Origin of the sequence: Cryobacterium gelidum, assembly GCF_004403985.1 — a bacterium.
Lineage (GTDB): Bacteria > Actinomycetota > Actinomycetes > Actinomycetales > Microbacteriaceae > Cryobacterium > Cryobacterium gelidum.
Window position 1 is genome coordinate 1 of sequence record NZ_SOHL01000006.1, and the last position, 55,648, is coordinate 55,648.

At 63.9% G+C, this 55,648-nt stretch carries 55 protein-coding genes and 1 pseudogene (1 of these 56 cut by a window edge); 31 read left to right on the forward strand and 25 right to left on the reverse strand.

Going from position 1 to position 55,648, the window contains the following annotated elements; genetic code table 11:
• On the forward strand, nt 1–279 hold a 279-nt coding region (locus tag E3T50_RS03635), incomplete at its 5' end, for an IS30 family transposase (RefSeq protein ID WP_134550633.1).
• Between the two features lie 954 nt (nt 280–1,233).
• Here E3T50_RS03635 and E3T50_RS03640 read toward each other — a convergent pair.
• The gene (locus E3T50_RS03640; RefSeq protein WP_134550634.1) at nt 1,234–1,674 is read right to left on the reverse strand and encodes a hypothetical protein; all 441 of its coding nucleotides are present in this window, start codon (nt 1,672–1,674) and stop codon (nt 1,234–1,236) included.
• 134 nt (nt 1,675–1,808) lie between these two features.
• Nucleotides 1,809–2,414, reverse strand: a complete 606-nt coding sequence (locus E3T50_RS03645; protein WP_134550635.1) for a GNAT family N-acetyltransferase — start codon at nt 2,412–2,414, stop codon at nt 1,809–1,811.
• 158 nt (nt 2,415–2,572) lie between these two features.
• Between E3T50_RS03645 and E3T50_RS03650 the strand changes: the two genes are divergently transcribed.
• The 7 genes from E3T50_RS03650 (at nt 2,573) to E3T50_RS03680 (ending at nt 8,865) form a co-directional block, all read left to right on the forward strand.
• Entirely contained in the window at nt 2,573–3,007 is a 435-nt protein-coding gene (locus tag E3T50_RS03650) for a GNAT family N-acetyltransferase (RefSeq protein ID WP_134550636.1), read from the forward strand.
• A 194-nt stretch (nt 3,008–3,201) separates the two neighbouring features.
• Complete coding sequence (locus tag E3T50_RS03655; protein ID WP_134550637.1) at nt 3,202–3,873, forward strand: hypothetical protein; 672 nt, start codon at nt 3,202–3,204, stop codon at nt 3,871–3,873.
• Nucleotides 3,866–4,945 carry a peptidoglycan-binding domain-containing protein gene (locus tag E3T50_RS03660; RefSeq protein WP_134550638.1) on the forward strand — a complete coding sequence of 360 codons (1,080 nt, stop codon included), beginning with the start codon at nt 3,866–3,868 and terminating at the stop codon, nt 4,943–4,945. Before E3T50_RS03655 ends, E3T50_RS03660 begins: the two co-directional genes overlap by 8 nt.
• A gap of 2 nt (nt 4,946–4,947) precedes the next feature.
• Nucleotides 4,948–5,595, forward strand: a complete 648-nt coding sequence (locus E3T50_RS03665; protein ID WP_134550639.1) for an ABC transporter ATP-binding protein — start codon at nt 4,948–4,950, stop codon at nt 5,593–5,595.
• Complete coding sequence (locus tag E3T50_RS03670) at nt 5,592–6,698, forward strand: FtsX-like permease family protein (RefSeq protein ID WP_241990745.1); 1,107 nt, start codon at nt 5,592–5,594, stop codon at nt 6,696–6,698. Before E3T50_RS03665 ends, E3T50_RS03670 begins: the two co-directional genes overlap by 4 nt.
• A 249-nt stretch (nt 6,699–6,947) precedes the next feature.
• Nucleotides 6,948–7,550: a hypothetical protein gene (locus E3T50_RS03675; RefSeq protein ID WP_134550640.1), complete on the forward strand. Its 603-nt coding sequence runs from the start codon at nt 6,948–6,950 to the stop codon at nt 7,548–7,550.
• Nucleotides 7,551–7,698: 148 nt separating this feature from the next.
• Entirely contained in the window at nt 7,699–8,865 is a 1,167-nt protein-coding gene (locus E3T50_RS03680; RefSeq protein WP_420898710.1) for an IS30 family transposase, read from the forward strand.
• Nucleotides 8,866–9,014: 149 nt separating this feature from the next.
• Here E3T50_RS03680 and E3T50_RS03685 read toward each other — a convergent pair whose 3' ends face one another.
• Both E3T50_RS03685 and E3T50_RS03690 read right to left on the reverse strand, forming a co-directional pair.
• Nucleotides 9,015–9,914, reverse strand: coding sequence for an IS3 family transposase (locus E3T50_RS03685; RefSeq protein ID WP_255454260.1), 900 nt, complete (start codon nt 9,912–9,914; stop codon nt 9,015–9,017).
• Nucleotides 9,889–10,212 (reverse strand): transposase, encoded by a 324-nt coding sequence (locus tag E3T50_RS03690; RefSeq protein WP_134550643.1) that lies wholly within the window; start codon nt 10,210–10,212, stop codon nt 9,889–9,891. The genes E3T50_RS03685 and E3T50_RS03690 overlap by 26 nt, the downstream gene beginning before the upstream one ends.
• Before the next feature lie 98 nt (nt 10,213–10,310).
• On the opposite strand from E3T50_RS03690, the gene E3T50_RS03695 reads away from it, so the two are divergent.
• The 4 genes from E3T50_RS03695 (at nt 10,311) to E3T50_RS03710 (ending at nt 15,110) form a co-directional block, all read left to right on the forward strand.
• Complete coding sequence (locus E3T50_RS03695; protein ID WP_241990750.1) at nt 10,311–10,865, forward strand: GNAT family N-acetyltransferase; 555 nt, start codon at nt 10,311–10,313, stop codon at nt 10,863–10,865.
• 405 nt (nt 10,866–11,270) lie between these two features.
• Nucleotides 11,271–11,888, forward strand: a complete 618-nt coding sequence (locus tag E3T50_RS03700; protein ID WP_134550645.1) for a GNAT family N-acetyltransferase — start codon at nt 11,271–11,273, stop codon at nt 11,886–11,888.
• A gap of 62 nt (nt 11,889–11,950) precedes the next feature.
• Nucleotides 11,951–14,263 carry a catalase/peroxidase HPI gene (gene katG / locus E3T50_RS03705; RefSeq protein ID WP_134550646.1) on the forward strand — a complete coding sequence of 771 codons (2,313 nt, stop codon included), beginning with the start codon at nt 11,951–11,953 and terminating at the stop codon, nt 14,261–14,263.
• Nucleotides 14,264–14,702: 439 nt separating this feature from the next.
• On the forward strand, nt 14,703–15,110 hold the full coding sequence (locus E3T50_RS03710; RefSeq protein ID WP_134550647.1) for a RidA family protein: 408 nt from the start codon (nt 14,703–14,705) through the stop codon (nt 15,108–15,110).
• Between the two features lie 37 nt (nt 15,111–15,147).
• Here the strand turns inward: E3T50_RS03710 and E3T50_RS03715 are convergent, their stop codons facing one another.
• Nucleotides 15,148–15,696 (reverse strand): DUF6578 domain-containing protein, encoded by a 549-nt coding sequence (locus E3T50_RS03715; RefSeq protein ID WP_134550648.1) that lies wholly within the window; start codon nt 15,694–15,696, stop codon nt 15,148–15,150.
• Between the two features lie 118 nt (nt 15,697–15,814).
• On the opposite strand from E3T50_RS03715, the gene E3T50_RS03720 reads away from it, so the two are divergent.
• Both E3T50_RS03720 and E3T50_RS03725 read left to right on the forward strand, forming a co-directional pair.
• Nucleotides 15,815–16,552: an aminoglycoside phosphotransferase family protein gene (locus tag E3T50_RS03720; protein ID WP_134550649.1), complete on the forward strand. Its 738-nt coding sequence runs from the start codon at nt 15,815–15,817 to the stop codon at nt 16,550–16,552.
• Between the two features lie 891 nt (nt 16,553–17,443).
• Nucleotides 17,444–18,841, forward strand: coding sequence for a S8 family peptidase (locus tag E3T50_RS03725; RefSeq protein WP_198417940.1), 1,398 nt, complete (start codon nt 17,444–17,446; stop codon nt 18,839–18,841).
• Between the two features lie 93 nt (nt 18,842–18,934).
• Here E3T50_RS03725 and E3T50_RS03730 read toward each other — a convergent pair whose 3' ends face one another.
• Nucleotides 18,935–19,267, reverse strand: coding sequence for a GNAT family N-acetyltransferase (locus E3T50_RS03730; RefSeq protein ID WP_134550650.1), 333 nt, complete (start codon nt 19,265–19,267; stop codon nt 18,935–18,937).
• A 205-nt stretch (nt 19,268–19,472) separates the two neighbouring features.
• Between E3T50_RS03730 and E3T50_RS03735 the strand changes: the two genes are divergently transcribed.
• Complete coding sequence (locus tag E3T50_RS03735; RefSeq protein ID WP_134550651.1) at nt 19,473–19,871, forward strand: hypothetical protein; 399 nt, start codon at nt 19,473–19,475, stop codon at nt 19,869–19,871.
• A gap of 800 nt (nt 19,872–20,671) precedes the next feature.
• On the opposite strand, the gene E3T50_RS03740 is transcribed toward E3T50_RS03735, so the two are convergent.
• From E3T50_RS03740 to E3T50_RS03755, 4 genes are all read right to left on the reverse strand, one after another.
• A complete protein-coding gene (locus E3T50_RS03740; RefSeq protein ID WP_134550652.1) occupies nt 20,672–21,478 on the reverse strand; it encodes a LysM peptidoglycan-binding domain-containing protein in 807 nt (268 codons plus the stop codon).
• A gap of 172 nt (nt 21,479–21,650) precedes the next feature.
• Complete coding sequence (locus tag E3T50_RS03745) at nt 21,651–22,088, reverse strand: DUF1579 domain-containing protein (RefSeq protein ID WP_134550653.1); 438 nt, start codon at nt 22,086–22,088, stop codon at nt 21,651–21,653.
• Between the two features lie 231 nt (nt 22,089–22,319).
• Nucleotides 22,320–22,754, reverse strand: a complete 435-nt coding sequence (locus tag E3T50_RS03750) for a hypothetical protein (protein WP_241990747.1) — start codon at nt 22,752–22,754, stop codon at nt 22,320–22,322.
• Nucleotides 22,751–23,170, reverse strand: coding sequence for a VOC family protein (locus E3T50_RS03755; RefSeq protein ID WP_241990748.1), 420 nt, complete (start codon nt 23,168–23,170; stop codon nt 22,751–22,753). Before E3T50_RS03755 ends, E3T50_RS03750 begins: the two co-directional genes overlap by 4 nt.
• Before the next feature lie 64 nt (nt 23,171–23,234).
• Between E3T50_RS03755 and E3T50_RS03760 the strand changes: the two genes are divergently transcribed.
• From E3T50_RS03760 to E3T50_RS03775, 4 genes and pseudogenes are all read left to right on the forward strand, one after another.
• Nucleotides 23,235–24,179, forward strand: coding sequence for a helix-turn-helix transcriptional regulator (locus E3T50_RS03760; RefSeq protein ID WP_134550654.1), 945 nt, complete (start codon nt 23,235–23,237; stop codon nt 24,177–24,179).
• A 663-nt stretch (nt 24,180–24,842) separates the two neighbouring features.
• Nucleotides 24,843–25,319: pseudogene (locus tag E3T50_RS03765) on the forward strand (transposase); the annotation flags it as partial.
• A 231-nt stretch (nt 25,320–25,550) separates the two neighbouring features.
• Nucleotides 25,551–26,450, forward strand: coding sequence for a glycoside hydrolase family protein (locus tag E3T50_RS03770; protein WP_134550655.1), 900 nt, complete (start codon nt 25,551–25,553; stop codon nt 26,448–26,450).
• A 59-nt stretch (nt 26,451–26,509) separates the two neighbouring features.
• Nucleotides 26,510–27,400, forward strand: a complete 891-nt coding sequence (locus E3T50_RS03775) for a DUF808 domain-containing protein (protein WP_134550656.1) — start codon at nt 26,510–26,512, stop codon at nt 27,398–27,400.
• A gap of 20 nt (nt 27,401–27,420) precedes the next feature.
• On the opposite strand, the gene E3T50_RS03780 is transcribed toward E3T50_RS03775, so the two are convergent.
• Nucleotides 27,421–27,783: a MerR family transcriptional regulator gene (locus tag E3T50_RS03780; protein WP_241990752.1), complete on the reverse strand. Its 363-nt coding sequence runs from the start codon at nt 27,781–27,783 to the stop codon at nt 27,421–27,423.
• A gap of 227 nt (nt 27,784–28,010) precedes the next feature.
• On the opposite strand from E3T50_RS03780, the gene E3T50_RS03785 reads away from it, so the two are divergent.
• Nucleotides 28,011–29,531, forward strand: coding sequence for a SulP family inorganic anion transporter (locus E3T50_RS03785; RefSeq protein ID WP_134550657.1), 1,521 nt, complete (start codon nt 28,011–28,013; stop codon nt 29,529–29,531).
• Nucleotides 29,532–29,593: 62 nt separating this feature from the next.
• Here the strand turns inward: E3T50_RS03785 and E3T50_RS03790 are convergent, their stop codons facing one another.
• The 5 genes from E3T50_RS03790 to E3T50_RS03805 form a co-directional block, all read right to left on the reverse strand.
• A complete protein-coding gene (locus E3T50_RS03790; RefSeq protein ID WP_134550658.1) occupies nt 29,594–31,210 on the reverse strand; it encodes an isocitrate lyase in 1,617 nt (538 codons plus the stop codon).
• Between the two features lie 167 nt (nt 31,211–31,377).
• Nucleotides 31,378–31,527: a hypothetical protein gene (locus E3T50_RS16120; RefSeq protein WP_166783859.1), complete on the reverse strand. Its 150-nt coding sequence runs from the start codon at nt 31,525–31,527 to the stop codon at nt 31,378–31,380.
• A gap of 66 nt (nt 31,528–31,593) precedes the next feature.
• Entirely contained in the window at nt 31,594–32,823 is a 1,230-nt protein-coding gene (locus E3T50_RS03795) for an MFS transporter (RefSeq protein WP_134550659.1), read from the reverse strand.
• A 20-nt stretch (nt 32,824–32,843) separates the two neighbouring features.
• A complete protein-coding gene (locus tag E3T50_RS03800; protein ID WP_134550660.1) occupies nt 32,844–34,040 on the reverse strand; it encodes a threonine synthase in 1,197 nt (398 codons plus the stop codon).
• A 24-nt stretch (nt 34,041–34,064) separates the two neighbouring features.
• Entirely contained in the window at nt 34,065–34,901 is an 837-nt protein-coding gene (locus E3T50_RS03805; RefSeq protein ID WP_134550661.1) for an alpha/beta fold hydrolase, read from the reverse strand.
• 35 nt (nt 34,902–34,936) lie between these two features.
• On the opposite strand from E3T50_RS03805, the gene E3T50_RS16540 reads away from it, so the two are divergent.
• From E3T50_RS16540 to E3T50_RS03815, 3 genes are all read left to right on the forward strand, one after another.
• Nucleotides 34,937–35,398: a hypothetical protein gene (locus E3T50_RS16540; protein WP_420898709.1), complete on the forward strand. Its 462-nt coding sequence runs from the start codon at nt 34,937–34,939 to the stop codon at nt 35,396–35,398.
• 78 nt (nt 35,399–35,476) lie between these two features.
• Nucleotides 35,477–35,626: a hypothetical protein gene (locus E3T50_RS16125; protein ID WP_166784195.1), complete on the forward strand. Its 150-nt coding sequence runs from the start codon at nt 35,477–35,479 to the stop codon at nt 35,624–35,626.
• Between the two features lie 39 nt (nt 35,627–35,665).
• Nucleotides 35,666–36,103, forward strand: a complete 438-nt coding sequence (locus E3T50_RS03815; RefSeq protein WP_134550662.1) for a hypothetical protein — start codon at nt 35,666–35,668, stop codon at nt 36,101–36,103.
• Here the strand turns inward: E3T50_RS03815 and E3T50_RS03820 are convergent.
• A complete protein-coding gene (locus tag E3T50_RS03820; RefSeq protein WP_134460171.1) occupies nt 36,100–36,372 on the reverse strand; it encodes a DUF2277 domain-containing protein in 273 nt (90 codons plus the stop codon). The two genes, E3T50_RS03815 and E3T50_RS03820, sit on opposite strands and share 4 nt — an antisense overlap.
• 242 nt (nt 36,373–36,614) lie before the next feature.
• On the opposite strand from E3T50_RS03820, the gene E3T50_RS03825 reads away from it, so the two are divergent.
• The 4 genes from E3T50_RS03825 to hutI are packed head-to-tail and all read left to right on the forward strand — an operon-like array spanning nt 36,615 to nt 41,494.
• Complete coding sequence (locus E3T50_RS03825) at nt 36,615–37,298, forward strand: IclR family transcriptional regulator (RefSeq protein ID WP_134550663.1); 684 nt, start codon at nt 36,615–36,617, stop codon at nt 37,296–37,298.
• A gap of 38 nt (nt 37,299–37,336) precedes the next feature.
• A complete protein-coding gene (gene hutU / locus E3T50_RS03830; RefSeq protein WP_134550664.1) occupies nt 37,337–39,007 on the forward strand; it encodes a urocanate hydratase in 1,671 nt (556 codons plus the stop codon).
• Between the two features lies 1 nt (nt 39,008).
• Entirely contained in the window at nt 39,009–40,334 is a 1,326-nt protein-coding gene (locus E3T50_RS03835) for a formimidoylglutamate deiminase (RefSeq protein WP_241990749.1), read from the forward strand.
• Nucleotides 40,331–41,494 (forward strand): imidazolonepropionase, encoded by a 1,164-nt coding sequence (hutI, locus tag E3T50_RS03840; RefSeq protein WP_134550666.1) that lies wholly within the window; start codon nt 40,331–40,333, stop codon nt 41,492–41,494. The genes E3T50_RS03835 and hutI overlap by 4 nt, the downstream gene beginning before the upstream one ends.
• Nucleotides 41,495–41,534: 40 nt before the next feature.
• On the opposite strand, the gene E3T50_RS03845 is transcribed toward hutI, so the two are convergent.
• Complete coding sequence (locus E3T50_RS03845; protein ID WP_134550667.1) at nt 41,535–43,091, reverse strand: HNH endonuclease signature motif containing protein; 1,557 nt, start codon at nt 43,089–43,091, stop codon at nt 41,535–41,537.
• Between the two features lie 191 nt (nt 43,092–43,282).
• Here E3T50_RS03845 and E3T50_RS03850 point away from each other — a divergent pair, with 191 nt between their 5' ends.
• Nucleotides 43,283–45,442: a S9 family peptidase gene (locus tag E3T50_RS03850; protein ID WP_134550668.1), complete on the forward strand. Its 2,160-nt coding sequence runs from the start codon at nt 43,283–43,285 to the stop codon at nt 45,440–45,442.
• Nucleotides 45,443–45,446: 4 nt separating this feature from the next.
• The gene (locus tag E3T50_RS03855; protein WP_134550669.1) at nt 45,447–48,176 is read left to right on the forward strand and encodes a DEAD/DEAH box helicase; all 2,730 of its coding nucleotides are present in this window, start codon (nt 45,447–45,449) and stop codon (nt 48,174–48,176) included.
• Between the two features lie 8 nt (nt 48,177–48,184).
• Here E3T50_RS03855 and mgrA read toward each other — a convergent pair whose 3' ends face one another.
• The 6 genes from mgrA to E3T50_RS03885 all read right to left on the reverse strand — a co-directional run bounded on the left by mgrA (nt 48,185) and on the right by E3T50_RS03885 (nt 53,468).
• Entirely contained in the window at nt 48,185–49,210 is a 1,026-nt protein-coding gene (mgrA, locus tag E3T50_RS03860; protein WP_134550670.1) for an L-glyceraldehyde 3-phosphate reductase, read from the reverse strand.
• Between the two features lie 52 nt (nt 49,211–49,262).
• The gene (locus E3T50_RS03865) at nt 49,263–50,021 is read right to left on the reverse strand and encodes a glycosyltransferase (protein WP_134550671.1); all 759 of its coding nucleotides are present in this window, start codon (nt 50,019–50,021) and stop codon (nt 49,263–49,265) included.
• The gene (locus tag E3T50_RS03870) at nt 50,018–51,463 is read right to left on the reverse strand and encodes a bifunctional PIG-L family deacetylase/class I SAM-dependent methyltransferase (RefSeq protein ID WP_134550672.1); all 1,446 of its coding nucleotides are present in this window, start codon (nt 51,461–51,463) and stop codon (nt 50,018–50,020) included. The genes E3T50_RS03865 and E3T50_RS03870 overlap by 4 nt, the downstream gene beginning before the upstream one ends.
• Nucleotides 51,457–52,494, reverse strand: coding sequence for an acyl-CoA dehydrogenase family protein (locus E3T50_RS03875; protein WP_134550673.1), 1,038 nt, complete (start codon nt 52,492–52,494; stop codon nt 51,457–51,459). Before E3T50_RS03875 ends, E3T50_RS03870 begins: the two co-directional genes overlap by 7 nt.
• 44 nt (nt 52,495–52,538) lie before the next feature.
• Nucleotides 52,539–53,027: a Dps family protein gene (locus E3T50_RS03880; protein WP_134550693.1), complete on the reverse strand. Its 489-nt coding sequence runs from the start codon at nt 53,025–53,027 to the stop codon at nt 52,539–52,541.
• Nucleotides 53,028–53,180: 153 nt separating this feature from the next.
• Nucleotides 53,181–53,468: a hypothetical protein gene (locus E3T50_RS03885; protein ID WP_134550674.1), complete on the reverse strand. Its 288-nt coding sequence runs from the start codon at nt 53,466–53,468 to the stop codon at nt 53,181–53,183.
• A 172-nt stretch (nt 53,469–53,640) separates the two neighbouring features.
• Between E3T50_RS03885 and E3T50_RS03890 the strand changes: the two genes are divergently transcribed.
• Nucleotides 53,641–54,162, forward strand: a complete 522-nt coding sequence (locus E3T50_RS03890) for an MOSC domain-containing protein (protein ID WP_478213421.1) — start codon at nt 53,641–53,643, stop codon at nt 54,160–54,162.
• Nucleotides 54,163–54,252: 90 nt separating this feature from the next.
• Here the strand turns inward: E3T50_RS03890 and E3T50_RS03895 are convergent, their stop codons facing one another.
• On the reverse strand, nt 54,253–55,167 hold the full coding sequence (locus E3T50_RS03895; RefSeq protein ID WP_166784196.1) for a DarT ssDNA thymidine ADP-ribosyltransferase family protein: 915 nt from the start codon (nt 55,165–55,167) through the stop codon (nt 54,253–54,255).
• Nucleotides 55,168–55,486: 319 nt separating this feature from the next.
• On the opposite strand from E3T50_RS03895, the gene E3T50_RS03900 reads away from it, so the two are divergent.
• Nucleotides 55,487–55,648: the start of a sulfite exporter TauE/SafE family protein gene (locus E3T50_RS03900; RefSeq protein WP_134550677.1), read on the forward strand. It continues 582 nt past the right edge of the window; the window shows 162 of its 744 coding nt (coding positions 1–162); it begins with the start codon at nt 55,487–55,489; its stop codon lies beyond the right edge, outside the window.

Consider the following 55,648-nt stretch of genomic DNA (forward strand, 5'->3'; position numbering starts at 1 on the left):
GTTGAGATGGCCTGGCATGAGGAGCTCACCGAAGCGACAGGAGTTCCGATCTACTTCGCAGAACGCTCCAGCCCCTGGCAGCGCGGCGCGAACGAGAACTTCAACGGACTGGCCCGCCAGTACTTTCCCAAGGGCACCAACCTGGCCCTGCACAGCTCTAAGCACGTTGACCACGTCGTCCTGGAACTCAACGATCGACCTCGGAAAACACTCGGCTACGACACCCCGTCTGAGCGATTCAACGCCGAACGCGACACGCCCGAAGTGAATCCGCGATAGCCTCGAAATGCCCGGAAATCCGCCGGACATTCACGCTTCTGTTGCGTCGACCATCAGAATCCGCCCCCCGTCGATCGGGCATTTTCTCGGGCGGGTCTTACGGGAATGAAGCATCCTGCCTTCATAGGGCACCCGCGTATCATGACCACGCCGTGTGTTGTCCCGGTGGAGGTCCGGCTTGCGGGCGATCCACCCGGTGTTTGCGTTCGCGTTGGAGTGAATGGTTTCGCTTGAGTGGCAGGGCGGTTCCACTGAGTCGCCGCAACAGTTACTTTGATGAGGTTACGAAGGTCGGGTCTGGCGAGCATTGGTTTGCGGTGACGGAATCGTCTCCGTTGACAGAGAGATGTCAAGTTCCGACACCAAGCAACCTCTCGCAACCGAAAGGTAGATCGTGATGCATGCCGCCCACCGACGAACTATTCGCATGTTCGCGGACTGCGACGGACCCTTGTGGGAGAACGACCACCCCAACTACGCCATGGAGCCCAGCGACTACGACCTTCCCGAAGGTCTCGCCGAAGAACTGGTGGAATGGAATCGGCAGTTTGGCGTTCTTATGAGTGCCCGGGCAAAGCGGCGGGCCTGGCGAGAATGGCGAAGAGCGGGTCGAGCGCTCGCAGATCGCGTCGCCGAGGTGGTTCGTGACTACGCGGATGTATCGTACGAGCCGTGAAATAGTCGGGTTAGCCTGACCGTGGGCGGCGAATCGTGCGAAGAGCGGACTGCTCCCGAATGGCCTCCGAAGCCGACTCTGGTGAAGGTATGGGTGAGGTACGGACCGGTGCCGCTCTAGGTGGAGCGGAACGCGGTCGTGGATGAAGAAGGCTGTTGCTGTTCCCCTCTGACACGAGAGCACCAGCCCACGCGACCGCGTTAGCCGGCCCCCGATCTGGCCCGGTGACGGTCCGCCTCACGGATGCCTTCAATCGGCAGGGCTCACGTAGGAATTAGCTAGTCGAAGATATTGCCGTTCCAGCCCTCAGGGCCGGCGGCAGCTTTGAGGCGAAGGTGATCGTGTTCGTCGCTCCTTCGCCATCCATAGGGTTCGACAGACACGTAGCTGACACCGTCGGAGGCCGTGCGGGAGCGGCTCGCGCCGAGACCAAGTGTGAACACTTCTTCGTCTATCCAGATCAGGAGCTGGTTCACCCAATCTTCCGCATTTGCGGGCGGAGCGTATAACCAGTACTGGGGGGAATCCGAGGACACCAAGGAGACAACTAGCCTGGCGGTCAGGCCATCCCGTTGCTGCAGTTCGATGTCAGCGAAGCCTTCGCCTGCGACAACGTCGGTGATGCGGTAGTCGTAGGGTTCTTCTCGTTTTCGCCCATTGGCACACCACCAGCTATCGAGGCTCTGGAGTATCCGAATAATGTCCTTATCCGCAATCATGCTGCCAGTATGGGGCGCGAGCTGCGACTTACCAGCGGGCGGAGCGGTCACGATCGAATAGCGCCCTGTGAGGGTTCGCCTTACGGAGTGAGGCCGTTGTGAAATCAGGCGGCCCAGCCGACGATGCGACGCAATTATTGGAGGGAGAATTCCCTCGTGGTCAAGGAATGCCGAAGGCCCAGGCGCACGGCTGGCCATTCACTTGCAGTGATGGAAAATATGACGGTGTCGCGGAGAGCGCCGTCCGGTCCAACTGAGTGGCTGCGCAGCACTCCATCTTCCTTTGCGCCCAAAGCAGCTATTGCCTTTCGTGATTGGCGGTTGTGCCAGTGAGTACGAAACTCGACGGCAATGCAGTCCAAAACGTCGAAGGCGTACGTCAGCTGGAGGAGCTTGGCCTCTCGGTTCACGCCCGTACCTTGAGCGCTTCTCGCCAGCCAAGTGGAGCCGATTTCTAATCGCTGCGCATCGGCGCTCGGGTTCATAAAGGTCGTCATGCCGACGATCCGCCCCGTTGACGATTGCCGAGTGGCCCATGGCAGCATTTTTCCCTGCTCGTGGAGGCTGAGTCGGCGTTCAACCTCCGTGGTCATCGCCTCGGGGTGCGGTATTGATGTGTACCAAGCACGCCAGAGTTCTGCTTCGTTCGCAGCTTCACGGAGCTCGGCTACGTGATCGAATGACAGGGGCTCAAGGGTTACGAGCGATCCTGCGAGCGTGGGCGATTCTGTGAGCTGCATGCTCCGACACTATGGCACCCGGAAACCTCGTGCGCTTCGGGCGGTATGCGCCGCACCAGGGACTGAACCCGGAGGAGGTTCCCTCCTAAGTCTCGATCATCCGTGGAGCGACGGTCACTCGGCTTGCGTCCCGTCTACAGTTCCGATTCAGTGGAGTCATGACGAATGCTTCTTACCGGTTCTCTGCACGTGCCGGCGATATGGACCGCGAGCAGATCCACGCGTGGTTGAGCCGCGAGGCATACTGGGCGACGGGGCGACCCCGTGCCCTTCAGGATGCCGCAATCGACGCATCCACCAATTTCGGCATGTTCGACTCAGCCAGCGGACGGCAGGTAGCTTATGCCCGAGTCGTGACCGACTCGGTAACATTCGCGTGGCTCTGCGACGTCTTCGTGGACCCAAAGGTCCGCGGACACGGCGTGGGGGTCGCACTCATGGAGAACGTCTGCGCGCTACTCGACGATCTGCATCTGAAGCGTGTCGTACTTTCCACCGGGGACGCCCACGGTCTCTACGAGAAATTCGGTTTCGAGCCCCTCGCTCAGCCTGAAAAATGGATGGCAAGGACTGCAGCGACACCAGAAACCTGAGCCGAGAGCAATCCCGCTGAGGGTTCGTCATACGGGCGATGACAGGCTGTGATGATGATCATGACTCTGCACTTCACCGTTCCCACCTGGCTCCGAGCCTGAGCCATTCGAGCGGCGACACCAGATGTTCACCAACACTCGCTAGTGTCGCCACAGAACTAATTTGGTACAACCGGGCCTGATTTGGGGGAAAAATGCTCGCCATTATTAAGTCGCGTAAATCATGGGCGGCGCTGTTTGTACTGACGTCGTCCGCCCTCGTTTTCCTCTCGGGTTGTGCGAACGCCACCCCTGGCCCAGCGGCCTCAAGCTCGACAGCCCCAGCGAGCTCGCTCGCGCTCACCCTCGACGTCGCGGGTCAAGAACAACTCGACTGGGAATGGGAGCGAGTGTTACGCGAATCGCCCGATGCGGTGCGACCGATGATCGACATCGTTCGCTTCGTTGACAACGATGACTGGGGAACGGCAAGGGAAAGCTGCATGCACGATTTGGGCTGGCCCGACGTGCGCGCCACAGCGGATGGCGGGCTGGAGTCCGGCATGATTCAAAACTCCCAGCTCGGAGCGCATGCTCTGGCCATGTATACGTGTAACGCGAAGTACCCGATGGATCCGAAGTACAACGTGCCGCTTACCGACGAGGGTCTCGGGGAGTTGTTTGACTATTTCACCGATGAGCTCCAGCCCTGCTTAGCGGCCGAAGGGTACGACACCCCGGAGGCTCCGAGCCGGGAAACGTTCATCGATACCTACGCCGAGACGGGTGGTTGGAACCTCTACGAGGGCGTAGCCGGAGGCGGACAGTCCGAATGGAATGAGATCAACAAGAAGTGTCCGCAGCTTCCTGCCGACGTCGATGAGTGACGCAGCAGCAGTGCGCTCACCGCGCTGGGCGCGCTGGGTGACCGGTCTGCTGGTAGCAGTCGGGGCTGGCGCCGGTGTGGGGTGGGCGGCGACGACCGCGCTCACACCCCCGACAGATGTTGTGGCCACAACCGCGTTCACCCTCGTCGAGGTTGTGCCCGGCGAGGTGGGGTCGAGCATCAACCTGAACACGGTGGCGCAGTGGACTCCGGTGCCCGCCGGATCAAACCAGGCAGTCGGCACCGTCACCTCCGTGAATGTCACCGCGGGCCAAAGCGTCGCGGTCGGGGCGACGCTCTACACCGTGAACCTGCGACCGGTCGTGATCGCCCAGGGCCAGGTGCCGGCGTTCCGTGCGCTGGCGCAGGACGCTGAAGGAGCGGATGTCACGCAGCTGCAGCAGGCACTCACCGACCTGGCGCTCTACACTGATGCGGTCGATGGACAGTTCGGCCCCCGCACCACCACGGCGGTCAAGACGTGGCAGAAGTCTCTGGGCGTTCCCGCCGACGGCGTCGTGCAGCCGGGCGACATCATCTTTGTCCCGACGCTGCCGACCCAGGTAGCTCTCGATACCGAGATCGTCACGCGTGGGGCGCTCCTCACCGGCGGAGAAAACGTCGTGCGGGCGTTACCGGCCGCGCCCATCTTCACCGTACCGGTCAGCGAATCCCAGGCCGCGTTGATGCCCACGGGTACCCGGGTAGAAATCACCAGCATCGACGGCGGCATTTGGGAAGGGTTCGTGGCCGACCAGGCCGCTGATGAGACCGGACTGATTGTCATCACCCTCGTGGGCAAAGACGGCGCGGTCATCTGCGCCGATGCCTGCGCGAGCATCCCCGTCACGGAGCAGTCGCTGCTGTCATCACGGATCGTCACGGTGGAATCGATCGCCGGACTGATGGTCCCGAGTGCCGCGCTGCTCAGCGCGGCCGACGGCACCGCATCCGTCATCGACAACGCCGGCACGAGTCATCCCGTGACGGTGGTCACCAGCGCCCGCGGAATGTCGATCATTGACGGCGTCGCCGACGGCACCTCGGTGCGCATCCCGGCGACGGCCGACTAGCCATGGTCGATACCATCCGGATGGCCGCCCGCGACATCACCTTCGGCTACGTTCCGACCGCACCGATCCTGGCGGACTGGAGCGCGGACTTCCACGCCGGAGAGGTGGTCGCCATCCTCGGCCCGTCCGGGCGCGGCAAGTCCACCCTGCTCTACGTGCTCGGCCTCATGCTCAAACCCACCGCCGGACAGGTGCAGATCGACGGGACGGATGCTGCGCACCGGCGCGACGCAGACCGCGCCGGTTTACGGGCGCATCAGTATGGCTTCGTCTTTCAAGACGCTGCCCTCGATGCCACCCGAACGGTGCTGGACAACATCATCGAGACCACCCTCTACCGCGGAACCCCCAGGAAGCCGACCATTCGTCGCGCGCACGAGCTGATGGACCAGTTCGGCGTCGCGCTGCGAGCGGGGGCGAAACCGGGTCAGGTGTCGGGCGGTCAGGCGCAACGCATCGCGCTCTGCCGTGCCCTACTCAACGACCCGCAGATTCTGCTCGCGGACGAGCCCACCGGCAACCTCGATCCGGCCTCATCCGACCTCGTCGTCGATGCCCTGCACGCTCAGGCCCACCGCGGCGCGGCCGTCATCGTCGTCACCCACGACCCGGCACTGGTCGCCCGCTGCGACCGCCGACTCGAACTATGAGCGCGCTGCGCCGGTGGGCTGCCGTGGTGCGGGAAGCGTTGGCGACGGCGTGGGCGCAACCCGTCGCATCCGTTGTCACCATCGTCATGGTCGCCGGTATGTGTGCCACGGTACTGCTGACGACTGGACGCACGGTCGGGGCGGAGCAGGCCGTGCTCGGCTCAATCGACTCGGAGGGGACGCGTTCCATCATCATTCGTGCCGACACCGACGCCGGGCTCGACGCCACAGTGCTGGACCGGCTGGCACACATCGACGGCATCCAATGGGCTGGAGCGTTCGGTATCGCCCAGGACGTCACCAACCTCCAATTTGCCGGCGCGACCAAGGTCCCCATGCGCTTGGCCTGGAGCAGCCAACTCAACCACCTCGGGATCACCACGCTGCCGCCAGTGAGCAACGCCTCGATCTGGGCATCACCGACTGCGCTGGCGGGCCTGGGAATGCCGGACGCCGTCGGGGCTGTCGTGGACGACTCCGGCGTCGACTTCGCCGTCACCGGGAGCCTGACCGTTCCGGACTTTCTCGCCTTCCTTGAACCCCTCGTCATCGCCCCGCAGACCGAAAACACCCCGGGAACGGTCGCCGTGCTCATTGTCATCGCCGACCGCCCCGACCTGGTCGCTCCCGTCTCCGACGCGGTGCGATCCATCCTGGCGGTCACCGATCCCGCCAAAGTGACCCTGACCACGAGTGAAAACCTCGCCGCACTCCGTGGCCTGGTTGAAGGACAGCTGGATTCGTTCGGCCGCAGCCTCGTCGTCGTCGTTTTCGCACTGACCGCGGTGCTGGTGGCAGCGATTCTTTACGGCCTGGTGATGCTGCGTCGCAAGGACTTCGGGCGCCGCCGCGCCTTGGGCGCCTCCCAAGCCCTGATCATCTCGCTGCTCCTCACGCAAACCGGTGCCCTCGCCCTGGTCGGTGCCACGATCGGCAGCATTGCAGCGTCGATCGGGCTGACCGCCTCCGGAGATCCACTCCCGGGCTGGGACTTCGTCGGCGCCGTCGCACTCCTGTCGACCACCATCGGCGTGATCGCGGCCCTGGTACCCGCGCTGGCGGCCGCCCGCCGCGATCCGCTCAAAGAACTCCGCGTGCCGTAACCAACGGCGCACCGACCAATGTCAGGAAACGAACAGGGCGACATAGCTGATCCAGGATTAATCGCCAAGAGCAGACAGCTCGGCCAAATTGTCCCGTAGGGGGTTGGCGAAACGGACAGTTTCGGCGCCAGTGCACCCGTCCACGACGATGGGGGCCAGCGGCATCGACACATCCTCTCGCGGCGGTCTAAACATCCGGCTGGGCCACCCGATATCGTGGATCTGTCGATGGAATGAGACGGAGCGACAGTGACGAGTCTGTTTGAGCGCTGGAAGAAAACCGATCCGCGAGCGTGGACAACGGAGGCCGTTGAAGGTTGGCTGGAAAAGGAATTTCTGGCCTATGAGATCCCGTTGGCAGCGATTTCCAGTGCGGACTACCGCAATGATGAAGAGGTCCGTGAAGACCTGATCTACAAGCTGTACACAATCACTCACCCTGATGTACTTCAACGCCTGTACAGCGCAGAAGAGAAAGCGATGAAAGACTGCGGCCCTGAGGCCTACGAGGACTATTGGAGGAGCCTGTTCCTGAGGCAGAATCATCGCCCGGGAGCCGAAACGTCGCATACGGCATTGACGGATGCGACGTGGCTGGCCTACAACTTGCTGACGATTCAGCACGCGCTGGGGCAGCGCACATCGATTGTTCTTGAACGCGAAGGTGGTCAGGTAACCGGGGCCAAAGTATATGGAATGTCCGATTACCTCAGCACATTCTTGGTCGCGGTGACGGGTTACCGGGAAGCCGGAACCAACGAGCGTAACTACTATTCCATGGTCACTGGCGACGTGAATGATGTCGGCTTCGATTGGTACCTCGACTGCTTGGCGCGCCACGGAATGATCTAACAGCGCCGGCGGCTGCTCAGTAAGTCCTACCCGCAACGGACCCGAAAAACCCCCCGTCCCGCTCAGGGTTTGGCGCATTCAACCGGTCGTCGCAACACTCCATTTTTGAGAGGTGTTGCCGATGTGGTCGAAGTTTGAGTTGGTGGAGATGCAGGCTCGGTTTTGGGTGTTGATGTCTAAAGGGTCGACGCTGACGGCGGCGTGTGATGCTGTGGGAGTGAATCGACGAACTGGACGGCGTTGGCGTCAAGCAACGGGAGGGCGGATCCCTGTTCCGGAGGCCGTGAGGTCCGGGCGGTATTTGTGCTTGGAAGAACGGCTACGAATCGCGGACTTGCATGTGACCGGTGCCGGCGTGCGTGCGATCGCTGCCGAGGTGGGCCGGTCTCCTGCGACGATCAGTCGGGAGTTAGCTCGCGGTGGGTCCAAGGCTGGCCCACGAGCGCGAACAAGGTATGCCCCTTATGCGGCGCAGAAGCAGGCTGAGCTTCGCGGGCGCCGTCCCAAGGCCAGCAAATTCGATCACCTGGAACTAGCATCCTTGGTGCAGACGAAGCTGTGCGTGAAATGGAGTCCGGAACAAATCAGTGACCACTTGGCGACAGTGTTTTCGGACCGGCAGGAGATGCGGGTGAGCCCCGAAGCGATTTACCAAGCACTCTATGCGCAGGGCCGCGGTCATTTGCGTGCTGATCTGCATCAACACTTGCGCACCGGCCGTGCCATCCGGCGTCCGAGACGGCCTGCCGCGAAGAACTCGGGCAAGATCCCCGACATGATCATGATCAGCGAGCGACCTGCAGAAGTTTCTGACCGTGCCGTACCTGGCCATTGGGAAGGCGATCTGATCTTGGGGTCACACTGCCGATCGGCCATCGCCACTCTGGTGGAGCGTCAGACCCGCTTCACGATGCTGGTCCACCTTCCCGGCGATCACAGTGCCATCACCGTTCGCGATGGCCTGTTAGCCACCATCAAAACTCTGCCCGAGCGCTTGGCTAAAACCTTGACCTGGGATCAGGGAACCGAGCTGGCCCAACACCGGCAGATAACAATGGCCACCAAGATGTCCATCTACTTCTGTGATCCACACTCGCCGTGGCAACGCGGCTCCAACGAAAACACCAACGGGCTGCTGCGCCAGTATTTCCCCAAGGGCACCGACCTCTCCGTCCATTCACCCGAGCGGCTCCTGGAAGTGGCCACCGAACTCAACAATCGACCCCGCAAAACACTCGGCGGCATCACACCCGCCCAAGCCATGCAACGACTACTCTCAGACCCAGAAAAACCAATCGTTGCGACGACCGGTTGAATCCGCCTTCGGCTTGTGGGCACATGCAAGGACCGCCGACGTTAAGCGCTTGCACTCGCGGCCTGCGGTTTTGCCCGCGTTTGGGCATCGTCTCATCGAAGTGGTCGGGACTCGTGGGTGTGGCCTTGACCCCGGAGAGTGGACACGGGTTAAGCGGCGAGTTGGATCCCTGCGGCCTGTGACGAGTATTGCAGCTCGAAGTCCACAGGCGTGACGTCTCCGATCGAGGAGTGGCGACGGCGACGGTTGTAACGGTCCTCGATCCACGCTGCGACGTCTCGAATCGCTCGGGCCCGGGCGGGCCAGACTCGTCGGTAGTAGAACTCCGTTTTCAGTGTTGCGAAGAAGCTCTCAGCCAGGGCGTTGTCCCAGCAAATTCCGGTGTATCCCATCGACCGGGTGATGCCATGTGCAGCGGCGAATTCGGTGATCTGAGCCGATGCGTATTGGGTTCCGCGGTCGCTGTGAAAAGTCACAGTCTCCGGGCGGTCCCCACGCAGGACTATGGCCATGGTGAGGGCATCCTGGATGAGGTCGGTGCGCATGTGGTTGGCGATAGCCCAACCGATGACGCGGCGACTGTGGGCGTCGATGACCGTCGCCAAATAGACCCACCCCTCCCACGTCCTCAGGTAGGTAATATCGCCGACCCAAACCTGGTTCAACGCGCCGGTATCCCACTTCCGTTTCACGGCATCCACCGGGTAGGCGTCCGCGTGGTCGATGACGGTGGTTGTCTTCCAGTTCTTCGGGCAGATCCCCGCCAAACCCAAGCGTTTCATGGTCCTGGCAACTGTTTTGCGGGAGATGATTTCGCCGTCTGCACGCAGGTCCACGAGGATCCGCGGTGCCCCGTAAACTTCGTCAGAATCGCCGTGGAAGAAGGCGACTTTCTGCTCGATGTGTTCCCGCCGGATCGCCGCCAGCGAGGGTGCACGGTCCATCCACGCGTAGTAGCAGAGCGGGAAACCTCGAGGAGGCGGACCATGCGGGTGATGGTGAGGTTGGTCTTCTCCGCCAGCATCAGTTCGAACGCAAGACGTTCGTATCCGAGGCTTCCCGGGCGAAGAAGATGGACGCTTTTTTTAAGAACGCCCTGTCCATTTTCAAGTCCGCGTTTTCTTTCCGCAGCCGCAGCAGCTCGGCCCTCTCCGACTCCGTCACCTCGGCTTGTCCGGTCTCGTTGCGGGCCTTAAATGCCATCACCCAGCGGCCCAACGTGGCCTCGTTAATGCCGAGCTCGCGGGCGACCGTTGCGACCGCTCTGCCCGTGGTAACCACCAGCTTCACGGCCTCGTCCTTGTACTCAGGGGTGAAGTCCCGACGTGATCTTGCCATAGTGAACATTCTCTCTTGTGAGGTGTCCACACAACGGGGTCAGGGCCAAATCATGCTCCGAAGCCTATGGGTCCTGCCCCGCTCAGGGTCTTCGCTACGCTGGCGTGATGGCTGGCCTGGTATGGACACTCCGGTGGGAAGCAGATCTTTCACGCGACGAACACGACGCTCTTGCAACGCTTCTGTCGTGTATCTATCCGGAGCACCACGCCACGTTCGCCGAGGGTCGCAGTTGGTCAGGCGCCCGCCCGGAAGGACGGGTTATCGGGTATTCGGAGGACCGGCCCGTTGCTCATCTCGGATTTATCAGACGGACGCTCCGAATCAACGAGGATTCGAGCCTGTTGGTTGGGGACGTGGGCCTCGTTGGCGTCGAACCCTCGCTTCACGGGTCCGGTATTGGACTTCGCCTCCTGGAAGAGGCATCGACCAGCTTCCACAATCTGGCCCTGCCGTTCGGCTTCTTGACCTGTCGTCCGAGCGTCGTGCCGTTCTACGAACGGGGTGGGTGGAAAGAGCTACCCGGCCAGGCGACTCGCATGATCGACAATGATCTGCAGCCCGAAACCTACACCGGTCCCGCGCTGGCGCTTCCTGTGTTGGCGTCCATGTCAGAGTGGCCATCGGGCCAGACGGTCATCCGCGATGGACTCGAAGTGTGAGCACCCCGTAAGACGTTCGGCTTACGGGCGGTCGCATGAGCGACACGCAAATTTCTCCGACCGTATGCTCGGCTGCATGGGTTCGATACCCCCGATCAGCTAGACGCGAAGCACCGTCATCATCCTGGCGGCCGCGGTCCTCGCTGTCGCTGGCCTGGCGCAAGTTTTGCTTCGGATCGCTGAGGGGGAGGGCGAGCCGGGTGACATATTCGTGTTGATACTCGGTGCCATTCAGTTCATCTGCGGGCTAGCGGCGTTCATCTATTACGGTCGTCGCCGCTATCTGCAAAAATTTGCGCTCGACAAGTCTCAGGATGACTCGCCTGAAAGCTAGCGCGCGATCCGCCAAAAGCAACCCGTGAGGGTCAGGCTTACGGCACCCTTCGTCAAGCTACATTCGGAGTCATGTGGAGGGCTTTTGTGCGACAGGCGACGGCCGACGACCTGGAGTTTCTTGAAGCGATCGAGAATGAAGCAGATGCGCTGTTCGCGACCGTGTTCTCGATAGTCGGCTGGCGGCCTGCTCCTTCCTATACGACGCCCTCACTGCAGAGTGGCTTCATCCTCGTAGCCAGCGAAAATCCGGGATCGGACCCGATCGGGTTTGCCCATGTCCTCGAAGTCCCTGGCAGCAGTCATCTCGAGCAGCTGTCGGTCATGCCGTCGGCGGCACACCGCGGGCATGGGCGCGCGCTCGTCGAGGCAGTCAAGAGCGAATCACGATTCGCGGAAATCAAGCTCTCGACAGCCCCCATCCTCCGGCGTCGGTTTTACCGGGCTAGGCACCGCCCGCACCGCAACAATCGGCGCAGGGCTTTATTTGGTTTGGCCGTCGTGCGCTCGGCCACCGCACCACCGCCGTCTAGAAGTCAGTCACTTTCTTGGCAGGCCACGCGCACCTTGCAGGAATACGATCTCTCTATCGGGCTTCCCGTCACGTCGGCAGCCCGCGACGCACCGCCCCACAGCAGCGTCGAAGCATCGCTGCAGCACAGATTGACACCGCTGCGATGCGGCGGCTAATCGGTATATTGTGACCCCGACGACACCGTTTCTCATCCAGCTAAAGCACACAGGGAGCATCAATGGGCACTGACGACCAGACCAACACATGCAGTTTCCACATGAGCGGTGCGCTGCCAGCAGGTGGCGACCACCTCGGTGGCACCTTCGGTCAGTCGCCGACTCTGGACAGTTGGTACCCGCAGCGTCTCCGGGTTGAGCTTCTCCACCGGAACGGCGTAGACGCCGACCCGCTCGGCGCGGACTTCGACTACGCGGCGGCTTTCGCCACGATCGACCTCACGACGCTCAAGTCGGACATCAAGCGACTGCTCACCACATCGGTCGACTGGTGGCCGGCGGACTACGGCAACTACGGTCCACAGATGATCCGAATGGCGTGGCATGCCGCCGGCACGTACCGCATTGCCGACGGCCGTGGCGGAGCGGGCACCGCGATGCAGCGGTTCGCACCAATCGGAAGCTGGTGGGACAACGCCAACACCGACAAATCACGACGACTCCTACAGCCGATCAAGCACCAGTACGGCAACGCTCTGTCGTGGGCCGACCTGATGGTCTTGACCGGCAACTGCTCCCTCGAGTTGATGGGCCTGCCGACGTACGGCTTCGGTGGTGGACGACTCGATGCGTGGGAACCGGACGACGGCACCTGGTGGGGCCCGGAGGTCTGGAACCCGCACGCGGTTGCGAGCCCTGACGAGATGGTGAGCCGCGATGAACGCTGGCATGGTCAGAACGGCGACGCCGGCTACGACTTGCAGAGCCCCCTGGCCGCGTCGCACCAGGCGCTCATCTACGTCAACCCTGAGGGGCCCTATTCGAACGGCGACCCGCTGGGCTCAGCACGCGACATTCGCATCACGTTCACGCGGATGGCGATGAACGACGAGGAAACGGTGGCATTGATCGCCGGTGGCCACGCGTTCGGTAAGAGCCACGGCCAGGTACCCGCATCCGACATCGGACCATCACCCGAGAAGGCCCCGATCGAGTCGATGGGGCTCGGTTGGCACAACCCGGTGGGTACCGGCAGTGCCGAGCACGCTTCGACCAACGGCATCGAGGGCAGCTGGACTCCGAACCCGACACAGTGGGACAACGCCTACCTCGAGAACCTGTTCGCGTACGACTACGAGCAGACGAAAAGCCCGGCCGGCGCGCTGCAGTGGACACCGACTGACTCGGAGGCGCCGAAGACTCCGGACGCCCACGTATCCGGTCAGATGTACCCGCTCATGATGATGACCTCGGACATCGCACTCAAGGTCGACCCGGAGTATCGGGCCATATGCGAGCGTTTCCTGGCCGACTTCGATCTGTTCACCCTCGCGTTCTCGAAGGCCTGGTACAAGCTCACGCACCGCGACATGGGGCCGAAGCACCGGTACCTCGGCCCGGAGGTCACCATCGCCGACGACCTGCTCTGGCAGGACCCGCTTCCGGACGCAGCAGGATCCTCACTCGACGAGGCCGACGTGGCAGCGCTCAAGGACGCCGTCCTCGCGACCGGGCTGTCCGTGTCCGACCTCGTGTACACGGCGTTCTCCGCCGCCTCGACCTACCGCGACAGCGACAAGCGCGGAGGGGCGAACGGTGCCCGCCTGGCCTTGTCGCCGCAGAAAGACTGGGCGGTCAACCGACGCACCGTCCCAGTCATCGACGCGCTGCGGAACGTGCAGACGGCTTTCACGGCGACGTCGGGCGGACGGAAGGTGTCTCTCGCCGACCTCATCGTCCTCGCCGGCAGCGCCGCCGTGGAGCAGGCGGCACGGGCGGCAGGATCTGACGCCAGCGTGCCGTTTACGCCAGGCCGTGTCGACACGACGCAGGAGTTGACCGACATCGAGATGTTCGAGTGGCTGCGACCCATTGCGGACGGGTTCCGCAACTTCGTGTCCGAGCGCTTCGAAGAGTTTGCTCCGGGCGTCGCGCCCGAGGCGGCATTCCTCGACAAGGCGAACCTGTTCACTCTCACCGCACCGGAGTGGACCGTCCTGCACGCCGGGCTCCGCGTGCTCGGCAGCAACTGGGACGGGTCCGACGTGGGTGTGCTCACGGATCACGTCGGAGCCCTGACGACCGACTTCCTCGTGAATCTGACCGACACCGACCTCATCTGGACGAAGGACGACGAGACCGCGATGACCTTCACTGGTCGGGTTCAGGCGACCGGCGAGGCTCGCTGGAGGGCCTCCCGGAATGACCTGGTATTCGGCTCGAACGCGCAACTGCGGTCGATCGCCGACGCCTACGCGGGCAGCGACGGGCAAGAGCGGTTCGTCCGCGAATTCATCCGCGTCTGGTCGAAGGTCATGATGCTCGACCGCTACGACGTCAAGGGCCACAAGCGTTACGGGGCGATGGCCGCCTGACCCCGGAGGTCGCGTCCCGGCGAGCTAACGGCGTGGAGGCACGGCGCGGTCACGCGCTGAGCCTCCAAGCCGTCGAGGCCTTGACCGAACGACGCTTGAGGCCGCGAGCCGAACGTTGCACGGATTGATCAGGCTGGGGACGGCCAAGGAACCTCCGCGGGCAGCACGTGGTCGACCACACTCGCACCTCGACGGCCTGCGAGGGTGGACGGGCCGCTATGCCCTGGAAGCCGTTGCCCCCACTCGTAGAGACGCCGGCCGGATTTGCTTTGGCCTCGGGTCGCGAGAGGGTGCCGCTGATGTTCTCTGTGGCGGCTCGTAAGGCCTGAGCCTTCCGGGGTCATGTCCCGCTGAGGAATGCGCGTGACCGGTAGAGGTTCGGTTTGCGGGCGTTCGTGAGCAAGCCAGCCGCGCGTTGGCTCTCCCATACAGTGAGGGCATGTCCCAAAATGTTGTCTTGATCCGTTCTGCTGAGCTTTCCAATGTGGCTCAGTATGCCTACGCTGCAACAGCTCCCGCTGAGGCGCGCCTCATCTTTCTGGCCGGCGCCTGCCCGCTCAATCTCGATGGCAGCACCGCAGGAGTCGGAGACTACTCGGCGCAGGCCAGCAAGGCGATGGAAAACCTCGCTATTGCCCTGCACGCAGCGGGCGCCCGACTCGATGATGTCCTGAGCACACGAGTTCTCGTCGCCTCCTCTAATCAGAGCGACCTCGTCAAGACCTGGGCAGTCGTTCGCGAGGCCTTTGGAACGCATGACGTACCGAGCACGCTCATAGGCGTCACCGTCCTCGGGTATACGGATCAGCTCGTCGAGATCGAAGCCGTCGCTGCTGTGATCGACTGACGAGGCCGTCCCGCAGGGCGTTCCGCGAGCGGACACTTTATGCGTGCTCCTGGACGTCGACGAGCCAGCCCTCCAGTGAGCGTCGGCGTTGCTCGGGCGGTGGAACAGCGAACTCTCCGATGGAAGAGAGTTCGGCTTCTTCGTCGATGCGCAGCCGAACTCCCTGAACCGAGGTCAACATCGCCGTATTCGCAACTGGCTCAATCTCGATCATGTATCGAGAGGGCGTAGCTCCGAGGAACGCACCACTGCCGAAATCGCGGCCGACCATCGGCCACTCGTCGCCGTCCGCCGTCGTGATCGATTCGGTCGGCGCGCCGTGCCCGGGCCGACGTAGCGACCGACGCTCGATGACGTCCCGCGTGACCGCGTGCACCGCGACGGCCCTGCCGCGCACACGATCGGTGCATTCTTCCTCATGGTGCGACTCCATTGTGTCTACCGTGGCGATGAGTTCCGGTTCGAGCATGTCAGCGAGAGCAGAATGCGGCGTTCGCGTCTCGATACCGAAGTCGACCTCATCGCCGATGGCAAAAGCATCGCCGCAGCACGCCCATTCCCATTTCGTCAGCCAGACGCGCGTCATAATGCCCACGCTAGCTCAACTCACACGCTGCGACTCGGCCGATGTATTAGGGGATCCGCTACCGGAACGTTGTAGCTTTCCCACTCAAGGTTCCGCTTACAGCCTTTAGGTTGGAAGGATGGATGAAGAGGTGTTAGCCGGGGGAAACTCGAGCACGATCGTGCGGGTAGGCGACACGGTTCACCGCCCAGCAGGACTATGGACTCCCGCGGTGCATCAACTCCTGACCACACTCCGCGCGGCGGGAGTGACGGAAGTACCCGAGCCCTTCGGCCTGGACGAGCAGGGCCGCGAAGTGCTCTCCTACCTCCCTGGAATCGTCGGCAACTACCCAATGCCAAGCTGGATCTGGTCGCCGACGATCCTGCACGAGGCTGGATCTTTGCTCCGACGGGTACATGGCGCCGACGCGCCACTCGCACACCGGGCCGCCACGTGGCAGCTGCCGGCGCACGAGCCAATCGAGGTGGTGTGCCTGAACGACGTCGCTCCCTACAACATGGTCTTCCAAGACGGGCACATCACGGGACTTATCGACGTCGACATGGCTTCTCCGGGGCCTCGGATTTGGGATCTCGCTTACCTCGCATATCGGCTCGTACCGCTCGGCGAGTACACAGACCATGACGTTCCAGGAGAGGATGCTCGCCCCGGTCGGCTCGATGCACTCATTCGTTCCTACGGATATGACTTCGACCAGGCCGCCGTCCTCCGTACGGCAGCGGATCGAATGGAGAATCTGGCCATTTTCACGGATCAACGTGCCGCCGACACAGGTCGCAATGACTTCATCGAACACGCCGCACTCTACCGACGCGATCGCGCCCGACTTCTCGAAATGAGCGCGAGCCTGTAGCTACGGGTTTTGAAGACCCTTTAGCCGTTTCTCCGCGGACCAGTTCGCGGGCTGCCTCCGCGTCTACGATGCCGTCTATTCTTGGGCCATGGTTGATCAATCCGTTGTGACTCTGATCACGGGCGCCGAACACCGGCTGCTACTTCCTTCGGTGCGCCGACGCGGCTCAGAGGTAGATTCCTCACCCCAGGCTGCGGCCGTGTTCGGCGAAACAGCTCTGTCCGCTGGCGGTAGAAACGGGCAGCGCCTCCTACCCGGGCGGGAAGTGATAAGCCGGCTGGACGGGGAGACCAACGGAACCTCCGCGAGATGAACGCCGGCGAGCTACTGGAGGCGATCGACGCCCAGGACGAGACGCTCAGCATCGGGTTGCCGTTCGAGGACCGCGTCCATTGGCGGTGGATGACGTCTACTCGTCGTTCACGGACTCCACGGTCGCGGGTCTGATCCGGCGGGCGGGGCTGCGTTACCCGAACGCCGACCTGCGCCGCATCGACTTGCTCGACGAGTGCGACCCTGAACCGGCAGCTCCTGGCCCTGCTCGGCACCTGCCCTTCGTGGGCCGGCAGCAGAACGTCGTCTTCCAAGGGTTCACCGGGTCGGGGAAGTCGTATCTGGGTGGCGCGCTGCCCAGGGCGGATAGGACGGCGAGGCTGGGCTCGGGCATCGCGTGGAGGCGCGGCAGGAAGTAGAGGGCGGTGCCACTGACCCCCAAGGCTGAACATTGGGCTGTATCACAGCAGCCCGCGAAGCGCAGTCCCCTCATGAGCCGACGTGTGATCATCTGCGGCAAGTCATACCTTTCAATTGCACCTGTGTTGAACGCTCAATATGGGCAAAGTCATTGGTGACTACTTGGCAATCCACTACCCACAAGGAAAAGGATTTTTCATGCTCAAAAGATTTTCGGAACAGATGCGTCTCAAGCTCTTCACCGCAGCGGCTGCCTCGTCGGCGATCCTGATCGGCATGACCGGACTGGCCCTTAGCACGCCCGCTTCGGCCGCTCCCGCCCCACAAGCCAACGGTACCGCTGCTGCCGCAGTCCCCGGCGAGCTCGTCGTCGGCTACGTGGCCGGCGCCTCCGCCGACCAGCGCGAGCGTGCTCGCGAGCACGCCTCGGCACGGTTCGCCGAGCGCATCGTCGCCGCCGCCGCCGACCGCACCGAGGTCGAGCTCGTCCGTCTGCCGCAGGGCAAGAACCTGAACCAGGCGATCGCGCAGCTGAAGAGTGACCCCGCCGTCGCCTACGCCGAGCCGAACTACGTCCTGACCCACCAGGCCACCGCCACCGACCCCATCTTCACCAGCACCAATACCTCCCAGGACCTCTGGGGCATGTACGGCGACGCCTCGACCCCCGCCAACACCTACGGCAGCCAGGCCGCCGAGGCCTGGACCGCCGGCCACACGGGGTCGAAGAGCGTCTACGTCGGGATCATCGACGAGGGCATCCAGTACACCCACCCCGAGCTCTCCGGGCAGGTCTGGACCAACCCGTACGAGACCGCGGCGGACGGCGTGGACAACGACGGCAACGGCTACGTCGACGACGTCAACGGCTGGGACTTCGCCAACAGCGACAACACCATCTATGACGGTGGCTCCAGAGGCTCGCTCGACAACCACGGCACGCACGTGTCCGGGACCATCGGCGCCAAGGCCAACAACGGGCAAGGCGTAGCCGGCATGAACTGGGACGTGACCCTGATCAGCGGCAAGTTCCTCGGCCGCCAGGGCGGATCCCTGGCCGACGCGGTCAAGTCGGTCGACTACTTCACCGACCTCAAGACCCGCCACGGCCTGAACATCGTGGCGACCAACAACAGCTGGGGCGGCGGCGCCTTCTCCCAGACCCTGCTCGACGCCATCACGCGCGCCAACGCCGCGAACATCCTGTTCGTCGCGGCCGCCGGCAACAGCGGCACGAACAACGACACGACGGCGTCCTACCCGTCCAACTACGACGTCGCCAACGTCATCGCAGTCGCCGCCATCGACCGCAATGGGGCGCTGGCGTCCTTCAGCCAGTACGGCGCCACGACCGTCGACCTCGGCGCCCCCGGAGTCGGTGTCTGGTCGACGACCGCCTTCAACACCTACTCGTCCTACAACGGCACCTCAATGGCCACGCCACACGTCACGGGCGCGGCCGCCCTCTACGCCTCCACGCACCCCGGTGCGACAGCGGCGCAGATCAAGAGCGCGATCCTGAGCTCGGTCGTCCCGACGGCCTCCCTCAGCGGCAAGACGGTCACCGGCGGACGGCTCAACGTCAGCGGCTTCTGACCTAGAAGACGGTCAGCGGGTGTGGTCGGGGCGAGAGCCCGGACCACACCCGCTTCTCGTTGCCGAGCGCCGTCTCCAAGACTCACTGACAGTTCACGACGCCACGCTCAATCCTTGGCGCCAGAAATCCGGTAACAGCCGATACCCCAGTTCTGCTTGTCCTCGCTTATCATCGTCCTCCAGCGTGAGGAGCCACCAACCGACGAAGTCTGCACCAACAAAACCCGCCCAGAAACCGAGACCGTTTCGCGCTTCGTCGATACGAAATTGATGGTGTTCCTCAACTTCCAATCGCTCCCGCGGCTCGCCAGTACCGAGGTAACGCATGACGTCGGGATGTGCGTCCAGGGTGACCTCGAATTCGAGGTGTTCCTCTCCCAGGGGAACAAGAGTCAACCGTTTGGTCTTAAGAGTGCGTTGGATCATCTCCTGACTATTGCAGCCAGGCATTTCCATAGCCAATCTGACCGCGGGCGGCCAAACTGACCGCCCGCGATGGCCACCAACTGCTCGTTCATTTTCGACAGCAGCGTCCCTTTGAGGGTTCCCCTGTGGAACTGGATCAAGGCCGGTCTTGGACTACGCACGGAGCGGATGTGCCTACAACCGAGCGGTGTGGGACCATGCAGTCATGAAGATAGCCGGGAGAGCTCGAGTCTTAACCGTTGTTGCGATTGCCTTGACCATGAGCGGGTGTCAGGCGGTGCTTGAGCCTCGGTCAACGATGGGGGTCGATGATGTGGTGGCTGCTTTCACAGCGCAGGCTGATCTCCCCGTGACGAATCCACGCGGCATTACCGCCGACGGCTGTGCCTCAAACGACGACTGCATAGCGGCGGTACGGTCAGAAGAAATTTCGATTTACCGTTTTGAGTCGCCGAACGAAGCGGAGAAAATCGCGGAAACCCTTGGGGAGAACGGCCATCAATCCGACTGGATTGTTTTGAAATATCCAGGAGCCAAATTTGATACCGATCTCACTAAATTGTCGTATGCCGGCCTTATCGACTCCATGTGGACGAGCGACTGACGACAACCAGCGAGTCAATCACCGGGACGTAGCAGGTCCCGTAGAAGGTTCCTCATCGCGGGCGCGCGTCCACGGAGCAGTTTTGAACAGCCGGATGACGCGAGGGCGGCCGTCAGTTCACCACTCATCATTGGAACGCTCGTAGTTGCTTTCCAGATTGTGTCCTTCTGACCGGACGATCGTCCCCGCGACTACTGATGGTCAAGCAGTCGCCGCACTTCGGGAGAGAAAAGCAAAATATAAGGGCTAGTCTTCAGGATCTCGATCGATGCGCTTATCCCGATTCGTTCCAGAATTTCACAATATTCATGCCAAGGAAGCCGCTCTCCAGCATCCTCTACGATTCCCTCATCGGGCAGCAAGGCCATCGAGACGTGATACCGCAGCTCGGATTCCGCCAACTGCCACTGACGGCCCTTAGGGCGGGAGCTTATTCCAAAACCGCGATCACTCCGAAAGGCAACTTGCGAGGAATCGTCAAGGCACGCAAATTCTTGAAGCGAAAAAGAGAGCGAGTCCTCAGACGTGTGGTCTATTGAGCACGAAACGCCCAAGCCAATTACATGCATCCCAGTTCATCCCCATCCCTGTTTGTTCCAAGCCTAACTATTCGAACCAAGTCAGTTCGAGTGCCCGCTCCCAATGCTGCTGTTTCGGAATCTAGAACTTCACAAGGCATTCGAATGGCAAGTACGACTGCGACGTGCACTGTTCTGATCTGCTCCTTTGAAGCGCGATAAGGCTGTCCTGTACAGGGTTCGTCATAAGGGACGACCGCGGTGTATGCCTTGGATCGGCGTTCAGGCCGAGGGTGGCGGGACCGAGGCGCCGCCGCGCAGCGCCACCCGAAGGTTCAGATCGTCGCCGGCCTGGAGCTGCCGGCTGGTAAGAGGGTTGAGGAAGCCGAGGTCGTCAAGCGTGACACCGAAGCGGTCGGCGATGTCGTTGAGCGTGTCGCCGGCGACCGCGCGATAGGAGATGGGAGAACCACCGGCTGTTGCGGTGGCACCGCCAGCGCCGAACCGAGCGCCTGTATCGACGGCGAGTAGCCCGGGGCGGGTGTCCGGCACCTCCCAGGTGATCGTGCCAACCGCCCGGGGAGTGAGCACGCAGCCGTCAGGATCGGTCGTGGCCGGGGTGCTCGCGGTGATGACGGCGGTCAGATAGTAACTGGGGTCGCCCCGGGAGAAGTCCCTGTCGCCCAGGCTCAGCCCGAGCTGATCGGCGTCCGTCGAGAGGTTACCGAACGAGAAGTTGTACATGTCGGCCAGGCAGGTCGTGGTCTCCGACCAGGGACTGAAGAACAGTTGCACGCCTCCGGGAACGTCCGAGTTGAAGTCCTTCAGCGCAACGTCGAACCCGCCGCCTCCCGCAATGACCACGACGGTTCCGGAGATGGTGTTATCCCCCGAGGCCGACGTGAGCTCGGCCGTGCCGATGACACCGTCGGGGATGACGACGTCGGCTGCGTCGTCGGACGGGGCCGGCGCAACACTATGGACAGCGGTGTCAACCGGTGGAGTCTCGGTCGTCGGGGGCGAGCATGCCATTAGCCCGAGCACCAAAGCGATGCTCCCCAGAACGGATGTCGTCAGTCGTGGCATCACGTCCCCTCCCCACCGAACCCAGTATGGCAGTCGGCCCCATCGCCGGTCCAACCGCGGCCTCGACCAACGAAGTAGCTCGACGCACCGATCGCTATGAACCGTCCCGTAAGCGGTTCCCGTAGGACACAGCGCTAGGCAGCCTTACCCACCGTTGGACGTCGTCGGTGCTCGATCAGTTGATGCGATTAGCGGTGCGGTCGCAAAGCGGTAACCATACTTCAGCGGGTTTCCACTCCCAAGCGATCTCCTGGCTGCGACCGTCTTCGCCAAATCGATACGTTGCTCGCTCGTGCTCCCCCGTCAGCGTCCAAGTATGACCGTCGACAGTCAAAGTGTAATCGCGTGCGAAGCCGTGATTCTCGACCGTTCGGGCGAAATAGCGGCCGGCTTCAGCGTCCCAGCCCATCAGACTAAGTGTGTCGAACGGACCGTTCGCGCGCTCATCTTGCACGATGAAGTAGTTGCCCGAATGCCACCGGGCGGAGTGGATGCTGTTCCACGGGCTCGCTCCCGCGCGCGGATTATCCAGCGACTGCTCGTCACCACCATAAGAGGCGCCCTCGGCATGCCAGTCACCCAGAAAAACTGCCAACTCTTCATGCTCAGCCATGATTCAACCCTACGTTCGGGAGCCAAACCGGGCAATCATCTGAGGTGTCCGGTTACGGATCGCCCGACCGGATATCGGCGGTTCAGGCGTCAGCGTACCCATTAAGCGTTCGGCATACGGCCATTGCATTCGAACCGCTTTACAGGTGTCGCGCGGCGCAATCATGAAGTTATGACGCGCACGGGCGCCGAGTCAATCATGGCCACCCGAGGGCAGAACAGCGTACCCGGCTCAGAGATCGGGCAGGGATCCGTAGCTGTTGTTGTAGATCTTGCCGTTCTTCGGGTGCGTGAACTTCAGCCCTGCCCACGTGTCGTCAATGCGCAGGCATGTGCTCTCGACGAGGCTGTGACTGTATCCGATCTCGATGACCTTCGGCAGACTGAGACCTGAGCCCAGCTTCCGCGCCTTCGGCCAGGAGAGCCACAACATGCCCGACGGCTTCAGATGGAGCTTGAGTCGTGGAAAGATGTCGTGCATCTCGGATTGAGTCACGCTGAAGAAATGGATGTAGTCGAAGTCTCCCTCGAGATCCTCACTGACCTCCAACTCCGGAAGTCCGATGGCCTTGAGGGTCGACCCAGGGGCGTTCACGAAGTGGGCCAGCGCGCCCTCTTTGATTCCCATCTTCTGAGCGACAGACCGAGACATGACAGCTTCGCTCATTTCCCGGAAACCTTCTTGAGCACCTCGAGATAGTGCGGGTTATACATAATCCCCAGGATATTGCCGAAGGGATCGACGACGGATGCCGTCACAAATCCTTCACTGCGGTCAGTCGGCGGCTGGTATTCGGTCGCCCCCATCGACAGTAGCTTCTCGAATGACCCCGGCAGGTCGTCCACGTGCCATTGGATGATCTCCCCGGCCGGCCCGTCTGGCACTGGTGGCGCGTACGACGCGTCAATGATTCCAAGCTCGTTCTGATAGTCGCCAACCCTGAACTCCACATAGCCGGGCATCTGAAAGTACGCGCCGATACCCAGCAGCTCGCTGTACCACTTGCGTGCCGCCTCCAGATCGGCGGCGAAATAGCTGACTGTAGCGAAGCCTCGCAACATGTGATTTTCCTTCCGATTCACGTGATGTCAGTCTCCACCAGTAAAGTGCTCACCTTCTGACTACTTTGTTTGCGACAATTGATTCATGCGCGCAGATCGCCTCGTCGCCACACTCCTGCTGATGCAGGCGCGGGGACGCGTGACAGCGAAGGAAGTAGCTGCTGAGTTTGAGACATCCGTCGCTACGGCGAGGCGTGATCTCGAAGCGCTGTCAGCTGCGGGAATTCCCGTGTACCCACAGGTCGGCCGCGGCGGTGGGTGGCAACTACTCGGCGGTGCTCGCACCGACCTGAGCGGGCTCACATCGGCTGAGGCGCGTGCGCTTTTCCTCCTGGTCGGGCCAGCCGCGTCCGTAGTCCCAGAGGCCAAGTCGGCGCTCCGCAAGCTTGTGCACGCCCTTCCCGACAGCTTTAGAACGGATGCCGAAGCGGCGGCAGAGGCCGTCGTGCTTGACCCCGCGCGGTGGGACCGGCCCCACCGCGCACAGCCACCACTTGTGACCGAACTCCAGGCCGCTGTCATACAGCGCCGGAAGGTGCGCCTGAGCTACCGGGGTTGGGACCGCGACCCGGTCGAAAGACTCTGCGACCCGTGGGGCCTGGTCGAGAAGAACGAGGTGTGGTACCTACTCGGCGGCGTGGATGGCGCCCAGCGAACATTTCGCATCGAGCGGATCATCTGGGCAGTTGTCACAGAAGATCCCGCCGACCGCCCGGACGACTTCGACCTCGCAGAGGCATGGAATACCGTCGTACGCGACGTGAACCAGCAGCGCGAGAGCGCATCCACGATCGTGGTCACAAATACCGCGATATTGCCCTTCCTGCGTGAACAGTTCGGCGAGCTGGCAGTGGAGGACACCGCGATCGACGACCATCGATCCAGGGTCCGAATCAGTGCGCCGGCCGAAATCATGCTCGCACGTGGCCTCGCTGGATGGGGTGAATACATTGACGTTCTCGAGCCGGCATCCGTGCGCTCGGAACTCATGCGCCTCGGCGCCGCGCTCTTGGAGCGCAATGGGCCGTAGGCCCGGGACCCGCACTCACAATGCCCGTTGAGCGTCCGTCTTGCGGGCAGTCGGGTCGGACGCCGCAGAGGTCCCCGGCCGCGAAGGCGCTCAGGCCTGTACTGACTCTCCGGAGATTGGCTTCGATTGCGGCGCTCGGTAATCTCTCACGTTCACGATTCCGGCCTGAGAACACGATTGCGGGTGATCCCGGGCAACACCAGAGGAGTCACCGAACCGAACCGGGTCCAGGACGGTCGCCACCCAGCCTCTGTTCGGATCGCTTGCCATGTAGAACTCGCTCGTGGACCATTTTGTGAGCACAGCCTCGGCTGCAACTTGACGTTGGGCGTCCTTCTTGGCCATCGACGTCAGGTATTCGGATTCCCACGCGCACAGCCAGGTGTATTGAGCGACGACGTACCCCGCGCCTGATTGCATCATGCCCGCCGAGCTCGATCCCGAATCTAGGCCTTCTGGCACGCTATCCGGTTAGGCCGCACCCGGAGGGAGCGGATCATCCATCGCATCGATGGCCGCCTGATACTCGAAGCACCCCGTACCAGTAGTCACCCGGGCAGGGCCATTTGGGGTGGCGTTGACCACTGATGTGATCTCTTCAGCGGTGCCGGTCGGTGAGGACAGCGACACGCTGACCGGGACGAGGAAACGCCATACTAGTAGATCGTGGGACGATTGGTCGTGCGCCGGATCCCGGAACTGAACCAGAAAGCCGGTGAAGGGCAGCCGACCCTCTTCGACACGCACCGCTTTCACGCGTTCTTCACTACCAGTGACCTGGACACCGTCACGGCTGATCAAACTCACAGGCAGCATGCGATCATCGAGCAGATCAACGCCGACCTCAAGGATAGTGCGCTCGCGCACCTACCTTCCGGGGTCTTCACGGCCAACGCGGCCTGGCTCGTGCTGGCCACGATCGCATTCAACCTCGCCCGCGCCGTTGGCTCGGTGGCCGGCGCGGAACTGGGCAAAGCGCGCAGCAGCACCATCCGCCGCAAACTCATCAGTATCCCGGCCCGCATATCGACGTCGGCCCGAAAAATCACCCTGCACCTTCCAGCGAACTGGCCATGGGAAACCGGGTGGACAGCCGCATTCGCAGCGGCCTGCGGCCCGCCGCAAACCATCATCACCTGACCCGTAGCCACCCGGCCCGAAGACCACGGAACATCACCGGCAGCAAGGCCGGCGGCTCCGCCACGCCCACCGCCACAACACCGTTCAGAAATCAGCGACGCCGCTCACTCAAGGCGGACCGGTGGATCGAGGCTAAACCTTGCCTGTGCTTGGCCGTGGTGCGCCTAACATACACCGTAGCTATCGCTAACATGCTCCGGGTGAATTTCAATCGAAATCGACAATACTGAATTGAATTCCCTCTTGTACCTCTTCTCATATTTCACCGGCGACGACGAGGCTCTGCACCTTGCTCTAAGCGAAGACGGGCACGTGTTCTCGCCATTCGCTGGCGGCAGGCCGGTCGTGCAGAGCGCGGTGGGCGCGGAATCGATGCGCGACCCGTTCATCGGCAGGGATCCAAAGGGCGGTTTCCATTTACTCGCGACCGATAGTTGGAACAGCGATTCCATCGTCTACTCCTACTCCGCCGACTTGGTTGTGTGGACCGAACCGACCCTGATCCCGCTCATGGAGGACAACCCCGGGGCCAGAAACACCTGGGCCCCGGAATGGTTCGGACAGCCCAACGGAACTTTTCGCATCATCTGGTCTTCAGTCTGCGACACCGAAACGGCAGGACTTGTCGACTTCTCCGACCTTCGGGAGCCCCAGCGAATCTGGAGCGCCATCACGAGCGACTTCTCGAAATTCTGGCCAAGTACGCCGTTCTTTGCACCCGCTTTCTCCGTCATAGACGCGTCCATGCAGCAGGTTGGCAACGAGTTTGTGGTGTGTTTCAAGGATGAGCGCGAGCGGCGGGACGACTTGAAGCCTACGAAAAACCTGTATTCAACGGTTTGGAACCCGGTCACCGGCAAATTCGGGGCACCTCTCGGCCTGATCTCGCCGCCGCGCGTCGAGGGACCGGCCTGGTTTCGTCGCGGCGATGAATTCGTCATCGCCTACGACTATTTCATGGACGGCGGATACGGCGCGTCCAGTTCCGCCGACCTGACGACCTTGGTCGACCTCGGCTATCGACATTCCAGCGGGCGCGCGGCATGGAGCATTTCTCGAGATCAGCGAAGACGAGCCGACGTTTCGTTGATCGTCAGCGTGCACAGAAAACTTCCGCTCCCGCCGCGGTAATCTGAATACCCCTGTCGTCGTCCTTCACCAGAAGGACGCCCCAAACCGAGGAGAACTAGATGTCGGTCGGCTTGCTCGCCGTGGTCGATGACATACTCACCGCCGCCCTCAAGGCCAGTGCCAAGACCGCCGGCGTTGTGATCGACGACGCGGCCGTCACCCCGCAATACGTTCAGGGGCTCTCACCGGCGCGCGAGCTCCACGTCGTCTGGCGGATCGCCCTGGGCAGTCTGTTCAACAAGTTCATCATCATCATCCCGCTGGCACTATTGCTTTCCGCATTCGCGCCGTGGGTCTTGCCGTGGCTGCTGATCCTCGGCGGGACCTATCTGTGCTTCGAGGGTGCGGAGAAAGTCACGGAATGGTTCGGCGCACATCACGCCACCGACGAAACCGAATCGCGGGATGAGAAGAAGCTGATCTTCGGCGCTATTCGTACCGATCTCATCCTCAGCACAGAGATCATGCTGATCGCGCTGGCGGGCCTCGATCCCGATTTTGGGATCTGGATGACGCTCGGCGCTTTGGTCGTGATCGGCCTCGGCATGACAGTGCTCGTCTACGGCGCGGTCGCGCTGCTGGTCAAGATCGACGATGTCGGATTGGCACTGATGGAGAACGCAGCACGACGGGTGCGACGCATCGGCGCAAGCATTGTGCAGGCAATGCCCACCGTGTTCCGTGTGATCGGCATCATCGGAACGGTCGCCATGCTGTGGGTTGGCGGCCACCTGGTGATCGCCAACCTGGCCGACACGTTCTGGCACGGTCCCTACGACGTGCTGCACGCCGTGACGAACGCCATAGAATCGGCCGGACCTGTCTTCGTCTGGGTCACCGACACTGCGATGTCGGCCGTGTTCGGGCTCATTCTAGGCCTGGTTGTAATCGCGATTATTCTCGCAGTATCGCGCCTGCTCAAGCGGAAGCGGCCAGCCGGCGTGGCATAGATCGGCGAAATGTCGGGCTGCTATTGCATGCGCAGCAACTCCAGAAACTCGTCCGCCATTGCCAGCTGGTCCTGCAGTTTTTGACGACGCTCCACTGCCTCGGCGACGAACGCGTCAAGCTCCGCGCGCACACTCGTATTGTTCGAGCCGGCCACGCCACCCTGCATCGTGTCGATGACCTTCAACAACGCCATCATCTCGTCGAGGGAGAATCCGAGCGGCTTCATCCGTCGAATCACCATCAGCCGAGAATGATCTTCCTGCGTGTACAGGCGAAATCCGCCTTCGGTACGAGCGGATGCCTTCAGCAGGCCGACCTCGTCGTAGTGGCGAATGGTGCGCAGCGACAGCCCGGTTTTCTCCGCGAGCTCGCCGATGTGCATCGTGACCGCGGACCCTGTCGCGCTTGATGTCACCGGAAGACCTCTTTCCCTGGAGTCGCAATCAACCCTTACGTTAGGGTAGTGTTGCAGGAGTCGGCTGACCTTCATCTGTGAGCCCACTCTCCCACCATTGTCCTCGATGACCGGTGGAGGTGCGCACCGCGGCGCCCATCCAAACTCTCTGTATCCATTTCGGCCGCACAGCCGGCCCAGCTTCTGGAGGCCTCATGGCCATTATTCACAAATCCACCGCGCCCAACCGTTACCGGGCGGAACCCTCCGTCCTCACCGCTTTGCGCACGCCCCGCCTGCTCACCCGCGAGGTCCTCGCCGGCCTCGTCGTGGCCATGGCCCTCATTCCCGAGGCGATCGCCTTTTCGATCATCGCCGGCGTCGACCCGCGCGTTGGCCTGTTCTCCTCATTCGTCATGGCCGTCACCATCGCCTTCGTCGGCGGACGCCCCGCCATGATCACCGCCGCCACCGGCGCCGTCGCCCTCGTCATCGCCCCCGTCGCCCGCGACTACGGCATGGAATACTTCATCGCCACGGTCATCCTCGCCGGTGTGTTTCAAATCGTGCTCAGCCTGGTGGGGGTCGCCAAGCTCATGCGATTCATCCCCCGCAGCGTCATGGTCGGCTTCGTCAACGCCCTCGCCATCCTGATTTTCGGCGCACAGCTGCCGCAACTGCTCGGCGTACCCTTTCTGGTCTACCCGCTCGTCGCGGCGGGTCTGATCATCATGGTCGTCATGCCCCGCGTCACCAAGGTGGTTCCCGCGCCGCTCGTGGCGATCGTCGTGCTCACCGTGGCGACCGTCGTCATCGCCATCAACGTGCCCACCATCGGCGACCAGGGCGAGCTGCCCACGAGCCTGCCTGAGCTGTTCCTCCCGAACATTCCGCTCAGCTGGGAGACGTTCAGCATCATCGCCCCCTACGCCCTCGGCATGGCCCTGGTCGGCATCCTCGAGTCGCTCATGACCGCGAAGTTCGTCGACGAGATCACCGACACCCACTCCAACAAGACCCGCGAAACCTGGGGTCAGGGCGTTGCCAACGTGCTCTCCGGCCTGTTCGGCGGCATGGGAGGCTGCGCCATGATCGGCCAGACCATGATCAACGTCAAAGCCTCCGGCGCCCGCACCCGCATCTCCACCTTCCTCGCCGGCATCTTCCTGCTCGTTCTGGTACTCGGCCTCGGCGACGTGCTCGCCGTCGTGCCCATGGCCGCCCTGGTGGCCGTGATGATCATCGTGTCGTATCTGACCTTCGATTGGCACAGCATCCGCTTGTCAACTCTCAAGCGGATGCCCAAGAGCGAGACCACCGTCATGATCGCCACGGTCATCGTCATCGTCCTCACCCACAACCTGGCCATCGGCGTCGTCGCGGGCGTGATCGTGGCGATGGTCGCGTTCGCGCGCCGCGTCGCCCACCTCGCCAGGGTGGAACGCACCGTCGAACTCGAACAGCCCGTACCGACCGCCTATTACACGGTAACCGGGGCCCTGTTCTTCGCCTCGAGCAACGACCTGATGACCCAGTTCGAGTACGCCGACGACCCGGACCACATTGTCATCGACCTCTCGGCCTCGCACATCTGGGATGCCTCGACCGTAGCCACGCTCGACGCCATCACCTACAGGTACCAGCAGCACGACAAGCACGTCGTCATCGAAGGCCTCAACGAGGCCAGCCACGAGCTTCACAACCGCCTCGCCGGCCACCTCGGCGGCGGCCAGTAGCACACAAACGAAGAAGCCCCAGTCCACTGACCGGGGCTTCTTCGTTACGCACTCCGTTGGAGTCAGTGGCTGCTCAGAACCGGTTCCTCGAACTGGTTCATCGTGTTGTTCTTGCCGCCAGCCTTCAGCGCGGCCTCACCAGCGAAGTATTCCTTGTGGTTGTCACCCAGGTCGGATCCAGACATGTTCTGGTGCTTGACCGTGGCGATTCCCTCGCGGATCTCGCGACGCTGCACGCCCTTGACGTACGCGAGCATGCCCTGGTCGGCGAAATAGCCCTTGGCCAGGTCATCCGTTGAGAGTGCGGCCGTGTGGTAGGTCGGCAGGGTGATCAGGTGGTGGAAGATACCGGCCTCGGCCGACGCGTCGCGCTGGAAGGTGCGGATCTTCTCGTCGGCACGCTGCGCCAGCTCGGTCTCGTCGTAGACGACGCTCATGAGCTTGGCACGGTCGTAGGCCGAGACGTCTTTGCCCTCTTCGACCATCGCGTCGAACATCTGCTGGCGAAAGTTGAGGGTCCAGTTGAACGACGGGCTGTTGTTGTAGACCAGCTTGGCGTTCGGGATGGCCTTGCGAACCTCGTTCATCATGCCGGCGATCTGGCCGATGTGCGGCTTCTCGGTCTCGATCCAGAGCAGGTCAGCGCCGTTCTGCAGCGAGGTGATGCTGTCGAGCACGCAGCGGGCCTCGCCGGTTCCCTGGCGGAACTGGAAGAGGTTGCTGGCCAGCCGCTTCGGGCGCAGCAGCTTGCCGTCCCGCTTGATGACGACATCGCCATTGCCGAGGTCGGCCTCGGTGATCTCATCGACGTCGAGGAAGGAGTTGTACTGGTCGCCCAGGTCTCCGGGCTGGTTGGTCACAGCGAGCTTCTGCGTGAGGCCGGCACCGAGCGAGTCGGTGCGGGACACGATGATGCCGTTTTCGATGCCGAGCTCGAGGAACGCGTAACGAACGGCATTGATCTTGGCGATGAAGTCTTCGTGAGGAACCGTGACCTTGCCGTCCTGATGGCCGCACTGCTTCTCGTCGGAGACCTGGTTCTCGATCTGGATGGCGCAGGCGCCGGCCTCGATCATCTTCTTGGCCAGGAGGTATGTGGCTTCGGGGTTACCGAAACCGGCATCGATGTCAGCAATGATCGGCACGACGTGGGTCTCGAAGGCGTCGATCTGTGCCAGGAGGCTGGTGATCTTCTTGTCGTCTCCGACGATGCGGGCGTTGTCCAGAGCGGTGAAGAGCAGGTCGAGCTCGCGGGCATCGGCCTGGCGAAGGAAGGTGTAGAGCTCCTCGACGAGCGCGGGGACGGCCGTCTTCTCGTGCATGGACTGGTCGGGGAGCGGACCGAACTCGCTGCGCAGCGCGGCAACCATCCAGCCGGACAGGTACAGGTAGCGCTTGTTGGTCGTCTTGAGGTGCTTCTTGATCGAGATCATCTTCTGTTGGCCGATAAAACCGTGCCAGACGCCCAACGACTGGGTGTAGATGGAGGAATCAGCGTCGTACTCCCCCATGTCCTGGCGCATGATGTCCGCGGTGTATTGCGCGATCTCGAGGCCGGTCTTGAACCGGTTCTGGGCCCGCATTCGGGCGACAGACTCGGGGTTGATGGCGTCCCAGCTGCTTCCAACCTGCTGCTTGAGCGCTTCGATGGCTTCGATGTCTTTCTGGTAGACAGTCATGTTCTTTCCTTCGACGTGTGGGGTGGGCTCAGCCGGGACTTCTGGCCCGGCAGGCCGCTATCGGCTACTAAGTCCAGATTGGCGCAAGAACAACCAGTCTTCTCAGGAAAATTGCGCAGAAGAAGTGCACTTCTTCTGCAATTGAAAAGTTATGCGGGAGAATGCGTCTATTCCGGCCAGAGGCCCGGCACGACGATGACCAGCCCGCAGCGGCGGCACCGATGGCAGGATTCCAGGCCGTCGGCGGTATCGACGCCGTCCGTGATCATCTCGGCGCCGCACGCGGGGCAGGTGAGGTCATCGTCAGTGTCTGGCATTCCCCCAGTCTGGCATCACGGTCGGTCTGGCATCACGGTCGGTCTGGCATCACGGTCGGTCTGGCATCACGGTCGGTCTGGGCCGTCGGCATCCGCTGTAGGGATGAGACCATGATCGGCTCGAAAGAGGTACCAGACGACCACGGCACAGCCGAGGAAGAGGGCGCCGCTGGCCAGGAAGGGCGCGGACAAGGAGTAGGACGCCGCCAGGATGCCGCCCAGCAGCGCTCCCAGGGTCAACCCGGTGAGGCTGAGCACCCGGGCGGGAGCGTTCACTCGTCCGCGGAGGGCGTCTGGCACGAGGCGTTGACGGAGCGAACTCACGCAGATTCCCCATACAACGGCGTGCAGAATGTAGGCCGCCAACAGGGCAGCGGCGACCCACGGCGCACGCACGAACGCCAGCGCCAGCATTGCCGCGCTCCCGAGGACAAGACTTGCGGTGATGGTCCAGCCGTATCCGATCCGCGATCGCAGTGGGACAGTGATGGCGGAGCCGACCAGACCACCCAACGCGGAAATCGCCAGGATCAGGCCATATCCAGCTGAGTCGAGCCCCAGTGTCTTCTGGGAGAAGAGCACCAAGACAGAAAATGGCATCATGTAGGCAACGCTCGCCAGCCCGCCCACGACGGCGAGGCCGTTCAACAGGCGGTGCCCGCGCAACCATCGTGCGCCCGCGACGGCCTCACGGAAGACGGACCGGCTCGGCTTGGTAACGACCCTGGCCACTCGTAGGCGAGGCAAAGCAAGGAAGAACAATCCGGCCGCCAGATAGAGACTGCCAGCGGCCAGCACGGGAAGCGCCAGGCCGAGGGCGAAGAGAAGACCTCCAAGCGGCGGGCCGACGAATTCATCCGCGATGAGCTGAGCTGCGGAAATCCGGCTGTTCGCCCGGTCGAGCTGATGGATTGGCACCAGCGAGGGCAGGATCGACAGAGCCGCGTTGTCTGCCGCAGCTTCCAGCACTCCGATCCCGGCGAGCGCGATATACAGAAGCGGGAGCGAACCCAGACCGACCGCGAATAGCACGGACGTCACTATCAGGAGGGCCGCTCGCAGGAGGTTCGCCAGCCACAGCATCGTTCGACGATCAAAGCGATCCACGTAGACACCAACGGGGACCACCACGAGCAAGCGCACCGCCGAGTACACAACGGCGAGACCCGCGATGAGCAGGGCATTCGACGTCAGCGACGTGGCCAGCAGCGGAATCGCCACGAAAACCAGGCCGTCGCTCAGGTTGCCGGCGGCACTGCCGGCCCACAGCGGCGTGAATCCCCGACCCAACGACATCTGTAAACCCTAGCGGCGCGTCAAATCTGTTCGAAGCGGGACGGACGCGACCGCGTCGACGGCACCGGTATGGTGTCGCCGGGTGATTTCAGGCCGGCACCGCACAGGGGCACGACCACCGATCCGGCCGTGAGCAGGCTCGCGGCGACCGCCCAAGTGGGGCTGGCGGCGTCGAAAGTCTGGTCGACGGCGGCTCGCACAGCGGCGTAACACACCGCCGAGGTCGGCTCGACGAAGAGTCCTTCGCCGCCGAGTTCCCGGCGTGCGGCGGCTGTTTGCCGGTCGGTGACGGCAATGATGGTGCCACCGGTGGCGCGCACAGCACGCAGAATTTGTTTTCCCCGCGGCGGCGCCGCGATGGCGATGCCCTCGGCAATCGTGGCGCGGCCGTCGATGGCCACAGGTACGTCGAGTCCCTGCGCCATGGCCTGTTCGAGCGGTGAACAAGCGGATGCCTGTACTGCGATGATCCGCGGCATCCTCTCGGCCAGCCCCGCGGCGACGAGCTCGCTGAAGGCGAGGTAACAGCCGAGCACCATGGTGCCGTTGCCGACCGGAACCACGACCGTCTCCGGCAGTGAGCGCCCGCGCTGCTCCCAGATCTCATAGCCGTAGGTTTTCACGCCGTGCAGAAAGTACGGATGGTAGACATGGCTCGCAAACATGACGCCATCGCTGTTTGCCGCCTGCCGGGCCGCTTCGGCGGTGTCTGCCCGTGAACCGGCTACCCGTTCGACCGTTGCGCCGTGCGCGCGCATCTGCGCGAGCTTGCCGGGCGAGGTGGACTCGGGAACGTACACCGTGCAATGTATGCCGGCCCGCCCGAAATAGGCGGCCATCGCCGTGCCGGCATTTCCGCTGCTGTCGACCAGGGCCCGACGAACGCCCAGCCGTTTGGCGAGAGTCGCGAGCACTACGGCGCCGCGGTCTTTGAACGAGAGCGTCGGCAGCAGAAAATCGAGTTTGAGTTGCGCGTGCGGCAGTGCGCGGGAGGGCGCGAGCGGCGACAGGCCCTCCCCCAGCGTGATTGTGGGGTCGACGGCGATCGGCAACGCCTCGGCATAGCGCCAGAGTGAGGGAGCGCGGCCGGGAAGGGCCGCGGCATCCACTTCGGTGGCAAACGCGGCCACGTCGAGAAGGCCGCCACAGGTGCACTGCCAGACCAGGCTCTCGACCGGGTAGGTTGCGGCGCACTCGGAGCAGACGAGGTCGATCATCGCTTCAGACTATCGGCCGGGCACTCAGGAGTGCTCTCGCAGCCAATCCATCGCGACGGCGCAGGCATTCAGAACGGCAATGTGGCCGTCGCGAGGTCGCAGCCATAACTCTGCCTCGGACGTGTTCTGCACCAGCCAGGTCGCGTGCGCTGGCGGTACAACGCGGTCGCGGCCGCCCTGCACATAGAGCACCGGGGTATCGATGTCGCCAACGCTGAATTCCCACGGCAGCACGAAGGCGAGGTCGTCGTCGATCAGGCCATCGGTTCCATCGGCCGCCGCCAGGCCGACATCTGTTTCGAGGCAGGCCCAGCTGCCCGCGAGGGCCGCATAGTCGCGGTCGATAAAGCTCTCCGGGTCGAATTCGGCCGTCTGCTCATACTCGTCGCGGGCGTCGCGGCCGAGCAGCGCTGCGCGCAAGGAAGCACCATCCGATGCCATCCCGTCGAACCAGTCGAGGCCATCGGCATCTGAAGGTGCCAGGCTCGCCAGGCACGCCGTGGCCGACACCCGCTCCGGCAGCAGGGCGGCGCAGGTCAGTGCGTGCGGTCCCCCGCCCGATGCCCCCATCACCGCGAAACGGTCGAGGTTGAGCTGCTCGGCGAGCTGCGCCACATCGGCGGCGGCCGATGCCACGGTGCGACCCAGCAGCCTGGTCGACCCGCCGTAGCCGGGTCTCCCGTACGACAGTAGACGGATGCCCCGTGCGGCCGCTGCCGCCAGCAACGGTTCGAGCAGAGCCCCGGTTTGGGGCGAGCCGTGGTGCCAGAGCACAGTGAAGGCATGGCTGTGCGAGTCGGCGCTGTCGTGCACCCGCAACGTGCGACCGTCGGGCAGGAGCAGATTCTGCGTAGACACCATTCGATCAGCGTAGGACCATTTGTTGCAAAGGTTTGATGGACATTGACGAAACGTTGATTCCTGAATTGAGGAAGCTGACGAAGGAGGTGTTTGACCTCGACTCCATCATCAACTCTGCTGAGGAGCTCAAGCACATTGGTCAGATCAAGCGAACCATCGCGGCACAGTTCACAGAGCCTGAAGACGACTGGATTCGTTTCTTCACGACGCGAGTTTACGAAGGGGCCTTTACTCAGAAGGTCCGTGAGCAGTTCACATCATTGGTAACAAAGTCGACGAAGCAGTTTCTGAATGATCAAGTCAACGACCGGTTAAAAACGGCACTGGGCGGTTCAAACTTTTCGGGCGCTGCGGCAGAGTCCGCGGGCAATGTCATCAACAGCCACGACATCGTTGAGGGCGATCTCGCGCGTGAAACTGAGATCGAGACGCGCCACCCCATCGACAGTCTTGACGAGATCTACCTCTTCGCTGATGGCATCCGCGAAACGATCTAGAGTTACCAGGACGCCCAGTAGGTCTCCGACACTTTTTGGGCGACACAGTCGTATTGCCTCTGTACACGGATGCTGACCGTGTTCGGGCTTATCGTCATGACCGGCATCACCGTGGTCGGCTGCATCGATCGGCGCCTCGCGAAGTCGTCTGGTGCGCGCACCGGCACAGCGCGCCCCCGGCCACAGCCGGTGGAGCATCCGCTGCCGAGCGCCCAGGCCGAGGGCTAGAAGACCGCCTGAAACCCGGCCACCCCGTAGGGTGGGCACATGGTAATCAGGCGGTATTGGCGCATCGCCGTGTTCGCACCGATCGTGGGGTTTCTCCTCGCGGCGGTCGTGGCGGTCGTGATGACCGACGGCGGGAGCGGAGAAACCGACTTTCGGTTCTGGTTCGTTGTGCTATCCATGGCGAATTACGGCGTCGTCGGCTTCGTCATAGCGGCAGCCGCGCTGCTTGGCGGCCTCGCTACCATCGCGATGTTCGATCGACACCTCGTGAAATCGCCGCGCATGCGCACGACTCTGGCCGCATTCGGTGCGAGTGCCGGCGTGGTGCTGCTGTCGGTCGTGGTTGCCGTGCTGCTGTCCATGCTGGACGACGGGGCATACACCGGCATCACCATCGCATTCGGTCTGGTTTTCGGTGTGGCAGCCGCCGTCGTGGCGGCCGTTATGGTGCATTTTGCGGAATGGCAAAGCCGCTAGGCGGCCGCGAACCGCTTCTGCGAGCGCGCTTTAGCCTTGTCGGCCTCGACCTCACGGTTTTTGGGCGGCGCGGTGCTGACGAGGTCCTCAAGCAGATGCCGCGAGATGTGCGCGATCTCCTGCACCGCACGATCGAACGCCTCCTCGTTCGTCTTTGACGGGCGCGTCGAGCCACTGATCTTGCGCACGTATTGCAGCGCGGCCGCGTGCACCTCGTCCTCGGTCGCGGCGGGCTCAAAATTATGTAGGACATGAATATTTCGGCACATGCTTTCAGGGTAATCACGGCACGCCCACCCTTCAAGACCCGGGCGTAGGGTGCCTCTGCTCCGCCGGCTTCGTCAGGAGACTTCCATGCCCGCACGCACTGCCGACCTCACCCCGGTTGATATCACCGCACGGCTGCGCGCGCCCGTATCCTGTGGGCTGACGAGTTGGACGCGACGGTCGTCAAAGGTCTTGCCATCTAGTGACATCAGTGTTTTACTGAGCGCACGAGGAGGGTGCGCCCATGCAGAGTGCCCAGGTTGTGGTGTCACGCAAGGCCGACAGCACCACCCGCACTGCGGAACGCGCCCTGACCCTGCTGAGCGTGGTCTGCGAGCGCGGCTCGGTCACCCTCGGCGACGCGGCCAAAGCCGCCGACCTGTCGCCGAGTACCGCGCTGCGGCTGTTGCGCACGCTCGAATCCACGTCCTTCGTGCGTCGAGATGACACGGGAGCCTATCGCCCGGGCGTGGCCATCGTGCAGCTCGGCGTGCTCGCGCTCAGCCACGAATCGCTCGTCGCGCTCTGCCGCGAACCCATGAATCGCGTGGTCGAACAGACCGGAGAATCCGCCTATCTGAGCGTTCCGGCCCCCGGGCGCCAAGGCCTCTACATTGCCATCGTCGAGGGAACCCACTCCGTGCGGCACGCAAACTGGGTTGGCCGCCGGTTTCCGGCGCAGTCGAGCGCATCGGGCCGGGCGCTCGACGGCGCGACCGACGTGAGCGGATACTGCGTCATCAGCGACGGCGTCGAGCAGGACGTGACCGCCATCGCCGTGCCGATCCTGGTCGGTGACCACGTGGTCGGAGCCCTAAGCGTGGTCGTTCCGAGCTACCGCGTCACACCCCACAGCGTCAAGCAGATGGCGCAGGTTCTGCTCGCGGAAAGCCGTGCGCTGTATCGCGCCGCCGCATCCGTCTCGTAATCATTCACTGCAGGAGCAGCATTCGAGGGAGAACACGCATGACGACCACGAGCACCCACACCGCACGCCCCGTTCGCGCCGCCCGCGGCACCGAACTCACCGCGAAGAGCTGGCAGACCGAGGGGCCACTGCGCATGCTCATGAACAACCTCGACCCGGAGGTCGCCGAGCGCCCCGACGACCTCGTCGTCTATGGCGGCACCGGCAAGGCCGCCCGCAACTGGGAGTGCTACGACGCGATCGTACGCACCCTGGAAACGTTGGAGAAAGATGAAACCCTGCTCGTGCAGTCCGGCAAACCGGTCGGCGTCTTTCGCACCCACGAGTGGGCGCCGCGCGTACTCATCGCCAACTCCAACCTCGTCGGCGATTGGGCGACCTGGCCCGAGTTTCGCCGGCTCGAGCACCTCGGGCTCACCATGTACGGGCAGATGACCGCCGGATCGTGGATCTATATCGGCACCCAGGGCATTTTGCAGGGCACCTACGAGACCTTCGGCGCGGTCGCCACCAAACGGTTCAACGGCACTCTGGCCGGCACTCTCACGTTGACCGGCGGCGCGGGCGGTATGGGCGGCGCGCAGCCGCTCGCCGTCACCATGAATGACGGTGTCGTGCTCATTGTCGACGTTGACCCGGCGCGACTGCACCGCCGGGTCGACCACGGCTATCTCGATCAGATGACCGATGATATCGACGAGGCGATCGACCGGGTGCTCGCCGCCAAGTCAGAACGCCGCGCCCTCTCGGTGGGCCTGGTCGGCAATGCCGCGACCGTGTTCGCCGAGTTGCTGGCCCGCCGGGTGCCGATCGACATCGTCACCGACCAGACCAGCGCGCACGACCCGCTGTCCTATCTGCCCGAGGGTGTCAGCGTCGAACAGTGGCACGCTTATGCGGCTGAGAATCCCGAAGAGTTCACTGTGCGGGCCCGGGCCGCGATGGCCAAGCAGGTGCAGGCCATGGTCGAATTCCAGGATGCCGGCGCTGAGGTCTTCGACTACGGCAACTCCATTCGCGCCGAGGCGAAGCTCGGCGGCTACGATCGGGCATTCGCGTTTCCCGGATTTGTGCCCGCCTATATTCGACCACTGTTCGCCGAGGGCAAGGGCCCGTTCCGCTGGGTGGCGCTCTCGGGCGACCCGGCCGACATTCTGGCCACCGACACAGCCATTCTGGAACTGTTTCCACACGACACACAGCTGCACCGTTGGATCACCAAGGCCGAAGAGAAGGTGCAGTTCGAAGGGCTGCCGGCCCGCATTTGCTGGCTCGGATACCAGGAACGTCACCTGGCCGGGCTCAGGTTCAACGAAATGGTCGCCTCCGGCGAGCTCAGTGCGCCAATCGTGATCGGCCGCGACCACCTCGACTCCGGCTCGGTTGCCTCGCCCTACCGCGAGACCGAGGACATGAAAGACGGTTCCGACGCGATCGCCGACTGGCCGCTGCTGAACGCATTGCTCAATACCGCCTCGGGCGCGACCTGGGTCTCAATTCACCACGGCGGCGGTGTGGGAATCGGCCGCAGCATCCACGCCGGGCAGGTCATCGTCGCCGACGGCACCGCATTGGCCGCCGAAAAGATCGAACGCGTGCTCACTAACGATCCGGGCACCGGGGTCATGCGGCACGTCGATGCGGGCTACGAGCGGGCCGAAGAGGTGGCCCGCGAGCGCGGTCTGCGCGTGCCCATGTGGGAAGACTGAGGTGTCGGCCGGATACTGGTGCGCGTCCCTGCTGATCGACGGAACAGCCAGCGCGGGGGTGCGGCTTGAGGTCGACGTGGCTGGGCGCATCGCTCGGGTTCAGCGCGGGGTCGCGGCGGAGGCTGCGGACATCCGCTTGGGAACGGTGATGCCGGGTTTTGGCAACGCGCACTCGCACGCCTTTCACCGCGCTCTGCGGGGCCAGACTCACGGTGAGGACGGCGATTTCTGGCTCTGGCGCGAGCGGATGTTCCGGGTTGCCGCGCAGCTGGACCCGTCGAGATACCAGGCACTGGCGACGGCGGTCTTCGCCGAGATGCTCGTGAGTGGTTACACCGCCGTTGGCGAGTTTCACTACGTGCACCACCGACCCAGCGGTGAGCCGTATGAGACCGAGCATGCGATGGAACTGGCGCTCGCGGCGGCGGCACGGCAGGTCGGCATTCGTCTGCTGCTGCTCGACACCGTGTATTTGCAGGGCTCGATCGGTCGGGACCTGGCGCCGGAGCAGCGAGCCTTTGGCGACGGCAGTGCGGCTGGCTGGCTGACCCGGTGGCAGTCGCTGCGTTCACAGCTTGCCCGCGACGAGCTCGTGACGCTCGGGGCCGCCCTGCACTCGGTACGCGCCGTTCCGCCCGACGCGATGCGTGAGCTGCTGCACGGGTTGCCGCCGGAGGTTCCCTTACACATACATCTATCGGAGCAGCCGCAGGAGAACGAGGATTGTCTGGCGGCGTACGGCCTGACTCCGACCGGTCTGCTCCATACAGTGGGAGCTCTGTCGCCGCGGCTGAGCGTGGTGCACGCGACGCACGTGAGGGACGACGACAGAAAATTACTCGGTGACGCCGGGGTGACCGTTGTCATGTGCCCGACCACCGAGGCCGACCTGGGTGACGGCATCGGTCCGGCGCTCGCGCTGGCGTCGGCAGGTACGCCGATTGCGCTCGGTTCCGATCAGAACGCGGTTATCGATCCGTTCCTGGAGATGCGCGGCCTCGAAATGGGTGAGCGGCTCGCCTCGCAGAAACGTGGTCGCTTCGCCCCCGCCGAATTGCTGACCGGCGCATCGACCGGGGGCTACGCCGCCCTCGGGCTCGGACGTCACCGTCTGCAACCGGGCGACCCGTGCGATCTTGTCGAGATCAGCACGACCAGCGTGCGCACGATCGGGTCTGTGCCGGAGCAGCTTGCGCTGACCGCAACGGCTTCCGACGTGGTGCGCGTAGTCGTTGGCGGGCGCCTGGTCGCCGAGTGCGGTCAGCTGGTCGGCGGTGCTTGGCCGGCAACACTGATGGCCGACGCTCTCGATAGGCTCAGCACATGAACGGCACCGAGCTGGTCACCGGAATCGGCGAACTGACCACGCAGGATGAATCGAGTGAACGACTGCACGACGCCGCCCTCGTGATCGGCGAGGGTCGAATCCTGTGGATCGGCCCGGCCGCTCAGGCGCCCGCTGCCGATCGTCGAACGGATGTTGACGGTCGCGCCGTTCTACCCGGCTGGGTCGACACGCACACCCACCTCGTGTTCGGCGGGGACCGCTCGGCGGAGTTCGAAGCCCGGATGGCTGGCCGGGCCTACGCTGCTGGCGGCATCAACACGACCGTCGCGGCTACACGGGCAGCGCCCGAGGAGCAGCTCGTGGCCACAGCTCGTAATCTGCGCCACGAGGCAGAAACCCAGGGCACCACCTTTCTCGAAACGAAGACCGGATATGGGCTCGATGTGGCGAGCGAAGAGCGTTCGGCGCGCGCTGCCGCCAACGTCGCCGATGTCGTGACCTTTCTCGGTGCCCACATTGTGCCCGCCGGCATGGATCGTCGCGCCTACATCGACCTCGTGACCGGACCGATGCTCACTGCCGCGCTTCCCTATGTGCAGTTCATCGACGCATTTTGCGAGACGGGCGCGTTCGACGTGGAAGAAGCCCGGGAGGTACTGTTGGCCGGCCGTGCCGCCGGTCTGGGATTGCGGGTGCACGGCAACCAACTCGGTTTCAGCGGTGGCGTGCGGCTGGCAGTTGAGCTCGGCGCCGCGAGCGTCGACCACTGCAACTACCTGGAGCCCGTCGACATCGATGCGCTGGCCGCCGGGACGACGGTCGCCACCCTGCTACCGGCCTGCGATCTGTCGACCCGGCAGCCCTTTCCGCCAGCCCGACAGTTGCTCGACGCCGGCGTGGTCATCGCTCTGGCGACCAATTGCAATCCGGGCACCTCCTACACAACGTCGATGCCATTGTGCGTGGCGACCGCAGTGTTGCAGATGGGCCTGAGCGTGGGCGAAGCCGTCTGGGCCGCGACGCGCGGTGCTGCCCGGTCCCTCGGCCGCGATCGGGGAGCGGATGCCGTCGGCTCCCTGTTTGTCGGCGGCCGCGCCGACCTGCAGGTTCTGAATGCTCCGTCGATTTCGCACCTGGCCTACCGCGTCGGGGTTCCGCTGACCGCTGCGGTTTGGCGCACGGGTGTGCGCGTGGATTGATCTCCACCTCGATCCCCGCGACGCTCACTGCGATCTGAATCTAGGTGCGCCAGGGTGGATCAGCACTGGGGGTGTTGGCGCGGTGGGTGCGGGCTGGTCGCCAGGTTTGGGTGGGGTCCCAGATGAGTGGTCCTTGTATCTGGGGTCTTCCTCGGACCATGCGGATCTTCCACCCACTCGTGTCGATGGTGTGGTGGTGGTACCAGCACAAAAGGGTGCCGTTACCAATGTTGGTGGGTCCGTTTTGCTGCCAGGGGGTGACGTGGTGCACTTCGCACCAGCGGGCGGGGATGGTGCAGCCGGGGATGATGCAGCCTTCGTCGCGGGCGGCGATGGCGGTGCGTTGCTTGGGGGTGAAGCAGCGGATGGTGTTGCCGAGGGAGAGCACGTTGCCGTTCTGGCCGAGCAGTACTTGTTGGTAGCCGCCGGCGCAGATGAGTTCGCTGACGCGGCGGAAGCTGAGGGGGGCGTCGATGCCGTCGATCCAGCCGACGCCGCGGCCGCGTTCGAGGTCGACCGCGTTGATGTGCACCAGCACCGTCGGCGCGGCGCCGCCCATGGTCGGGGTCTGTGGGTCGCGCGCGGCAGATTCAAAGATCGAGCGAAGGATGTCAGCTCGTTTCTCCCCGCCGGTACGGCGGTCACCGTCGAACCGGGTGTCGCCCGTGAATGGTTCGTCACTGAACGGCTCAGTGCCGGTGCCGGTGCCGGTGCCGGTGCCGGTGCCGGTGCCGGTGCCAGCACCAGGCTCGCCGTTGAGCAGTTCGGTCGGCAGAAACCTGGGTGTGGTCGACCGTGCCGACAGGTAGGTGTCGAATAGGGTGTCCATGATGCCGCGGAGTTCGGGGGTGACGTCGGCGCGCAGCGGGTAGAGCCCATTGCGCAGCAGCCCGAACGTGAGGGTGCTTGTCGCTTCGACGGCGTCGTCGTTGGGGGCGGTGCCGTCGGGATCGAGCCGGCCCTGCCATTCCAGGGCTTGGGCCTGTAGCAGGTCGGGCGCAAAACGGATCCCCGCGCCGGGTAGCCCGGCGGTCTCTGGGGTGATGGCGCCGGTCGCCGAGGCGACGAGGGCGCGTTCGACCCGGTCAAGGTCGTCCTGCCCGACCCGGCCGTGCAGGCCGGTGAGGGTGGTGGCGATGATCTCCGCCGACTCCAGCCCGAGGTCGCCACTGATCAGGCCGTCGGCAATGACCGGATACCGGGCAGGCACCGGCAAGCCAAGCGGCGTGCGTTCCACCGCGGTCTCGCCCAGCTTGAGGCGGCGTTTGGCTTCGCGGGCGGAGATGCCGGCGAGGTGGCTGATGAAATCGACCCGGTTGCGGCATCCGTTCCTGTAGGCGAGCGACCCGGTGCCGAGGTCGGTCTCGGCACGCGCACCAATGTCGGTGGTGGCTCGGAGCCTGGCCCCATCAACCTTGCGACCGAGAGCTTCCAAGGCCGCCATTACCGCGATGGCTTCGGCGTCGTCGAGGTGACCAAACCGCACCCCATCTAACGCCCCAGCCAGAATCGCACCAGCTTGCGCAATCGCCGCCACCCAGGAAACCTCGGGTTCCGGCAGAGAGTCGGCTGCGGCGGGCGGGGCGGTGAGGGTCATGGCGGCGGTGCCTCCTTCACCCACAATTCTACCGCGATTCGCCCTCGAAGGCGAGAAATTCTCAGGCAAACTATGATGTCTTATAAGAGTTGTCTACGATTCAACAGAGCAGGCAACCGGCTGATTCGAAACACCCAGAGCAAGGGTGAACGGGCGTGTGGAGTGTCGCCTTCACAAACTACGCTGGAGAAATGACCTCTGGCCCGATCACTCCCCCCGTCGCCGCCGCCCCGCTCGCCGCCCCCCTCGCCGCAAAGAAGCCGCACCGTCGCGTTCACCACAACGATGTTTACATTGACGACTACGAATGGTTGCGCGATAAGGACAGCCCCGAGGTCCTCGCCCACCTTGAGGCCGAGAACGGTTACACACAGGCCCGCACCGCCGGCCAGGCATCGCTGCGGCAACAGATCTTCGACGAAATCAAGAACCGCACCCAGGAGACCGACCTGAGCGTCCCGGTGCGTCGCGGCAGCTTTTGGTACTACACGCGCACCGTGGAGGGCCAGGAATACGGCATCCACTGCCGGGCGCCCATCAGTGGTCCCGAAGACTGGGTCGCCCCCATCCTCGGCGACACCGACCCGACCAGTCCGGGCCTTCCCGGCGAGCAAATTCTGCTCGACGACAACATCGAAGCCGAAGGCCACGACTTCTTCTCGCTCGGCAGCTTCGACCTGAGCGAAGATGGCGCCCAGTTGCTTTATGCGGTCGACGTGGAGGGCGACGAGCGCTACACGATCCGCGTGCGCACCATCGCGACCGGTGAAAACCTGCCCGACACGATCTTGAACACGAGCGCTGGCGCCCTGTTCGACCCGAGCGGTCGCTACCTCTTCTACACGACCGTCGACGACGCCTGGCGCCCCGACACCGTGTGGCGGCATGAAATCGGCACCGCGCCAGACGCTGATATGAGCATCTTCCACGAACCCGACGAACGGTTCTGGGTAGGCGTGGGCATCACGCGCAGCCGCAGGTTCCTCATGATCGAGGCCGGCTCGAGTGTCACGACCGAATCCTGGGTGCTCGACGCAAACGAGCCGACCGGGGACTTCACCGTGGTCTGGCCGCGGCAGGACAATACGGAATACGACGTTGAGCATGCCGTGATCGATGGAGAAGACCGCCTGCTGATCGTGCACAACGGCGGTGGTGCGATCAATTTCGAGCTGGTCAGCGTGGCAGCACGAGACCCGCAGGGTGAGCAGCGGATGCTGCTGCCGCACGACCCGCAGATCCGCCTCGAAAGCGTTGACGCCTTCGCCGATTTTCTCGTCGTGGAGTACCGCCGAGACGGCCTCACGCGGCTCGCCATCGACCGGCACGACGCGAAAGGTCTCACCGAGCTCGACTTTGACGAGCCATTGTTCGCCGTCGGTTCGGCGGGCAATCCGGAATGGTATCAACCGACCATCCGGTTCGGATTCACCAGCTTTGTCACCCCCTCGACGGTGTACGACCTCGTCGTGGCAACCGGCGAGAGGCGCCTGCTCAAGCAGCAGCCCGTGCTCGGCGGCTACGACCCGGCCCGCTACGAGCAGCGCCGCGAGTGGGCCACCGCCGAGGACGGCACCCGCGTGCCGATCTCACTGGTCTATCGCCGCGACCTCGTCACGCCCGGCGCACCGGCACCGACCCTGCTCTACGGCTACGGATCGTACGAGCACAGCATCGATCCCGGGTTCGGCATCGCCCGGCTCAGCCTGCTCGACCGCGGTATGGTCTTCGCCATCGCGCACGTGCGCGGCGGCGGCGAACTGGGGCGCACCTGGTACGAAAATGGAAAAACCACGACTAAGCGCAACACCTTCACCGACTTCGTGGCCTGCGCCCGGCACTTGATCGATACAGGCTTCACCACTCCGGCTCAGCTGGTCGCCGAGGGTGGAAGCGCCGGCGGGCTGCTGATGGGCGCCGTCGCCAACCTCGCGCCCGAGCTGTTTTCCGGCATCCTCGCCGAGGTTCCATTTGTCGATGCGCTCACCTCTATTCTCGACCCCTCCCTGCCGTTGACCGTGATCGAATGGGACGAATGGGGCGATCCCCTGCACGATGCCGCGGTGTATGCCTACATGAAGTCGTACTCCCCCGTCGAGAACGTGCGCGCCGTCACCTACCCGGCAATTTTGGCCGTGACCAGCTTGAACGATACCCGAGTGCTCTATGTCGAGCCGGCTAAGTGGGTGGCGAAGCTGCGCGAAGTGGGCGCGGACGCCCTGCTCAAGACCGAAATGTCGGCCGGCCACGGTGGGGTCTCCGGTCGGTACAGCGCTTGGCACGAGCGTGCGTTCAACTACGCCTGGGTGCTCGACGCCGCCGGCCTGAACGCCTCAGAGAGCGACAAGTAGGGGAATGACGGATTCGGCGGGTGCCCCGGCGAATGGGCCCGACGGGACCGCGGCCTGGAAGCGGCTGGTACTGCCGGGGGAACCGCCGCACGGCGCATCCGCTCTGCCACGGATCGGCAATTTCGGCCAACCCCGGCCGTCAGCGACCGGGCCGAAGGTACCGATGGGGCTGCAGTTCGAGCTGCGTGAGCAGACTCCACGCACCAACGACCGCTGGCGTGGGCCGACCGCCAAACCGGTGAAGACCCTCGCGGCCGGCCACGGCGATTTTCGGCTCGGCGTGCGGCCGGTCATCCAGAATGCCAATGGTAATTGGGTGCGCAGCAACGTCACGTGGAGCCACCTCACCTTTCAGTTGAACCGGTTCAACCTCGACCCCGAACATCACCGTTGGATCTCCCAGTTCGCCGCCCTCTACAAGGCCGTGCGCGAGGTCTACACGAGCCAGGAAACCGACTGGATCTATCTCGACAATTTCACCAGCCCGCTGCTCTGGCCGCTTCTGCGTGAGGCCGAGCAGCTCGGCATCGGTTTCGTCGGCAGCAAGAAAGACGTCTCCGTGCGGGTCGGGTCGCTCGCTGAGATCAGCCTGGACGTCTCCCAGGCGGATGCTGCCGGCCCGCTGGTATTGCAAGCTCGCCTGCACATCGACGACACCGGGCATCCGCTCGAGGCCGCCGGAATCATCGCGGGCCACGGGGTCTACAGCGCGCGGTTCGGCACCCCGACCGTGTTCACCCTGGCGCCGACGGCTGGTCCGCTAAGCGCTGAGCAGCGTCATCTGGTCGGGCAGGTCGATGCGGCAGCGGTTCCCGCGGCCGACACGGCCGAGTTTCTTGGGACCGTCTACCCATCCTTGCAACGCTCGGTCGCGGTCACCAGCTTGGATGCCTCCGTGCGTTTTCCCGAGGTCCTCCCCCATAATCTCGAACGCACCGAAGTGCCGCACCTCGTGATCACGACGGTGGAGACCGACCAGCGGGACTGGTTCGACCTCGGCGTCATCGTCACGGTGGGCGCGATCACCGTGCCGTTCGGGCCGCTGTTCAAGGCCCTCGCGAAGGGCCAGACCCGCCTGAAGCTGGTCGACAACAGCTTTCTCTCGCTCGAACAGCCCGAGTTCGAGCAGCTGCACGAACTGATCAACGAAGCCCGCGCACTTCAGGAATGGGAGACCGGCCTGCGCATCAGCCGCTACCAGGCCAGCCTATGGAGCGATTTTGAGGATCTCGCCGATGAAACCGTGCCGGCCACGTCGTGGCGGGCGGCCGCCGCAGGCCTCAAAGACCTGGCCGGGATCGACGCGGTTCCGCTGCCTGCAGGTGTGCAGGCGATCCTCCGCCCATATCAACAGGAGGGGTTCGCCTGGCTCGCATTTCTCTGGAAGCACCAGCTCGGCGGGGTGCTCGCCGACGATATGGGGCTCGGCAAGACGCTGCAGACCCTGGCGGCACTGGTGCACGCGACCGAGTCGACGTTGACATTTCCATTACCAGGGCCATTCCTGGTTGTGGCACCGACATCCGTGGTGGCGAACTGGCTGAACGAGGCAACCCGATTCACGCCCGGACTGCAAGTGCGCACACTCACGGCCACCGAGTCCAAGAGCCGCCGGCTCATAGCGGATGCCGCGGCCGACGTCGACGTACTCGTCACCTCGTACGCATTGTTCCGTCTCGATTTCGACGCGTACCAGGCGGTGACCTGGGCCGGCCTCATTCTCGATGAGGCGCAATTCGTGAAGAACCGCACGAGCCGCGCCTACGCCTGCGCGAAGGAGCTGAACACGCCGTTCAAACTGGCTATCACTGGCACTCCGCTGGAGAACAACCTGATGGACCTGTGGTCGCTGTTCAGCATCGTCGCACCGGGCCTGTTTGCATCGTCACGCAAATTCATCGAGGACTACGTGCGGCCGGTGACCCTCGGATCGAGCCCGGAGCGGCTCGCGAAGCTGCGGCGGCGCATCCGCCCGCTGATTTTGCGCCGCACCAAGGAGGTCGTGGCCCGCGACCTGCCGGCCAAGCAGGAGCAGGAGCTGCAGATCGCGCTGAACCCGGCGCACCAGAAGCTCTACGATACGTTTCTGCAGAGGGAACGGCAGAAGCTCTACGGCTTGATCGAGGAGCTCGACAAGAACCGATTCATCATTTTTCGTTCGCTCACCCTGCTGCGGCTGCTGAGCCTCGATGCCTCACTCGTCGACAAGAAGTATGCGGGTGTGCGCTCGAGCAAGCTTGACGCCCTGTTTGAGCAGCTCGACGATGTCATCGCCGAGGGACACAAGGCGCTCATCTTCAGCCAGTTCACGTCGTTCTTGAAGCTCGCCGCTGCCCGGCTCGACGCGCAGGGAGTTCCGTATTGCTACCTCGACGGGTCGACACTGCGGCGCAGCGAGGTGATCGACCGGTTCAAGAGCGGAGTGGCACCGGTGTTTCTGATCAGCCTCAAAGCCGGCGGCTTCGGTCTCAACCTGACCGAAGCCGACTATGTCTTTCTGCTCGACCCGTGGTGGAACCCGCAGGCTGAGGCGCAGGCCGTTGACCGCACCCACCGCATCGGCCAGACTCGCAACGTGATGGTCTACCGGCTGGTCGCCACCGGCACCATCGAGGAGAAGGTTGTGGCGCTCCAGAAGCAGAAATCTCAGTTGTTCACCGCGGTGCTCGACGACGACGCCATGTTCAGCAGTGCGCTGACCGCCGACGATATTCGCGGGCTGCTCGAGCCCTGATCGGAGGGTTAGACGTCGCTCGAAGCTGCCCACAGGTTGATGCCGTTGTCGACGGCGTGCACGTCGATCGCGGCCAATTCCTCGGCGCTGAACTCGAGGTGCTGCAGTGCCGCCACGTTCGTCTCGAGCTGGGCGACCGACGATGCCCCGATCAGGGCACTGGTCACCGCGGAGTTGCGCAGCACCCAGGCCAGGGCCATCTGGGCGAGCGACTGACCGCGCTCGGATGCGATCTCGGTCAACGCCCGGATGTGGGTCAGCGCCTCGGTACTCACCATGGATTTCTTCGCCGAACCCTCACGCGCCACACGCGAGTCCGCCGGGATGCCCCCGAGGTAGCGGTCGGTGAGCAGCCCCTGGGCCAGCGGCGAGAAGGCGATGCAGCCGGCACCGATGTCGTCGAGCGTGTCAAGCAGGTCGTTTTCGACCCACCGGTTGAACATGGAGTAGGACGGCTGGTGGATCAGCAGCGGCGTGCCCAGGTCGGCCAAGATAGCGGCGGCCTCCCTGGTGCGCTCGGGCGAGTAGGAGGAGATGCCGGCGTAGAGGGCGCGGCCGCTCGTGACGGCGGTGTGCAGTGCCCCCATCGTCTCCTCGAGCGGGGTGTCGGGGTCGGCGCGGTGGGAGTAGAAAATGTCGACATAGTCGACGCCCATACGGCCGAGGGACTGGTCGAGGCTCGACAACAGGTACTTGCGGGAGCCGAAGTTGCCGTAGGGACCCGGCCACATGTCGTATCCGGCCTTGGTTGAAAGCACGACCTCATCGCGGTGGGCGGCAAAATCCTCACGAAATAGCTGGCCGAAGTTTGTTTCGGCCGAACCGTAGGGAGGCCCATAGTTGTTGGCAAGGTCGAAGTGGGTGATGCCCAGGTCGAAGGCCCGACGCAGAATGGCCCGCTGCGTTGCGAGCGGCTTGTCATCGCCGAAGTTTTGCCAGAGTCCGAGCGAAATGGAAGGAAGTTTGAGGCCGCTGCGCCCGGCGCGGCGGTACGGCATGGACTCGTATCGGGATTCATTCGGAAGATAGGTCATCCCACCATGATCGCATCCTCAGCGCCGTGTTCGGGCGCGGTCGGGCAATCGATCAGTGCTCGGCTTTGCTCCCGAGCTGTGTGGCGTCGACGTGATCGCGCAGATAGTCGGCGAATCCCGCTGGAGCACGTCCGACCCGTCGCCCCGACGTCAACACCGGAATCAGCGCGGTGCGGGCCTCTGACACCGCGAGGTCGCGTAGCGAGGCCACCAGCAGCACGTCTTCATCGCGGTCGACCGGTGCAAACTCGCCGGCGGCGAGGTAGAGGTCGGCTCGTACGCCTAGATTGGCGCCGTGAACGTGCGGATGCCCCTCATCAATCGTGTGCAGGGCCTCCCAGCGCCGCAGCTCGGTGACGGCCAGATCGTTGTCGGGCTGCACCGTTCCGAGCACGAGTTCGGCACCGTTGCGGGCCAGCGCCAGCTGGGTCACCAGCCAGTTCGGCGGCACGGCCGAGTCCGCATCGGTGGTGGCGATCCAGATACCCGCAGCGGATGCCGCGACATCCGTTCGTGAATGCAGCGGCAGGTCCAGCGCGTGCCGAATACCGACGCGGCGAGCCACTCCAACGGCTCCAGCCTCGATCTCGTGGCAGCTGAAGTTTGTCCAGTGTGCGGCTACTCGCGCTGACAGGTCGGTGCAGCGATCGAGCACCAGAAGCACGAACACTCGTGGTCGGTCCGGCTCGGGCACGGCGCTCAGCGCGTCGATCGCCGCGGTGAGCGCGCTCAAACAGCGTGGCAGCAACAGCTCCTCATTGCGCACGGGAACGACGATCGCTACGACGTCGATAGAAACGAGACTGATCACGGAACCAGCCCGCCGCGCTGGGCTACCGACAGGGCCGGGCGCGGCTCGTAAACCTCGAGCACGAAGTCACGTTCAAGGTGGTGCACGGTGCGCTGCAGCCCAACCACGCGGGTGAGCTGGGTGTGCACCGCGTCACCGGTGAGCGGATGTTCCGCAACCGGATGCCGCCAGTGACAGGCCACGAGCACTCCATTCGGAGCGAGGCTGGCCCGGCACCGTTCGAGCAGGCGGCGCAGATCGTTCGCGGAACAGTAATAACCGACCTCTGACATTACGATGAGGTCAAACGTACCGTCCGGCCACTCCCCCGGCACCGTGCGGCACTCAAAGGTGACACCCGGCCGGCCAGCCAGCCGTTCGCGGGCTATGGTGAGCGGCTCCTCAACCAGGTCGATGCACAACAGGGTGTCACAGTACTCGGCGAGTTCGGCCGTCAGCACTCCGGTCGAGCAGCCCAGCTCAAGCGCGGCAGAGAAGCGCTGACGCGGGAGGGCCGCGATCAATGCGGAGCGTTTGCGTTTCTCATACCAACGGGATTCAAATCCCCACGGGTCGGGACCCGATGCATAGACACCCTCGAAGAACCCGGCGGTGAGGGTCTGATTCGGGTCGGCCCGGACGCGAGGGGGGCGATTCGCCGGTTTTCGTGCGCGAGCGGGCCGGGGCGGGGCATCCGCCGCTCCGTTCAGAGTCATCTCGAGGAGCGTTTCGTAGTCCCGCGCGAAGTGCGCTCGAAAGCCAGCCGGAACGATCTCTTCATCGCCGAGGGAATCCGACAGGGGCCCCACCTGGCTGCGATGAAATGCGAGAGCTCGAGCCTTGACCTTACGCTCGGCGGGAAGCAGGTTGAACAAACGCACGGCCGCCTCCGACCAGACCGCAGCGTCGGGGGTCGACCAGTGCCAGGCCCAGATCGGATACTCGAACAGGCGCGCACCGCGTTCTCGCGCCGCGCGCTCGGCCGCCGCACTGGCCGCTGCATGATCCGGATGCTTATCGGCTCGCCACGGCGATACAACCCAGGTGGATCCACCCGCCTCACCGATCGCCTCAACGATTTCTTCCGCGGCGATTCCTACATGCTCGGCCAGTTCGCCGTCGGGAAGCTCCAACAGGTGAACCCGGGCGTTGGGAGCGAGGTGAGCGAGGGCATCCGTCACCTCGATGCGGCGAATTTGTGCGAGTCGCGCCGGATCATGGGTCGGTGACTGTGGGTGAGACGCCTCGCCGTTACTCAGCACTATGACCACGATTGGCAGCCCGAGCCCGGCGACATGAGTGATGAGTCCACCGACGCCAAGACTCTCGTCGTCGGGATGCGCCGACACCACGACAAGTCGTTTTAGCCCGTCGAGGTCCAGCGAAGCGAAGCGATCGGGCCAGTGAGCTGCCTCCCAGACCTTCTCAGGCGTTCCTTTGTCAGAATGACTGAAAGTCACCATGGTGCATTCCCCCTCGCTACGAGCATCCGGCCCAACGCAGCATCATCGCGTTCGGCATGGTGTTGGCGCACATAAAGCTGCAGGTCGGCCACCCGCTGGGCATGCCGGGCATCGAGCGCGAGCGGAGCCGGCCCCAGTGCATGCCCGATACGGAATACAACCTCGTCGACCGTTCGGGCAACGAGCGCCCGCACGCGTGCGGCGAGCAGGGAACCAGCTGGCCCGTCAGCCTCGCCGGCATCAATGGCGAGTGCCGCCGCCCCGAGCGCCAATTTCGACCCGGTCACGGCCACGTCGACCGCGCCGAGGTGGGCGAGTGCAATCTGGTCGGGGGTGCGGTTCGCGGTGGAATCGTAGAGCGTGCGGGCCATTCCCACGACGCCACCCCACCACACGGCGGCCACGCCGATGCCGCCCCAGGCAAACCCTGGCCGACGCTGGTACCATCCCTCGTCGCCGACCGGATCGGCGGTGACGGCCGAAAAATCGACGGGGCCGCTCGTCACCTGGCAAAGCCCGCGCGCCACCCAGGCGTCGTCGTGCACCCTGATGCCCAGATCGCGCAGGTCGACGGCAAACAGACGGCGGCCCAGGTCGCCAGCCGGGCCTGATACGCGAGCCGTCACGAGCGCGTGGCTGAGTAATCCCGCGAGCGAACACCACGGCTTGATGCCGTCGAGCCGCCACCGGTCGCCGACCCGGGTTGCCGTGACGGCGGGGCCAGCACTCTCCGCCGCGAACACGCCCCAGGTTTGGTCGGGCCGGGCCGGGTAGCCCGCCTGGTGCAGAATTGCCCGCGCGTCGAGGTGCGCCTCGGCCACCCGCGCCGCCGTGAGGTCGGCCGCCGCGAGCGTCGACAGTATGTCGAAGAGTTGCGCCGTGTGGCCCTCCCCCGGCCGGGGAACGGCGGCGAGAGTGCTCGCAAGCGTCAGCGCCCGCCGCGCGTCACCGTTGACTGCGAAGGCAGCGCCAGCGAGGCCACCCTGTGTGCTGCCGCTGTCGGCCCAGAGCACCTTCGATTCACCCGGCATGTCAACCCTTTCCGTTGGCGGCTCCCGAATGGGGGCCCCGAACGTCAGGACGCCCGAGACTTCGACGTGGACGAGGAGCGCTTGCGCGGTTTGCGGTTTTCCGCGCTGACCATCCAGGAGTACTGCTCGAGTTTTTCAATGAACGCGTGCAGAAGGTCGGCGCTCGTGGGGTCTTCCTCGTCGACCTCATCGTGCACCTTACGCATGTTGTCGACGGTTGCATCGAGCCGTTCAGTGATCAGCGTGACCGTCTCGGTGGTGTCGACCTCGCCGTCCGGAAACTTCGGGAGGTGCGTCGTTTTGGTGACCGTCTCGCTACGGCCATCCGGCATGGCATCGAGGGAGCGCATCCGCTCGGCCACTTCGTCGGAGAACTCGCGCGCATCCATGATGATTTCGTCCAGTTGCAGGTGGAGGTCTCGAAAGTTCTTGCCGACGACGCTCCAGTGCGCCTGCTTGCCCTGAACGTGCAGTTCGATCATGTCGACGAGAACGGACTGCAGGTTGTTGCTGAGTCTTTCGGAGGCTTGCATGGTGACCTTCCAATCGGGGGGAATTTGCATCGAGACCATATCACCGCGGAAGATTCTGGGGCACAATGCCAGTAGCCCGACCGAGGGTCGCAGACCCGAAGTGCGGCCCCCGGGTTTTCGGGCAGCAGGTGCAAGCACGCATCTCGCGGCAGGTCAGGCGTCGTTCGAATCCCGTGGCGCGCGCGGCTTGCTGTATTTTTTGTGCGCGGTCTGCGGTGCGGTGCCGAGGATGCGCGCAATGTCGGCCCAGGAACAGCCGCCGTCGCGCATCGCGTTCACCGCCGCGGTGACCCGGAGGGTGACCTCCACCCGATCGCGCACCGCGCGTTCCAGCTCACGTTCGAGGGCCCGGTACGGGCGCGCGATGTGCGCTGTGGGCTCTTCTGCAGGGGCAGACACCGTCACCGACTCGTTGGGCTGGTCCGGGGCAGTACTGGTCATCGGCAACCTTTCCATGGATGCAACGTAGGCCGCGCGTGCCGCTGCGTCAAGCGTTAGGCGGAGGCACGCTGACGCCTGCACGGTCGCGTCGTCGGCATCTCTTCGCACGTGCGTGCGCTGTGGCAGAATCGGTGGCATGACACGCGTGAGGCTTCCCGGCACAGTCCTGTCCGTGAGCCGTGACGATAAGCACCGCTTCAGTAAACCGACGGTGAGCAGCATTCGTCTTGTGGCCGGATTCGGCGTGGACGGCGACTCGCACGCCGGGGCGACGGTGCAGCACCTGTATGAAAAAAAGCGCAATCCTTCGGCGCCGAACCTCTGCCAGGTGCACTTCATGGCCGCCGAGCTCTTCGATGACCTCGTGCCGACCGGCTACACGGTAGCGCCGGGCGAACTCGGCGAGAACGTGACGACCGAGGGAATCAACCTGATGTCCCTGCCACTCGGTACCCGGCTGCACCTCGGCGCGCAGGCTGTGGTTTCAATCACCGGCATGCGCAGCCCCTGCTCGCTCATCAACGGCTATCAAAAAGGCCTGATGAAGCAGCTCATCAAAACGGATGCCGCCGGTACGGTTCACCGCCGCGGCGGCATCATGGGTGTCGTGGTCAGGGGCGGGGTCGTGAACCCGGGCGACTGCATCCGGGTGGAGCTCCCCGCAGGCGAGCAACTCCCCCTTGGCGTCGTCTAGCGGTGAGCGCGCCCGAGGACGACTCGGCGCCCCCCGTCACCCGCACCACGACCGGGCTCTCGACTGGAGTCTCGGCCGGCGGGGTTTAGGCTACTGCGCGTCAGCGGAGCTGTGGAACCACGGCGGGTAGACCGCGACCTTGGGCTTGAACGAGCTGGACTTCAAAATGCCGCGCACGGTCTCGCGCACATTGTCGTTGGACACTCCGATGAGCGTGATCCACTCGATCGGGAACGCATCGGGCACGAGCAGCTCGGCTTCGAGGAGCATCGCGCCGTCGGCTTCGGCGCGCAGGGTCTGCAGCATGCGCTCGGCGGTGGCCGGCGTGGCGCCGAACCGGGTGAGTTCGTCGGCGGCATCACCGTTGGTGACGGCGATCACCGTGGGGATGAGGGCGGTCTCGTCCTCGGTGGAGTCGGCATCCGTCGCGGGGAGGGCAGCGAGTCCGTCGTTGATCTTTTTGACCGTGCTCACGAGCATGACGAAGTCGAAGGCCTCTGACCCATGGGCGTTGAGGGCCAGGCGCGGGTCAGCGGCCTCGGCGCGCAGGTTTTCCCAGACCGTCGCATTCGGCGACAGGAAGAAGGGCACATACTCAGCGACGCCGCGGCCGTCGCCAGCGACACGGGCCTCACGGCGCACGTCGCGAGTAGCCGGGGTCGAGATGTCAACGGTGGGCCGCGTGGTGAGGGCCTCGTTGGCGAGCAAGCGCCCGTCGTGCAAAATCGCGGCAAGGTTGCTGATGTGGGTGAGGTGATACACGCGTTGCTCGTCGACATTGTCGGCCGAGACCGGTTCGGCACGCACCGGTCGGGGTGCGCCGGCGAAGCGAACGGGGCGAGCAGTGCGCGCGGCCGGCGTGGCCGCGGTCGGCAACGGGTCGCGCAACGAGGACAGCTTCGGGGCGCGGGTCTTCTTCACCGGCGTAGCGGGCTCAATGGCGGCTTTGGGAAAACACAGGGCGCACAATTGGCCCTCGAGTCCGTGGATGCATTCGTCGTCCAAGAGGGAAAAACCTTTCGTTTTGCGGCTCGCGCCACTCGGAAAAGCCGAACGTGCATACCGCCTATCAACGTTACGTTCATTTGGGGTGTGGCGGTGACCGTTCTCTACCTTTTCGGCGACTCCGCGTGAACAATCGCAGCCGGCCTGCAACCCGGCTGGCGCGTGCTCGATCACCAGCAGCGCGAACGGTGTGCCGTGGGCCGTGTTATTTCGTCGTGGCGGGATGTCTCCGCGGTAAACCCCGCATGGTCGCTCGCCGCGTATGGTGCGGCCCGGGCCGGTATCGTTGGCAGCAACAACCGAGCTGGGAGACCCTACTGTGTGGACGACCGTTCCGGTGATTGCGGCCGTGCTGATCGGCTCGAGCATGCAGCGCATCACCGGCATGGGGTTCGCGCTGGTCGCGGCTCCGTTTCTGGTTCTGCTGCTGGGACCGGTTGACGGTGTCATCGTGGTCAACGTGTGCGGGGCTCTCACCTCC

What these genes read in the sequence shown, in the direction of transcription:
- E3T50_RS16540 (WP_420898709.1), top strand. Translation starts at nt 34,937, where the DNA reads ATGGACATTGACGAAACGTTGATTCCTGAATTGAGGAAGCTGACGAAG.
- hutU (WP_134550664.1), top strand. Translation starts at nt 37,337, where the DNA reads ATGACGACCACGAGCACCCACACCGCACGCCCCGTTCGCGCCGCCCGC.
- E3T50_RS03660 (WP_134550638.1), top strand. Translation starts at nt 3,866, where the DNA reads ATGAGTGACGCAGCAGCAGTGCGCTCACCGCGCTGGGCGCGCTGGGTG.
- E3T50_RS16120 (WP_166783859.1), bottom strand. Translation starts at nt 31,527, where the DNA reads ATGCCAGACACTGACGATGACCTCACCTGCCCCGCGTGCGGCGCCGAG.
- E3T50_RS03885 (WP_134550674.1), bottom strand. Translation starts at nt 53,468, where the DNA reads ATGACCAGTACTGCCCCGGACCAGCCCAACGAGTCGGTGACGGTGTCT.
- E3T50_RS03775 (WP_134550656.1), top strand. Translation starts at nt 26,510, where the DNA reads ATGTCGGTCGGCTTGCTCGCCGTGGTCGATGACATACTCACCGCCGCC.
- E3T50_RS03845 (WP_134550667.1), bottom strand. Translation starts at nt 43,091, where the DNA reads ATGACCCTCACCGCCCCGCCCGCCGCAGCCGACTCTCTGCCGGAACCC.
- hutI (WP_134550666.1), top strand. Translation starts at nt 40,331, where the DNA reads ATGAACGGCACCGAGCTGGTCACCGGAATCGGCGAACTGACCACGCAG.
- E3T50_RS03800 (WP_134550660.1), bottom strand. Translation starts at nt 34,040, where the DNA reads ATGATCGACCTCGTCTGCTCCGAGTGCGCCGCAACCTACCCGGTCGAG.
- E3T50_RS03710 (WP_134550647.1), top strand. Translation starts at nt 14,703, where the DNA reads ATGTCCCAAAATGTTGTCTTGATCCGTTCTGCTGAGCTTTCCAATGTG.
- E3T50_RS03735 (WP_134550651.1), top strand. Translation starts at nt 19,473, where the DNA reads ATGAAGATAGCCGGGAGAGCTCGAGTCTTAACCGTTGTTGCGATTGCC.
- E3T50_RS03825 (WP_134550663.1), top strand. Translation starts at nt 36,615, where the DNA reads ATGCAGAGTGCCCAGGTTGTGGTGTCACGCAAGGCCGACAGCACCACC.
- E3T50_RS03650 (WP_134550636.1), top strand. Translation starts at nt 2,573, where the DNA reads ATGACGAATGCTTCTTACCGGTTCTCTGCACGTGCCGGCGATATGGAC.
- E3T50_RS03670 (WP_241990745.1), top strand. Translation starts at nt 5,592, where the DNA reads ATGAGCGCGCTGCGCCGGTGGGCTGCCGTGGTGCGGGAAGCGTTGGCG.
- E3T50_RS03780 (WP_241990752.1), bottom strand. Translation starts at nt 27,783, where the DNA reads ATGCACATCGGCGAGCTCGCGGAGAAAACCGGGCTGTCGCTGCGCACC.
- katG (WP_134550646.1), top strand. Translation starts at nt 11,951, where the DNA reads ATGGGCACTGACGACCAGACCAACACATGCAGTTTCCACATGAGCGGT.
- E3T50_RS03655 (WP_134550637.1), top strand. Translation starts at nt 3,202, where the DNA reads ATGCTCGCCATTATTAAGTCGCGTAAATCATGGGCGGCGCTGTTTGTA.
- E3T50_RS03790 (WP_134550658.1), bottom strand. Translation starts at nt 31,210, where the DNA reads ATGACTGTCTACCAGAAAGACATCGAAGCCATCGAAGCGCTCAAGCAG.
- E3T50_RS03640 (WP_134550634.1), bottom strand. Translation starts at nt 1,674, where the DNA reads ATGATTGCGGATAAGGACATTATTCGGATACTCCAGAGCCTCGATAGC.
- E3T50_RS03850 (WP_134550668.1), top strand. Translation starts at nt 43,283, where the DNA reads ATGACCTCTGGCCCGATCACTCCCCCCGTCGCCGCCGCCCCGCTCGCC.
- E3T50_RS03760 (WP_134550654.1), top strand. Translation starts at nt 23,235, where the DNA reads ATGCGCGCAGATCGCCTCGTCGCCACACTCCTGCTGATGCAGGCGCGG.
- E3T50_RS03805 (WP_134550661.1), bottom strand. Translation starts at nt 34,901, where the DNA reads ATGGTGTCTACGCAGAATCTGCTCCTGCCCGACGGTCGCACGTTGCGG.
- E3T50_RS03645 (WP_134550635.1), bottom strand. Translation starts at nt 2,414, where the DNA reads ATGCAGCTCACAGAATCGCCCACGCTCGCAGGATCGCTCGTAACCCTT.
- mgrA (WP_134550670.1), bottom strand. Translation starts at nt 49,210, where the DNA reads ATGACCTATCTTCCGAATGAATCCCGATACGAGTCCATGCCGTACCGC.
- E3T50_RS03820 (WP_134460171.1), bottom strand. Translation starts at nt 36,372, where the DNA reads ATGTGCCGAAATATTCATGTCCTACATAATTTTGAGCCCGCCGCGACC.
- E3T50_RS03715 (WP_134550648.1), bottom strand. Translation starts at nt 15,696, where the DNA reads ATGACGCGCGTCTGGCTGACGAAATGGGAATGGGCGTGCTGCGGCGAT.
- E3T50_RS03880 (WP_134550693.1), bottom strand. Translation starts at nt 53,027, where the DNA reads ATGCAAGCCTCCGAAAGACTCAGCAACAACCTGCAGTCCGTTCTCGTC.
- E3T50_RS03875 (WP_134550673.1), bottom strand. Translation starts at nt 52,494, where the DNA reads ATGCCGGGTGAATCGAAGGTGCTCTGGGCCGACAGCGGCAGCACACAG.
- E3T50_RS03750 (WP_241990747.1), bottom strand. Translation starts at nt 22,754, where the DNA reads ATGAGCGAAGCTGTCATGTCTCGGTCTGTCGCTCAGAAGATGGGAATC.
- E3T50_RS03815 (WP_134550662.1), top strand. Translation starts at nt 35,666, where the DNA reads ATGGTAATCAGGCGGTATTGGCGCATCGCCGTGTTCGCACCGATCGTG.
- E3T50_RS03720 (WP_134550649.1), top strand. Translation starts at nt 15,815, where the DNA reads ATGGATGAAGAGGTGTTAGCCGGGGGAAACTCGAGCACGATCGTGCGG.
- E3T50_RS03695 (WP_241990750.1), top strand. Translation starts at nt 10,311, where the DNA reads ATGGCTGGCCTGGTATGGACACTCCGGTGGGAAGCAGATCTTTCACGC.
- E3T50_RS03795 (WP_134550659.1), bottom strand. Translation starts at nt 32,823, where the DNA reads ATGTCGTTGGGTCGGGGATTCACGCCGCTGTGGGCCGGCAGTGCCGCC.
- E3T50_RS03870 (WP_134550672.1), bottom strand. Translation starts at nt 51,463, where the DNA reads ATGGTGACTTTCAGTCATTCTGACAAAGGAACGCCTGAGAAGGTCTGG.
- E3T50_RS03725 (WP_198417940.1), top strand. Translation starts at nt 17,444, where the DNA reads ATGCTCAAAAGATTTTCGGAACAGATGCGTCTCAAGCTCTTCACCGCA.
- E3T50_RS03700 (WP_134550645.1), top strand. Translation starts at nt 11,271, where the DNA reads ATGTGGAGGGCTTTTGTGCGACAGGCGACGGCCGACGACCTGGAGTTT.
- E3T50_RS03680 (WP_420898710.1), top strand. Translation starts at nt 7,699, where the DNA reads ATGCAGGCTCGGTTTTGGGTGTTGATGTCTAAAGGGTCGACGCTGACG.
- E3T50_RS03855 (WP_134550669.1), top strand. Translation starts at nt 45,447, where the DNA reads ATGACGGATTCGGCGGGTGCCCCGGCGAATGGGCCCGACGGGACCGCG.
- E3T50_RS03690 (WP_134550643.1), bottom strand. Translation starts at nt 10,212, where the DNA reads ATGTTCACTATGGCAAGATCACGTCGGGACTTCACCCCTGAGTACAAG.
- E3T50_RS03730 (WP_134550650.1), bottom strand. Translation starts at nt 19,267, where the DNA reads ATGATCCAACGCACTCTTAAGACCAAACGGTTGACTCTTGTTCCCCTG.
- E3T50_RS03785 (WP_134550657.1), top strand. Translation starts at nt 28,011, where the DNA reads ATGGCCATTATTCACAAATCCACCGCGCCCAACCGTTACCGGGCGGAA.
- E3T50_RS03665 (WP_134550639.1), top strand. Translation starts at nt 4,948, where the DNA reads ATGGTCGATACCATCCGGATGGCCGCCCGCGACATCACCTTCGGCTAC.
- E3T50_RS03745 (WP_134550653.1), bottom strand. Translation starts at nt 22,088, where the DNA reads ATGGCTGAGCATGAAGAGTTGGCAGTTTTTCTGGGTGACTGGCATGCC.